Annotated in this window: 51 protein-coding genes (1 of these 51 running past the window's edge); 35 read left to right on the forward strand and 16 right to left on the reverse strand. The window is 34.5% G+C overall.

Translation table 11 applies throughout. The annotated features are described in order from the left end of the window. Positions 1-709: 709 nt before the first annotated feature. Entirely contained in the window at positions 710-1,132 is a 423-nt protein-coding gene (locus AC1DVP_RS07640; RefSeq protein WP_477182906.1) for a hypothetical protein, read from the forward strand. Between the two features lie 220 nt (positions 1,133-1,352). On the opposite strand, the gene AC1DVP_RS07645 is transcribed toward AC1DVP_RS07640, so the two are convergent. After that, positions 1,353-2,882: an FKBP-type peptidyl-prolyl cis-trans isomerase gene (locus AC1DVP_RS07645; RefSeq protein ID WP_477182907.1), complete on the reverse strand. Its 1,530-nt coding sequence runs from the start codon at positions 2,880-2,882 to the stop codon at positions 1,353-1,355. 927 nt (positions 2,883-3,809) lie between these two features. On the opposite strand from AC1DVP_RS07645, the gene AC1DVP_RS07650 reads away from it, so the two are divergent. After that, complete coding sequence (locus AC1DVP_RS07650) at positions 3,810-4,712, forward strand: right-handed parallel beta-helix repeat-containing protein (RefSeq protein WP_477182908.1); 903 nt, start codon at positions 3,810-3,812, stop codon at positions 4,710-4,712. A gap of 235 nt (positions 4,713-4,947) precedes the next feature. Here the strand turns inward: AC1DVP_RS07650 and AC1DVP_RS07655 are convergent, their stop codons facing one another. From AC1DVP_RS07655 to AC1DVP_RS07675, 5 genes are all read right to left on the reverse strand, one after another. Further along, the gene (locus AC1DVP_RS07655; RefSeq protein WP_477182909.1) at positions 4,948-5,349 is read right to left on the reverse strand and encodes a c-type cytochrome; all 402 of its coding nucleotides are present in this window, start codon (positions 5,347-5,349) and stop codon (positions 4,948-4,950) included. Between the two features lie 873 nt (positions 5,350-6,222). Then, positions 6,223-7,215: a PorP/SprF family type IX secretion system membrane protein gene (locus tag AC1DVP_RS07660; RefSeq protein WP_477182910.1), complete on the reverse strand. Its 993-nt coding sequence runs from the start codon at positions 7,213-7,215 to the stop codon at positions 6,223-6,225. Between the two features lie 9 nt (positions 7,216-7,224). After that, on the reverse strand, positions 7,225-13,947 hold the full coding sequence (locus AC1DVP_RS07665; RefSeq protein WP_477182911.1) for a PKD domain-containing protein: 6,723 nt from the start codon (positions 13,945-13,947) through the stop codon (positions 7,225-7,227). 444 nt (positions 13,948-14,391) lie between these two features. Continuing rightward, positions 14,392-15,972 carry an NADP-dependent glyceraldehyde-3-phosphate dehydrogenase gene (locus AC1DVP_RS07670; protein ID WP_477182912.1) on the reverse strand — a complete coding sequence of 527 codons (1,581 nt, stop codon included), beginning with the start codon at positions 15,970-15,972 and terminating at the stop codon, positions 14,392-14,394. A gap of 66 nt (positions 15,973-16,038) precedes the next feature. Continuing rightward, positions 16,039-16,344: a rhodanese-like domain-containing protein gene (locus tag AC1DVP_RS07675; RefSeq protein WP_477183114.1), complete on the reverse strand. Its 306-nt coding sequence runs from the start codon at positions 16,342-16,344 to the stop codon at positions 16,039-16,041. Positions 16,345-16,551: 207 nt separating this feature from the next. Between AC1DVP_RS07675 and AC1DVP_RS07680 the strand changes: the two genes are divergently transcribed. From AC1DVP_RS07680 to AC1DVP_RS07715, 8 genes are all read left to right on the forward strand, one after another. Continuing rightward, on the forward strand, positions 16,552-17,178 hold the full coding sequence (locus AC1DVP_RS07680; RefSeq protein ID WP_477182913.1) for a Crp/Fnr family transcriptional regulator: 627 nt from the start codon (positions 16,552-16,554) through the stop codon (positions 17,176-17,178). 90 nt (positions 17,179-17,268) lie between these two features. Further along, positions 17,269-18,054, forward strand: coding sequence for a sulfite exporter TauE/SafE family protein (locus AC1DVP_RS07685; RefSeq protein ID WP_477182914.1), 786 nt, complete (start codon positions 17,269-17,271; stop codon positions 18,052-18,054). A gap of 126 nt (positions 18,055-18,180) precedes the next feature. Then, positions 18,181-19,590 carry an MBL fold metallo-hydrolase gene (locus AC1DVP_RS07690; RefSeq protein WP_477182915.1) on the forward strand — a complete coding sequence of 470 codons (1,410 nt, stop codon included), beginning with the start codon at positions 18,181-18,183 and terminating at the stop codon, positions 19,588-19,590. A 190-nt stretch (positions 19,591-19,780) separates the two neighbouring features. After that, complete coding sequence (locus tag AC1DVP_RS07695) at positions 19,781-20,362, forward strand: methyltransferase (RefSeq protein WP_477182916.1); 582 nt, start codon at positions 19,781-19,783, stop codon at positions 20,360-20,362. Positions 20,363-20,373: 11 nt separating this feature from the next. Then, a complete protein-coding gene (locus AC1DVP_RS07700; RefSeq protein WP_477182917.1) occupies positions 20,374-20,577 on the forward strand; it encodes a hypothetical protein in 204 nt (67 codons plus the stop codon). Next, positions 20,574-20,870 (forward strand): thioredoxin, encoded by a 297-nt coding sequence (trxA, locus tag AC1DVP_RS07705; protein ID WP_477182918.1) that lies wholly within the window; start codon positions 20,574-20,576, stop codon positions 20,868-20,870. The genes AC1DVP_RS07700 and trxA overlap by 4 nt, the downstream gene beginning before the upstream one ends. A gap of 335 nt (positions 20,871-21,205) precedes the next feature. Further along, positions 21,206-21,364, forward strand: a complete 159-nt coding sequence (locus tag AC1DVP_RS07710; protein WP_477183115.1) for a cupin domain-containing protein — start codon at positions 21,206-21,208, stop codon at positions 21,362-21,364. Positions 21,365-21,464: 100 nt separating this feature from the next. Further along, positions 21,465-21,644 (forward strand): hypothetical protein, encoded by a 180-nt coding sequence (locus AC1DVP_RS07715; RefSeq protein WP_477182919.1) that lies wholly within the window; start codon positions 21,465-21,467, stop codon positions 21,642-21,644. A 334-nt stretch (positions 21,645-21,978) separates the two neighbouring features. On the opposite strand, the gene AC1DVP_RS07720 is transcribed toward AC1DVP_RS07715, so the two are convergent. From AC1DVP_RS07720 to AC1DVP_RS07730, 3 genes are all read right to left on the reverse strand, one after another. After that, on the reverse strand, positions 21,979-24,900 hold the full coding sequence (locus AC1DVP_RS07720) for a PAS domain-containing hybrid sensor histidine kinase/response regulator (protein ID WP_477182920.1): 2,922 nt from the start codon (positions 24,898-24,900) through the stop codon (positions 21,979-21,981). Between the two features lie 390 nt (positions 24,901-25,290). Continuing rightward, positions 25,291-27,306 (reverse strand): PAS domain-containing protein, encoded by a 2,016-nt coding sequence (locus AC1DVP_RS07725; protein WP_477182921.1) that lies wholly within the window; start codon positions 27,304-27,306, stop codon positions 25,291-25,293. 274 nt (positions 27,307-27,580) lie between these two features. After that, complete coding sequence (locus AC1DVP_RS07730) at positions 27,581-28,147, reverse strand: DUF4494 domain-containing protein (RefSeq protein WP_477182922.1); 567 nt, start codon at positions 28,145-28,147, stop codon at positions 27,581-27,583. Between the two features lie 260 nt (positions 28,148-28,407). Between AC1DVP_RS07730 and AC1DVP_RS07735 the strand changes: the two genes are divergently transcribed. The 7 genes from AC1DVP_RS07735 to AC1DVP_RS07765 all read left to right on the forward strand — a co-directional run bounded on the left by AC1DVP_RS07735 (position 28,408) and on the right by AC1DVP_RS07765 (position 36,715). Beyond that, the gene (locus tag AC1DVP_RS07735) at positions 28,408-29,034 is read left to right on the forward strand and encodes a TetR/AcrR family transcriptional regulator (RefSeq protein ID WP_477182923.1); all 627 of its coding nucleotides are present in this window, start codon (positions 28,408-28,410) and stop codon (positions 29,032-29,034) included. Further along, positions 29,024-30,343: a TolC family protein gene (locus tag AC1DVP_RS07740; protein ID WP_477182924.1), complete on the forward strand. Its 1,320-nt coding sequence runs from the start codon at positions 29,024-29,026 to the stop codon at positions 30,341-30,343. Before AC1DVP_RS07735 ends, AC1DVP_RS07740 begins: the two co-directional genes overlap by 11 nt. A gap of 14 nt (positions 30,344-30,357) precedes the next feature. Continuing rightward, entirely contained in the window at positions 30,358-31,437 is a 1,080-nt protein-coding gene (locus AC1DVP_RS07745; RefSeq protein WP_477182925.1) for an HlyD family secretion protein, read from the forward strand. Positions 31,438-31,523: 86 nt separating this feature from the next. Then, positions 31,524-33,113, forward strand: coding sequence for an MDR family MFS transporter (locus tag AC1DVP_RS07750; protein WP_477182926.1), 1,590 nt, complete (start codon positions 31,524-31,526; stop codon positions 33,111-33,113). Between the two features lie 516 nt (positions 33,114-33,629). Continuing rightward, positions 33,630-34,160, forward strand: a complete 531-nt coding sequence (locus AC1DVP_RS07755; protein ID WP_477182927.1) for an NADPH-dependent FMN reductase — start codon at positions 33,630-33,632, stop codon at positions 34,158-34,160. 431 nt (positions 34,161-34,591) lie between these two features. Beyond that, entirely contained in the window at positions 34,592-36,097 is a 1,506-nt protein-coding gene (locus AC1DVP_RS07760) for a serine hydrolase (RefSeq protein WP_477182928.1), read from the forward strand. Between the two features lie 234 nt (positions 36,098-36,331). Next, complete coding sequence (locus tag AC1DVP_RS07765; RefSeq protein WP_477183116.1) at positions 36,332-36,715, forward strand: glycosyl-4,4'-diaponeurosporenoate acyltransferase CrtO family protein; 384 nt, start codon at positions 36,332-36,334, stop codon at positions 36,713-36,715. Between the two features lie 54 nt (positions 36,716-36,769). Here AC1DVP_RS07765 and yaaA read toward each other — a convergent pair whose 3' ends face one another. After that, the gene (yaaA, locus tag AC1DVP_RS07770; RefSeq protein WP_477182929.1) at positions 36,770-37,528 is read right to left on the reverse strand and encodes a peroxide stress protein YaaA; all 759 of its coding nucleotides are present in this window, start codon (positions 37,526-37,528) and stop codon (positions 36,770-36,772) included. Between the two features lie 257 nt (positions 37,529-37,785). On the opposite strand from yaaA, the gene AC1DVP_RS07775 reads away from it, so the two are divergent. The 4 genes from AC1DVP_RS07775 (at position 37,786) to AC1DVP_RS07790 (ending at position 41,999) form a co-directional block, all read left to right on the forward strand. Beyond that, the gene (locus AC1DVP_RS07775) at positions 37,786-39,204 is read left to right on the forward strand and encodes an amidohydrolase family protein (RefSeq protein WP_477182930.1); all 1,419 of its coding nucleotides are present in this window, start codon (positions 37,786-37,788) and stop codon (positions 39,202-39,204) included. Between the two features lie 144 nt (positions 39,205-39,348). Beyond that, positions 39,349-40,572 (forward strand): ATP-binding cassette domain-containing protein, encoded by a 1,224-nt coding sequence (locus AC1DVP_RS07780; RefSeq protein WP_477182931.1) that lies wholly within the window; start codon positions 39,349-39,351, stop codon positions 40,570-40,572. 70 nt (positions 40,573-40,642) lie between these two features. Next, positions 40,643-40,816 carry a hypothetical protein gene (locus tag AC1DVP_RS07785; RefSeq protein WP_477182932.1) on the forward strand — a complete coding sequence of 58 codons (174 nt, stop codon included), beginning with the start codon at positions 40,643-40,645 and terminating at the stop codon, positions 40,814-40,816. 196 nt (positions 40,817-41,012) lie between these two features. Further along, the gene (locus AC1DVP_RS07790) at positions 41,013-41,999 is read left to right on the forward strand and encodes an SPFH domain-containing protein (protein ID WP_477182933.1); all 987 of its coding nucleotides are present in this window, start codon (positions 41,013-41,015) and stop codon (positions 41,997-41,999) included. A gap of 146 nt (positions 42,000-42,145) precedes the next feature. On the opposite strand, the gene AC1DVP_RS07795 is transcribed toward AC1DVP_RS07790, so the two are convergent. Together AC1DVP_RS07795 and AC1DVP_RS07800 are read right to left on the reverse strand one after the other, a co-directional pair. Beyond that, the gene (locus AC1DVP_RS07795) at positions 42,146-43,189 is read right to left on the reverse strand and encodes an RluA family pseudouridine synthase (RefSeq protein ID WP_477182934.1); all 1,044 of its coding nucleotides are present in this window, start codon (positions 43,187-43,189) and stop codon (positions 42,146-42,148) included. Further along, positions 43,179-43,799: a PASTA domain-containing protein gene (locus tag AC1DVP_RS07800; RefSeq protein WP_477182935.1), complete on the reverse strand. Its 621-nt coding sequence runs from the start codon at positions 43,797-43,799 to the stop codon at positions 43,179-43,181. The genes AC1DVP_RS07795 and AC1DVP_RS07800 overlap by 11 nt, the downstream gene beginning before the upstream one ends. A gap of 118 nt (positions 43,800-43,917) precedes the next feature. Here AC1DVP_RS07800 and AC1DVP_RS07805 point away from each other — a divergent pair, with 118 nt between their 5' ends. From AC1DVP_RS07805 to AC1DVP_RS07825, 5 genes are all read left to right on the forward strand, one after another. Beyond that, a complete protein-coding gene (locus AC1DVP_RS07805) occupies positions 43,918-44,889 on the forward strand; it encodes a D-alanine--D-alanine ligase (RefSeq protein ID WP_477182936.1) in 972 nt (323 codons plus the stop codon). A 192-nt stretch (positions 44,890-45,081) separates the two neighbouring features. Further along, entirely contained in the window at positions 45,082-45,660 is a 579-nt protein-coding gene (locus tag AC1DVP_RS07810) for a TMEM175 family protein (RefSeq protein ID WP_477182937.1), read from the forward strand. Between the two features lie 100 nt (positions 45,661-45,760). After that, complete coding sequence (gene coaD / locus AC1DVP_RS07815) at positions 45,761-46,225, forward strand: pantetheine-phosphate adenylyltransferase (protein WP_477182938.1); 465 nt, start codon at positions 45,761-45,763, stop codon at positions 46,223-46,225. 63 nt (positions 46,226-46,288) lie between these two features. Further along, positions 46,289-46,645: a hypothetical protein gene (locus AC1DVP_RS07820; RefSeq protein WP_477182939.1), complete on the forward strand. Its 357-nt coding sequence runs from the start codon at positions 46,289-46,291 to the stop codon at positions 46,643-46,645. Between the two features lie 258 nt (positions 46,646-46,903). Continuing rightward, positions 46,904-47,482, forward strand: a complete 579-nt coding sequence (locus AC1DVP_RS07825) for a PhnA domain-containing protein (protein ID WP_477182940.1) — start codon at positions 46,904-46,906, stop codon at positions 47,480-47,482. Positions 47,483-47,573: 91 nt separating this feature from the next. Here the strand turns inward: AC1DVP_RS07825 and AC1DVP_RS07830 are convergent, their stop codons facing one another. The 3 genes from AC1DVP_RS07830 to AC1DVP_RS07840 all read right to left on the reverse strand — a co-directional run bounded on the left by AC1DVP_RS07830 (position 47,574) and on the right by AC1DVP_RS07840 (position 50,336). Then, positions 47,574-48,014 carry a hypothetical protein gene (locus AC1DVP_RS07830; RefSeq protein ID WP_477182941.1) on the reverse strand — a complete coding sequence of 147 codons (441 nt, stop codon included), beginning with the start codon at positions 48,012-48,014 and terminating at the stop codon, positions 47,574-47,576. 235 nt (positions 48,015-48,249) lie between these two features. Next, positions 48,250-49,599 (reverse strand): DEAD/DEAH box helicase, encoded by a 1,350-nt coding sequence (locus AC1DVP_RS07835; protein ID WP_477182942.1) that lies wholly within the window; start codon positions 49,597-49,599, stop codon positions 48,250-48,252. Between the two features lie 134 nt (positions 49,600-49,733). Beyond that, a complete protein-coding gene (locus AC1DVP_RS07840; RefSeq protein WP_477182943.1) occupies positions 49,734-50,336 on the reverse strand; it encodes an NUDIX hydrolase in 603 nt (200 codons plus the stop codon). Positions 50,337-50,343: 7 nt separating this feature from the next. Here AC1DVP_RS07840 and pyrE point away from each other — a divergent pair, with 7 nt between their 5' ends. Together pyrE and AC1DVP_RS07850 are read left to right on the forward strand one after the other, a co-directional pair. Beyond that, complete coding sequence (pyrE, locus tag AC1DVP_RS07845; RefSeq protein WP_477182944.1) at positions 50,344-50,985, forward strand: orotate phosphoribosyltransferase; 642 nt, start codon at positions 50,344-50,346, stop codon at positions 50,983-50,985. A 41-nt stretch (positions 50,986-51,026) separates the two neighbouring features. Next, the gene (locus AC1DVP_RS07850; RefSeq protein WP_477182945.1) at positions 51,027-51,419 is read left to right on the forward strand and encodes an SRPBCC family protein; all 393 of its coding nucleotides are present in this window, start codon (positions 51,027-51,029) and stop codon (positions 51,417-51,419) included. Between the two features lie 196 nt (positions 51,420-51,615). On the opposite strand, the gene AC1DVP_RS07855 is transcribed toward AC1DVP_RS07850, so the two are convergent. Then, complete coding sequence (locus tag AC1DVP_RS07855; protein ID WP_477182946.1) at positions 51,616-52,344, reverse strand: biotin--[acetyl-CoA-carboxylase] ligase; 729 nt, start codon at positions 52,342-52,344, stop codon at positions 51,616-51,618. Positions 52,345-52,440: 96 nt separating this feature from the next. Between AC1DVP_RS07855 and rsfS the strand changes: the two genes are divergently transcribed. The 7 genes from rsfS to AC1DVP_RS07890 all read left to right on the forward strand — a co-directional run. Next, positions 52,441-52,812 (forward strand): ribosome silencing factor, encoded by a 372-nt coding sequence (gene rsfS / locus AC1DVP_RS07860; protein ID WP_100430043.1) that lies wholly within the window; start codon positions 52,441-52,443, stop codon positions 52,810-52,812. Between the two features lie 15 nt (positions 52,813-52,827). Then, positions 52,828-54,753 carry an ATP-dependent zinc metalloprotease FtsH gene (gene ftsH / locus AC1DVP_RS07865; protein ID WP_477182947.1) on the forward strand — a complete coding sequence of 642 codons (1,926 nt, stop codon included), beginning with the start codon at positions 52,828-52,830 and terminating at the stop codon, positions 54,751-54,753. A 109-nt stretch (positions 54,754-54,862) separates the two neighbouring features. Next, a complete protein-coding gene (locus AC1DVP_RS07870) occupies positions 54,863-55,465 on the forward strand; it encodes a lactate utilization protein B/C (protein ID WP_477182948.1) in 603 nt (200 codons plus the stop codon). A gap of 1 nt (position 55,466) precedes the next feature. Continuing rightward, positions 55,467-56,318: a phosphatidate cytidylyltransferase gene (locus AC1DVP_RS07875; protein ID WP_477182949.1), complete on the forward strand. Its 852-nt coding sequence runs from the start codon at positions 55,467-55,469 to the stop codon at positions 56,316-56,318. Beyond that, the gene (locus AC1DVP_RS07880; protein WP_477182950.1) at positions 56,308-56,961 is read left to right on the forward strand and encodes a phosphatidylserine decarboxylase family protein; all 654 of its coding nucleotides are present in this window, start codon (positions 56,308-56,310) and stop codon (positions 56,959-56,961) included. Before AC1DVP_RS07875 ends, AC1DVP_RS07880 begins: the two co-directional genes overlap by 11 nt. Next, the gene (locus tag AC1DVP_RS07885) at positions 56,961-57,227 is read left to right on the forward strand and encodes an acyl-CoA-binding protein (RefSeq protein ID WP_477182951.1); all 267 of its coding nucleotides are present in this window, start codon (positions 56,961-56,963) and stop codon (positions 57,225-57,227) included. Before AC1DVP_RS07880 ends, AC1DVP_RS07885 begins: the two co-directional genes overlap by 1 nt. A 13-nt stretch (positions 57,228-57,240) precedes the next feature. Further along, a protein-coding gene (locus AC1DVP_RS07890; protein WP_477182952.1) for a superoxide dismutase crosses the window boundary here: on the forward strand, positions 57,241-57,671 show its 5' portion. The gene runs 352 nt beyond the window's last position; the window shows 431 of its 783 coding nt (coding positions 1-431); its start codon is at positions 57,241-57,243; its stop codon lies off the right edge, out of view.

A 57,671-nucleotide genomic window follows, 5' to 3' on the forward strand; every position in this document is an offset into this window, starting at 1 on the left:
GATGGATGAATCTCCCTTCGTCTTTTCTCCTAGTTGGATATTCTGGATATTACGACTTGCGTAGTTCCTTACATTCTGTTCAGACTCTAAAAGATAAAAAGAATGAGGTTATATCTTTCCGACAATGTACTTCTTGAGTCATTTAGCGGGATTTCAACTCTCATCCTCTTTCACTTTATCATTCCAAATATATATCTTTGATAGGAGATTTTATAACTATGCAAACATAGGAGCGGGACTAAATATCTTATGGAAAATAGATTTTCTGCTACTAAAAACCCGACCCCGCAGATTTACATAACGATAGCGAACTGACGAAGTAATTCTGCGCTATCGGGAATAAGGCTTAATTTAGCCAAACCCGCTGTAGCACGAGAACCTTTGCAGTAATTCCATATACTCACATCCAAAATGAGTCTATTCGCTAATAAGAAAAGTATAAGTCTAATCAGCTTTAAACAGTTTGTTTTCAAAATATTAAAAAATATTTGTTCCAATTTGACGCAACCTAATTGAGATTTGTGCATCTAATTAGAAAACAAAATATTATGAAAAAAAATCTAATTTTATTCAGTTTCATTTTACTAATTAGTTGTAATAAAGATGACGAAGTTGTTGAAAACGTAAACCCGCTGTAGTACCAGAACATTGTATGTCATGCAAAAAAATGAAACAAAAACACATTTAAGAAAAATTAAAATATAACAATATGAAATCAACAATTTTGATCTTATTAATAATCACATCACTCACTATCACAAGTTGTGAAAAAGATGATAATACAATTCCAAATATAACAACTGGTATTATTGGAAATATAAAATATGGAATTGGTGATTGTATGCCAACAATTGATGAAAGCTCCAGAATATATAAAAATTACAATGGTGAAATATACTTTATGATAAAATCTGATTTAGAAAATCTTGGCAATGGCAATTTTGAACAATTAAAAGCAAATAGTATTCATTCGAATATAAAAAATGGAGAATTAGCAATTGAATTACCAGTAAATACATATTTAGTAATGCCAGAGGGTGTCAACTTATACTCTGAGTCAAATACTATCACTATTGAAAAAGAAATTGTATTGAATAAAAATTACAAATTTTGGAAATGCACATCCTACTAAAAGAATAATTGAAAAATTATTTTAATAAAGCACGAACACACAACAGCAAGGGTTTCGTTGAGTGCGTAGTACCAACAATGAAACCCGTGTTGAACGGAACCCGACCGTGCAGATCTACACAACGATAGCGCAGAATTACTTCGTCAGTTCGCTATCGCTCGTGTGTAACGGACAGCGGGACTAAATTTCTTATGGAAAATGGATTTTCTGCTCCTAAAAATCATCTCGCTATTCTCAGTAATTCTATTTCAAAAATTAACGTAGAACCTGCTTTAATCATGCCTGATGATTTATCGCCATATGCAAGGTTAGAAGGAATAAAGAATTTATATTTACTGCCTACTTTCATTAACTGTATGCCTTCTGAAAATCCCTCAATCATTGAACCATTAAGCGGAAAAATAGTATTGCCACCGTTGTTTTCGGAACTGTCTAGCAAATCACCATTTATCAACATGGCCTTATAAGAAACCTCTACCTGGTTTGTTTTTAAAGGTTTTGGCCCTGTTCCTTCTTTAAGAACCTGGTATTGCAGACCGCTGGGGGTGGTAATAATGCCGGGTTTCTTTTTATTTTGAGCCAAAAACTTTTCGCCTTCTTCTTTTGGATTTAGGGGTTTTATATATTCTTGTTTTTCCTTTTTGACAAGAGCGGGTTTGCTTGTTTTTAATTTAATACTGCCCGTATTTACCGATACTACGAAATTGGCTATACCCCATTCCTGCCCGTTGGAGAGCCTTACCTCCTGTCCGTTTTTAAACAATCGTTCACCTTTAAATTGATTGCGGGCTGTTATATATACATCACTCCCGGCCACTGTTATGGAAGTAGGCCAAAGAGGGTCTCCATCTACGCTAAGTTCTGCAACAGCTTGTCCGTTTTTCCAGTACACACCTTTATCCCCATCCTCTATATATCCAGTTCCATTGCTATCAATAATACCTCCCGCATACACATCATCGCCCGATACGGCTATGCATACAGCACGGCTTAACCCTGTAGTAACTATTTCGGTACGTCCGTTTTTCCAGTACGCAGCTTGCTTATTTTTATTACCCACCGCATAAGCAACACCATCCAATTGAGTTATGGCAGATACCTCATCTAGTCCATTATTGAGTGATGCTACCTTTTGTCCATTTTTCCAATAAGCAGTTTTATAATTTTCTGATCCTATCACATACACATCATTATTAACTACGGCTATTGACTTAGCTGTTGAACGGTTACTACCAGGAAGCAGTTCAGGTACCCCATTTTTCCAGTATATGGCAATATCATCAAGGGTCCTTCTGGTGTCTCTCTCATATCCAGCCACATAAACATTGTTAGCCACTACAGCGATACTATAAACCCGTGCCCAGGCACCAGGTTTATTGGAAAGTTGTATTTGATGCTCGTTTTTCCAGTATACAGCCTGACCATCCACTATTCCTGAAGTATACACATCATCCCCTATTACAACTATAGAAGTTGCTTCGGCATCGCTTTGCCCATCGGTAAGCGGTATGGGCTGCCCGTTTTTCCAGTATACGGCCGTGTGTTTACTTGTTTTTCCGTTGTAAGATGCCCCTGCTACATATATGTCATACTGTTTGGGAAGACTAACTTTAGTTACGGGTGTATTATTACTTTTGGCACTTTTTTTAGTGCTATGGTTATTCTGCGCTTGTATAGTAAAAGAAAAAAAGCCAAACAGACCAATTAATAATATCCATAATTCAATGCTTAAAGGTTGTTTTTTCATCATCTTTTTTATTTTTTTTAAATTTTATAGTTTTTAGGCTTATTTATTTTTACTGTTAGTATTAATCAGCCTATTTACCCATTTTTTTCCCTCTGTATTTATATAATGCGAATCAAGAATAAAAAAGCAGTGTCAAAAAGCGATTATAAAAGAAAGAAATGTCTTTAAATAATTTGTTTTAAAGTCTGAAAAGAAGTTGTATTCCAAGCACTTTTAAAGATATGAGTATTCAGACTATAGCATTAAAATTAGTAAAAATTTATTCAGCATTCTATGAAAAAAATTAAAAGACACTTGTGCATCCCCCGCTGGAGCTGGCGCAATATCATTAAGTTAAGTTTTGTTTTTTCTTGCAAAGACGCAAGGGCAAAAAGTTTAGAGCTGATTTCTTTGCGTCTTCTCGAGAACTATATTTAGAAAAAGCTTGGCAAGAAATCCTTAACTTAATGACATTGAGCGCGGGGCTCTAACTTCTGAAACTCCAATGTACTGAATAAAAATCTCCTTTTTTTTCGTGAATGTTTTTAAAAATTCATTTTTTTTCAGAATTAAAAAAAAAGCAAAACAAATCTTTTCAATTTAAAATTTTGCGATGATTAAAAAAATGCAGAGCCAAAAAAAATTGCAGGCCATTACTAAGTTCGAGAGTTTTTCCTACCAGCATTACTCATAAGATAAGTCAATACTTATAATTAATAATTAGATTATTTTTTAGTTAATTTATTGAATTTATACTCATTTTTAAAATAAATTATTTTATTAATAATTATTTTTTATCATTTTTTTTAAATAAAATTTTGTTTGTATTATTTTTTTTACATAAGTTTGTGTAATCGATTGCATTCTGATAATCAATATATTAAATTCTATTTTTTTACCAATAACTAACAATTAATTTTTAAAAATCATTTAATTAAAACTTTAACCATTATGAAAACAAATTTTAAATTACTAGTATTATTTTCAATTATTTCTTTTACTGCCTGTGAAAACAGCGACACTCCATTAACAGAAAATGAAACAGCAATTAATTCAGAGGAAGTCAGCACCTCAAGCAATTCTATTACTAAAAAAGCGACAACAATTACAACCGAAGCAGCTTTAAGAACAGCCGTTGCAGCTGCCGCCGCTGGAGATGTTATAACAATTAGCGGCACAATAAATTTGACCAAAACTTTAGAGTTAGCAAATAGCGGTACTTCAAGCTCAAAAATAAACCTAACTGGAGGTGTTTTAAATTGCTCCGCTTTACCATCAGGAAGCTGGGGAGTAAAAGTAAACGGAAGCTATTGGAACATTACAAATATGACAGTAAAAAACGCTCCAGATTGCGGGATTGTTTTTCAAGCTGGAGGCTACAATTATGTTTATAACGTAACCACTTCAGCCAATGGAGATTCAGGGTTGCAAATCTACAATGCATCACATGACAATTACATCAAATCTTGTAAATCTAATGACAATTATGACGCTGCAAATGCAGGCGAAAATGCAGATGGGTTTGCTTGTAAATTATCAGCTGGAAAAAATAATGTATTCGAAAGCTGTACTGCTAATCACAATTCAGATGATGGATGGGATCTTTATGGGCAGCCGTATACAGTAACAATCAAAAATTGTACAGCAAGCAACAATGGTTTTGGAACTAATGGAGATGGTAACGGTTTCAAACTTGGAAGTGCTGGACAAACTGTCGCACATACTGTAACCAATAATACAGCTACAAATAATTTAGCATGGGGATATGATGGCAATGGAAATACAGGTCATATTACAATTACTGGCAGCACTGGATCTGGAAATGGAAAAGGTTTATTTACACGCCTATATTAATTAAAAAATATTTCTGGATATATTGAGGATACCTAATATTTGGGTGTCCTCTTTTTTTTTGGATCATAGATTATAATAATGACTGTCTACTGCAAAGCCTCTCAACTTTTTCTTTTTTAGTCAATATTTAAATTTAAAAAAAATTACATTTATTTCCCCAAAAAAAACCGTTATCACTTAAAATTTAAGCGGTAACGGTTTGTGAAAAAAAAATTATTCGGTTACTAATTCAAAATTATTTTTTTTCTAATTCTCGTATATAGTTAATCAGCTTCCATCGCTGATTATCAGTTAAAATCTCAAAATAAGTGGCCATTGGCGCATTGCCATTAGTTATTTTCCAGAAAATGGCACCATCGGTTTGATTCTTTACATTCAGGGCTGTAAAATTAGCAGGACGCGGCTGTAAGGTAAGACCAGCTTCTCCATTCCCTTGACCCTTATTTCCATGGCACAAAACACACATCTGATTAAATATTATTTTCCCCTCATCTGTTGCTTTTTGATTTCCTACAAATGGGTTTTGCAATGAATTAGAATATTCTGGTGCTGCCCAACTTATTTCCTGCGCAAAACTCTTTGTTCCTGTTCCAATTAGCAGAGCTAATATTGCTAAAAATTGAAATTTTGTTTTCATGGCTAAGTGCTGTTTAATTATACATCAAATTTAAGAAAACGTTATAGTCTTAAACCTGATAATTATCATAAAACCAATACTTTTTTAAATAAAAACCAAAATAACAAGGCAAAATTAAGAAATCCTAAATAAAAAAGCAAAATATCAATTATTCAACATGTTATTTAACGAAGTAACTTGCTTAAAGACACCAATATTAACAAAAATGAATTTTATTTTTTTTTCTAATTTTAAAGAATTTACTGTAAATTTTAATTCATTGCCCAAGTAGTTCCGTTTTGATGCTGCATCTCTTTTAAATCGCCTTTATGAACAATAATTACATGGAGAGAAACGACAAACCTCTTACATTTTTAATTGGTGCAATGGGTACGAAAAAATATTTTGAAAGACAGTTTATAAATGATAAAATGCTTTTATAAGAAAGCTTATCAGCAAATAAAGGATACCTCCTATTAACGCAAAAGCTATAATGAAAGTAATAAGGTTAATTACAATATTCGGAATAAAATTCAGTCTCGGATGCGCATAAAAAGGCTCGCGATGCAAATGTTCGCGCATAGTTTTGGCTGCTGTTTTTATCTTCTTTTTGATGGCATTCCTATTTTTGAAATTAAACACTAATTTAAGCAATAATAATCATCCTTTCGGAATATATTTATTTTAATAATCAATCTCATCGGGTATAATTATTTTCAACACATAGAAACATAGATTTTGTAAGCTCAAAAATAGGCGTTTCACTTTTTTAAAACAGACATAGTTCACTATGTGAAAGAAATGTATTTCTTTTTTTGCCTTCTTTTTAAATAAAAACCTATGTTTCTATGTGTTAAACAAAAATTTTATAAATCACACCCAACTAATTAATAATCAATAATATTTAGGACAGCTATTGCATATATCAGTATCAAAAATATACATTAGCGAAATTTCATAAATTCCTCCCGTTTTTCCAATTTGAGTCGTATTGAAATCATAGGAATAACCAAATTTAAAATGATTAAACTGCAATCCTCCAAAAAGATTAATGGAAATCAGAAAACTGCTGTCAACTGTATTTTTGGAAGGGCTTGTTGCTGCTCCTACTCCAAAGAAAAAATTTTCAAAAATAAAACCTGTTCCTAAATCCCAACGGTCAAAAGAGCCTTGAAACATATAATTTGTAGTGACTAACAGCCTTGTTTCATACGGAAAATTGATGATGTCCACGTAATCGGCAATAAGAAATTCATATCCCAAATTGGCCGAAAAAAAACGATCCAATGGCACATTTCCTTCTTTTTCAAAAGAAATATTAGGCTTGTTAATATGTTTTAATGCTAAACCAAACCAGCCGTTTTCATTATTGACTAGCATTCCGGCAGAAATATCAAAGAAGTTAAGATTACTATTGTATGCTAATGGATCAATACTCCCCGAATTTATGATTCCTGATCCAATGTTGATTTGGTCTCCGAGCACCAAATTTTGAAAACCATATGACTTGTATCCGAATCCAAATTCAACGGCGGGACGAAAGTACCATTCATCTGTTAATTGCACCCGATAAGCATAGGCAAGGCTGGCTTCCAAAAATTTATAATCTGAAAATGTTTCTCTTTGGCTTAGTACATTTAATCCAAAACCGCTGTTAATATTTTCTTTCCAAGTATAAGCGTAAACAAAATCCGAATCGACTCTCAAATCCAATTCCGGCCATTGGGTTCTATGCAATGCTCCGACATTGGTAGTTTCAAGCATGCCGGTAAACCCGGGATTTAAAACCTGCGGCACCATAAAATATTGCGTAAAAACAGGATCTTGCGCACTTACTGTAATAGTATAAAAGAATGATGACAGTAAAAATAGTATCTTAATTTTCATGTTTCATTTTTATTTAATTAAAGTAAAAGATCCCTCTTGTTTAATTTCGGTTCCATAAAAAGTAATGGCGACAGCTCTATAGAAATAATTGCCATTTTCTGAAAGCCTATCTTTCACATAGCCATTCCATCCTTGTATTGTTTCCCCTTTCTCTGAATAAATAAGTCCTCCCCAAGTATTATACACTTCGAATTGAATTGACTTCATTCCCAAAAATTGAGGCGTAAAAAAATCATTTATCCCATCCCCGTTGGGCGTAAATCCCGTAGGAGAAATTAATTCATAACCTTTTTCGATATTCAATATTTGGGAATACGTATAAACACAGCCCAATGAATAAGCCACCGACTGCAAAACTTTAAATTGCCCTGGCGCCAAATAGGAATGGGTTGGATTCATTTCATTTGAAACACTGCCATCCCCAAAATCCCATGCTACACTAACAAAATCACCGTTGGAAGTATTCTTAAATTGTATAGGATCCGACACAGAATAAAATCCATAGGTAGTATAAGCATACGAACTCGTTGTAAAACCAGGATAACCCAATTCTGGAATTTTGACCTCAAAAGTATAATGGGCTTGGCAGCCTAAACCATCTATAGCGGTTAGGGTAACCACACCATTTTGGCTGGTGTTCATAATTTCATTGTTAGCTCCACTCACTACACCGCTGGACCAAGTCAACCGATATGGCGGTAATCCGCCAGAAACTTTGGCTACAAAAGTCTGTGCAACAAAATGGGTATCACAATTATAATTAGTTTTGGTATCAACAGCAACTACAATTGGAGACTGTCTATAAATTACATATTCGGATTGTTTTTTGCATCCTCTAGCATCAGTAACGGTGACCAGATAATTTCCTGCAGGAATATTGGCTAAATCCTCGGTTGTTGCCCCGTTTGACCACACATAAGCAAAAGGCGTAGTTCCTCCAGAAACCATAAGATTTATAGCGCCACTATTGGCATTGTTACAATCAAAAGCATTCGTCAAATTTGCTGTAAGCGCTAAAGGCTGAGGCTCTATAATTACAAAAGAAGCAGTAATACTGCACGGCTGCCCATCCGATATTGTAACTGAATAAGTACCTGCTGCCAAATTAAACCTACTGCTTCCTGCCGTAGGATTATCGGTCCAAAGCACTTTTACTGGAGGCACTCCCCCATTTATATTCAAGACTATGCTTCCGTCGTGAATTCCAAAACACGAAATATTGCTCACAACAGTATTAATATTGAATGGAGGCGGAGGCGGAACGCTGATCATTTTTTCTTTTGCGCAAAGCAATGCATCAGTGACAGTGACAGTATAATCACCAGGAGCAAGATTATTCCGTATGGCACCACTACCAAAATCGCTCCAAACATATTGATACGGAGGGACGCCACCCGTAACAGCTACACTAATTGAGCCATTATTATTACCCGCACAGCTGATATCCGATACCGTTGGGGTGATGATAATTTCATTATTCTGGATAATGATGACTTGCAGCAACGCCTGACAACCCAATTGATCTGTTACAACAAGATTATAAGTCCCAGCGAAAAGCCCTGTCAAATTCTGGCTGGTGCTTGTAAAACCATTTGGTCCAGTCCAAGTGTAGGAATAATTTGTAACTGGAATTGGTGTCCCTCCTGTTGCCAATACTGCAATTTCACCAGTGGCATCGCCGTAACATTTTACATTGACTTGACTCACTAGATTTACTGCCATAACCAGAGGCTGCATAATAGTAAACGAAGCTGTTTTTGGATTATTTACAGGAGTACATCCATTGCTATCCACTACTGAAACCACATAATTTCCAGCTGTTAAACTTGTTAAATCTTCAGAAGTAACTGGATAAGAAGCTCCGTCTTTTTTCCAAAAATAAACATAAGGTGCCGTTCCTCCTGTAATGCTAATATCGATAGCACCGTCACCATATCCAAAACAAGTAACATCTTTTTCTTTGACTGTACTGATGAGCATGTCTTCAGGTTCTGTAACCGTGTAATCTTTATCAAAATTTTCACACCCACTATTATCTTTTATATTCAAATGATAAACTCCAGGAGCCAATGATGAAATTGTTGCAGCCGAAGACGAAAAAGCGTTTGGTCCAGTCCATGAGAGAATATAAGGTATGGCTCCGCCAAAGGGAATCCCTCCAGTTATATTAGTCACAATAGAACCATTATGAGCATTAAAACATTTGCTGTTCGTAATAACTTCATTCGCATGCATCGATGGCTTAACAGTTACAACAACAGGGAAATTGGCTCCAACACACGATCCTCCAGAAACTGGAGTAACAGTATAAGTTGCCGTAGCTATATTTTCGGAAGTATTGACCAAAATTTGGCTGATATTGGGTTGCGGTATGGCTTGTGCACTACCTCCAGTAATAGTTCCTGCAGGACTTATTACGGGATTTGACCAAGTATAAAGTGTCCCAGAAGGTACAACATCACCCGCTATAATCGGATTATTGGGATCTGCCAAAAAAACAATACCATCACAGGTACCCACAGTTTTAGAAGCAATTACCGGCACTGGATTTACTGCAACTGTACACACATTCGAAATTAAATCTCCACAACCTCCTAAAAATGAAATAATACAATAGTAATAATTTGTTCCAATGACTCCAACCGGAGGAGTATAAGCCGAATTGTTTGCCCCAGTAATTGGAGTTCCTCCGCTATTTGTATTGGCTGTATTCGAATACCATTGATAAGCAGGCGAACCTGTAAATCGTACCCCATCATGAGAAGTCACAAATAAATCGGGTGTGCTTTGTCCCAAACAAATGGTATTCGATAGTGGATGAGCATCCATTTTGGGCTGAGGATAGGTTATAACTTGCGCTGTATTACTAGTCACACCGCAACTAACTCCCGATTGTGTTATTTCACAATAAAAGTATTTAGTTATAGGACTGAACTCAGCTGGAGATTCGTTTGGAGGAATAAACGTATCCGAAACTGCTCCTGCTATGAGTATTCCTCCAGTATTTGAATTAACCGCATTTGAATACCATTGGTACAAATATGAACCTGCAACATAACCGCCACTAACGACAACTTTCAAAGGCAGTGCGTCTTTACATATTATCTGGCTTGCTATAGGCTGTGCAGTTATTGCTGGATCTGGAACCGCAATAATTTCGGCTACGGTACTCGTTACAAGAGTACAGCCGTTTCCGCTGTATTGAATGGTAACATAATAATAAAATGATCCCGCTGCTGCAAATGGTGCAGGCGTGTAGCTGTCACTATTCGCATTTAATATTGCTGTTCCACCACTATTGGAATTAGCAGTATTAGAAAACCATTGATAGATTGGCGCTCCTGCCCCATTTCCCGGTACGACAATTAAGGTTGTTGTTCCGCCTACGCAAAGAGTCTGGCTTGGCGAAGGCTGTGTTGTAATTGTTGTTTGCTGACTAACGTTAAGCGCTGCAAAATTGGACGAAATTGTGGCACATCCACCCGAAAGAAAAGAAATTTCACAATAGTAATATTTTACGGCAATTGTAACATCAGTTGGAGTATAACTCGAAGCATTTGCTCCTGATATTGCTGTTCCTCCTGTATTTGAAGCAGTCCCATTTGAAAACCATTGATATCGCGGCGAGCCAAAAGAACCTGTATAACTAACATTCAAAGGCTGAAATACTCCTCCGAAACAAATATTTTCCGAGGCAGGATTGCCAGTAATTACCGCTTGAGGATAGACTTTCACTTGTGCAAAAGGTGTTGTAATATTACAGCCTCTATTATTTGATTGCGTAACATCACAAGAATAAGCCAAAGTTCCTATCTGATCTGTTGGTGGCCTAAAACTAGCTAAATTTGCTCCATTGACAGGTGACGAACTATTATTCAAATACCATTGATAATTATAGTCAAAAGTACCTGTTGTACCTCCGTTGGCATCCAATCCGCCACTAACCGTAACGCTCCAAGGAGATGCATTAGAAATTGGTGCAATGCTTTGACACGCATCCTGATCTGGAAGCGGTATTACAGAAGTAAATACAGGGTCGGATACTGTTACAATTGCTGCTGTATTACTTATTAATGTTCCGCAGCCATTTCCTGCAATTGTGATTACGGCATAATTATAATAAGTCCCTGATGTAGCTTGGGCTGACGCATATAAACTATCGGTAGCTGCATTCGCAATAGGAGTTCCTCCACTATTTGAATTGATCGAATTCGTGTACCATTGATAAGTTGCCGAACCCGAGCCATCAATATAATGTACCGTCAATGGAGTTGGAGTTATCCCGCCTATACACAAATTTTGCGTCGAAAGAGGCTGTACATCTATTGTAGGCAAAACGACTACCTCAACTTTTGCTGCTCTCGAAGTTATACTCGTACATGCTCCTGCTGTGAAAGTTACAATACAATAATAATAGTTTATCCCCAATGTATTTGGTGGCGTAAAAGTTGAGCTGTTTGCTCCAGAAATTGCAGTTCCAGCAGTAGTATCATCTGCAGTATTCGAATACCATTGATAAGCAGTCGGGGTTACATTAACAGCAACGGTTAATGGATTCGCTACACCTCCTTGGCACAAACTATTATCTGCAGGCTGTGTCGTAAAATAAGGCGAGGGATCTACATTTATAATATAATTCGTAACGGGTCCTGGGCATCCAAAAGATAATGGAGTAATGGCATAAGTAACCCTGCCAGAATTTGCATTAGTGGTTGAAATTGTCTGAGTCGGAATATCCCCCATTCCTGAAGCTATAAAACCGGTAACTCCAGCAGTTGCGGTTGCTGTCCAAGAATAAGCATCATGCGGAGTTCGAACATAATCTGAAGTTAATACTACTGATGCAGAAGCCGAACCCGAACAGATCGTCTGTTCAAGAACAGAATTGGCAACATGTGGCACGGGATTAATTGTAAACTTATATGTAACTGCCGTTGTACTCCCGCATTCATTCGTTACGGTCAAATCAATACTATATTCCACAGGAGCAGTAGTGCTTGGCGGATAAACAATAGGCCCTGGATTAAGGCTTGAAGAACTAGCGGGGCTTCCTCCAGGAAAATTCCAAGAATAAGTTAGAGTACTGGAATCGGGTCTGCAGCTTTGAACTGTTGCCGTAGGTAAAGCTGGCGATGCTGCACTATAGCCTCCACACTGGGATGCCGGTCCATTTATGATAACTATAGGTGGCTGTTTGACTTCTATAACTTGCGATGTTGAAACTGTCCCACAGGAAGCATTGGCTGCATTCAGTTTTAAGGTATAAGTTCCGGGATTTAAAAATTTAAAAGATGGATTTTTTGAAGCTGAATTGGTTCCGTTGGTAAAACTCCAATTAGAACCCGTACCGCAATTCGAAGCTAAATAAGTCACTGACCAATTATACGTTGGAGCATTACACGATTTGCTCTCATCCGTTGTATTATTGACAATTATATCTCCATTACCTGGTGCTGTAATACAAACGGAATTAGTATTTAATGAAAATGTGGGAACCAATGGGCTTTCGATACATATGGCATTGGCAACTTGACTGGTACCGCATGTATTTCCAATTTTCAAAGTGATGGTATAAGTCCCTGGAACAGTAAATTGTAAATCCAATAACTTTGTCCCTGAAATCCATAAATCAGTATCTGTTGTACCTCGATCATTTCCCAGAGACCCTGCAATTATTCTATAATTAACAGTTGAAACTGTCCAAATAAATTTTGAATTTGTATTGCATCCCTGTGAACTTGCCAATGAACCCCCAAAAGAAGTATTGGTCAAACGAACTGTCTTATCAATACACCCTATTGGTACTAAGCTTGGAGAAATAGCTGGGTCAGAAATCGAAAAATTGGGTGTTGGAGCTGTTGACACATATAGAGGCGCTAATAAATTGGAAGCTACACCACATGGATTGGAACCTTCAACTGAGGCATAGAATGCATCCGAATAGGTAATATTACCAACTTGACTGTTTGTCCCACAGGAAGTATTTGCAAAAGTATGCGTTACGTCTATAAAATCGACACCAGCTGCTGGTTGTGAATACGTTTGAATACTTGGAGGAACGACATCATTAAAAGATACTTTGTAGATTGTAGATGCCGAATTACCAGCTATTCCAAAAATTCTAAAAGTAAGATCGTTATTTTTACAAATTGCATTCCCTGATGGATTACTTAATTGAAGAGTTGGTCCCGTCCCAACAAAAACAGTATAATTTTTTGATTTTGATTCTCCATTTGTGCCCACTACCGTAAATACCAAAGTATAAGTTCCCCTCTGATAAGTATGAGATTCTATAGCATTCCACGGAGCTGCAATAGTAAAATCAGGGCTTCCATCTCCCCAATGAATTGTATAGCTCGCATTTGTTGCTGCGGTTGTTGAATTTTGTATAAAATTAAAAATTGCCGATGCAGGATTCAGGCAATTTCTAAAAACAGGAATACCTTCATAAGTAGTACCTGAACCTGTTCCGTCGAGAGAAGCGTCAGGTGGATCTGCTAAAGCTATTTTAACATTTTTTGAAACCAAAGACTTAACCGTATCATTTTCTTTCTGAATTGAAATTCCCTTTTTTATAGTATCACCAATAATTCCGCTGCCGTTTAACAATTCAAAACTAAACTTATTCCACTCTTTGTCAAGAGCCAAAAAAGAACCATAGCTTTTTGCCTGAATAGTCGTAAACAGAAAAAGAAAAAATAAAACAAAATAGTTTTTATGACATCGGTTCATAATCTAGACACTAAAATTAGTACTAATTGTAACTATTCTGTACGTATGCATATACTAAACAGTTATCCAAAAAATTATAGGGGGGGAAGATAATCCGATTAAAATGGGGGAATGCTTCTAATCGTTACTTAGGGAGAAAGAATCATTGATTCCTTGCCCCTCTAAACTAAAGTGCCGAACTGTCACTATTAATCCAGTGCTATTTATTTGAAACTAATTAATGTGACGGCTTCTACAAATATAAACAATTTAATACAAAAATATCAAAGTAACATGCTCTAAATCAACTAATAGCCAATAATAACAAAAACAGGGACAATCAAAAAAATGTCTCTAACGGATTATTAAGAGCTTGACAATAATCTCCATTAATTTTATTTTTTTGACAAAAAAAAACGCCTTATTCCTGAAAATAAGACGGCTTTTAAAAAGTTTAAAAAACGATTACAAAATATAATCGGTATTGATAAAATTCGATTCTTTGCTATTTAACAATTCCTGCAATATTTCATTGTTATAAGCATTGTCTTTTGAAGCAACGAAAGTTCTAATTGAGAAAGAACGCAGTGCATCATGAATACTCAATGTTCCAAACGCTGAATCTTTTCTTCCTGTGAAAGGGAAAACGTCTGGTCCTCTTTGGCAAGAGCTGTTCAAGTTTACTCTACAAACCAAATTCACCAAAGTATCGATAAGCGGTGCAATGGTTTTGATGTTTTTACCAAACAAACTTACCTGCTGTCCATAATTTGATTCAGCCATATCGTTCAATGGCTCTTGAATATCTTTGAAAGTCAAAACAGGCACAACTGGACCAAATTGCTCTTCATGATATACACGCATGTCTTTATTAATTGGGAACAAAATGGCAGGGAATATAAAATTATCAGAATGCTCTCCTCCTTTTGCATTAATTACTTTGGCACCTTTACTGATTGCATCATCAATTAATTCCTGAATATATGCTGGTTTTTCGGTCTCTGGAAGCGGGGTTAAAGAAACTCCTTTTTCCCAAGGATTTCCTAGAACAAGAGCATCTACTTTCTCTGCAAAACGCTTGTTGAATTCAGCAGCTATATTTTCGTGAACATATATAATTTTTAATGCAGTACATCTTTGCCCGTTAAAAGATAAAGTTCCTGCAATACATTCTTGGATGGCCAAATCTAAATCAGCATCCGGCAATATAATCGCTGGATTTTTAGCCTCCAATCCTAATACTAAACGCAGTCTGTTTTTATTTGGATGCTGATCCTGCAAAGCGATAGCCGATTTACTGTTTCCGATCAAAGCCAAAATATCTACTTTTCCTGATTTCATTATTGGCGAAGCAATTTCTCTTCCTCTTCCATAAACAATGCTGATTACTCCTTTTGGAAAACTGCTTTTAAAAGCTTCTAATAAAGGTGAAATCAATAAAACACCATGTTTTGCCGGCTTGAAGATTACAGGATTCCCCATAATCAAAGCTGGAATAAGCAATGTAAATGTTTCGTTCAACGGATAATTATAAGGTCCTAAACACAATACAACTCCTATTGGCCCTCTGCGCACCATAGCATTTATGCCTTGAACTTTTGAGAAATATGCTGAACGGCTGTTCAATTCTTTATAACTTTCGATAGTATCTTGAATGTATTCTACTGTACGGTCAAATTCTTTTTCGGAATCGCCTAATGTTTTTCCAATTTCCCACATTAAAAGCTTAACCACTTCGGTGCGGGTTTCTTTCATTTGTGCAACAAACTTTTCCATGCATTTGATACGGTCAACCACTTTCATCGTTGGCCATAATCCTTGTCCGTTGTCAAAAGCAGCTCTGGCAGATTCTGCTACCTCTAGCGCTTCTGCTTCTCCCATAAACGGAATAGATCCCAATAAAGTTGGCTCATATTTCTCAGTTGAAGAGATCGTTGAATATACTGGTGTCGTTTTTCCAGTCCATTTTTTTAATTCGCCATTTACCAAATAAGTATCTTGATTAAGAAGAGACGTAATTTGAAATTCTTGAGGTATTGTATTCATTCTTTGGTTATTTTGGTTATTTCCTAATAAATTTTAAAAAAGAGGCACCGGCCTCTTTATGTGATGTTAAACGATATCACCTTCCCATTCTATAATTCCGCCGAGTAAGTTATAAGCATTGTCTATACCTAACTCGTTCATAATCTCACATGCTTTAGCGCTTCTCACTCCTGAGCGGCAGTACACATAATAATTTTTACTTTTATCTAATGCAGCAATAGCGTCTACAAACTCCTGACCTTTATGAATATCAATATTAATAGAACCCTCTATTATGCCTTGATCGCACTCATCTTCGGTTCTTACATCTATCAGGACTGCATTTTCATCGGCTTCCATTTGAGAAACCCATTCTTCTTGTGTCAAATTCATAATATATATTTTTTCGTAAAAATACGAGATTTTCCTCAAACAATACACCTCTTTTTTATGAATTACACAATAAATCAAAGAAAACGTTTTCGTGATACAGAAAACATTCCTATAGTATATGATACTGAATTTCAATTATAAATTAAGTTTCTATTTTTAGTATTTTTACGCTGTTGCATTTCCAACTAATTTCTAAATAAAAACAAAATGCCAGAGCTGTTAAAAAAAACATTCCCTTCCTTTTCAAACGAATTGATCCAAGACATCAAAACGAATGAAATTATCAAAACATTTAGTGCTGGAGAAGTGATTATGCGCACTGGACAATACATAAAAAACACTATCCTTTTAGTTAAAGGAACAATCAAAGTCTATCGCGAAGATAGTGATGGAGGAGAGTTTTTCATGTATTACCTACAGCCGGGGCAGGCCTGCGCCTTATCTATGGTTTGTGCAATCAAGAATGAAAAAAGCCAAATCATGGCAAAAGTGGTTGAAGATGCCGAAGTCATCATGCTCCCATTGGCCATGATGGACAAATGGATGATGCAGCACCGAAGCTGGTATGAATTTGTTGTAGGCTCCTACCGCAATCGCTTGGAAGAAGTACTCGAAGTAATTGACAGCATCGCTTTTAGGGCAATGGATGAACGTCTGGAATTTTATTTAAAACGCCAAGTTGAAGCTTGTGGCTGCAAAGAGCTGAAACTTTCCCATCAGGAAATCGGATCTGATTTGAATACTTCCAGAGAAGTTATTTCGAGACTGCTCAAGAAAATGGAACAAAGAGGCTTGGTGGTTTTGAACCGTAACCAGATTGAGATTTTAATGTAAATTTCAAATCCCAAAACTTCTTCAAAAGTGACAAAAGTTACCAAACAGCTGTAATAGTCTTTGCATCTTTGCCGAAAACAAAAGCAAAACATGGAATACTTCGGTTATTTGGCAGCTGTCATAATAGGACTTTCTTTAGGGTTAATCGGTGGTGGCGGTTCTATTTTGACCATTCCAATATTGGTCTATTTATTTAAAATTGATCCCAAATTGGCAACCAGCTATTCCTTATTCATTGTTGGAATTACAGCTTTATCCGGATGTTTCAGCCATTATCGAATGGGAAACCTTAGAATCAAATCGGCATTATATTTTGCTGTTCCTTCCTTGTTTTCAATATTAGTTATTCGGGAAGTAATTATTTTGAAAATTCCAAATTTACTTTTTACTTTAAATGATTTTCAAGTCACCAAGGGTTTTCTGATCATGATCATTTTTGCAATACTGATGATAACGGCTTCTTTTTCGATGATTGCCAAAGCCAAAACTCAAATACAAACTGCCAATACAAATTATTGGCAGTTAGCCCTAATAGGAGCAATAGTAGGAATCATAACTGGTTTTCTGGGCGCTGGCGGTGGATTTTTAATTATTCCTGCCCTTTTGTTTTTTGCTAATTTACCTATGAAACAGGCAGTAGGCACTTCATTATTGATCATATTTATAAATTCTGCTATTGGTTTTTTGGGTGATTTATACATAAATACACCTATCAATTATTTTTTTTTAGCAAGCATTTCGAGCATAGCTTTCATAGGAATGATTATTGGTACACGATTATCAAAAAAAATAGACGGAAACAAACTCAAGCCTATTTTTGGCTGGTTTATTTTGGTAATGGGAATTTATATCATTGTCAAGGAAATGTTTTTTTAAGTCACCGATACTTCTAACTTTTATACCTTAAGCTTTAAACCATTAAACTCTTAAAATTAGCTTCTCAGCAACTCAGAATCTTAGAAACTCAAAAGAAACTTAGTAACTTTATACAAAATTAAAATCATGCAAATAGAACAAATATATACCGGATGTTTAGCACAAGGCGCTTATTATATCACTTCCAATGGGGAAGCGGCTATAATTGACCCATTAAGAGAAACACAGCCCTATCTGGACAGGATTGAACGTGACGGCGTGAAACTGAAATATATTTTTGAAACTCATTTTCATGCCGATTTTGTTTCGGGTCACTTGGATTTAAGCAAAGAGACTGGTGCTCCTATCGTTTATGGTCCAACAGCAAAACCAGAGTTCGAAGCCATCGTTGCAGTCGATAATCAACTGTTTGAAATAGGTAAGATCAAAATAAAAGCCCTGCATACTCCTGGGCATACTATGGAAAGTACTACTTATTTACTGATTGACGAAAACGGAAAAGATCACGCTATTTTCTCCGGGGACACTTTGTTTATTGGCGATGTAGGAAGACCAGATCTTGCTCAAAAGGCCGCTTCAATGACGCAGGAACAGTTAGCTGGACTACTGTTCCATTCCCTAAGAGATAAAATAATGACCTTGGCAGACGACGTTATTGTATATCCCGCTCACGGCGCAGGCAGTGCTTGCGGTAAAAACATGAGCAAAGAAACGGTTTCTACCATTGGAAATCAAAAAGCTAACAATTATGCGCTGAGAGCCAACATGACCGAAGCCGAATTCATAACCGAAGTAACCGACGGATTACTTCCTCCCCCAGTCTATTTTGGGATGAATGTAGCGATGAATAAAAAAGGATATGACAGTTTTCAGGAAGTTTTAGAACATGGAATGAACTCTTTATCGGTAGCCAAATTTGAGTCAGTCGCAGACGAAACTGGAGCATTGATTTTAGACACCCGAAAAAATGGTGATTTTGCCAAAGGATTCATTCCGCAATCCATAAACATAGGTATTGATGGCGATTTTGCCCCTTGGGTAGGCGCTTTAATTGCCAATGTTAAACAACCCATTTTGCTGGTTACCGAACTGGGACGGGAAGAAGAAACCGTAACCCGTATGAGCCGAGTAGGTTTTGATAATTTGGCTGGCCATTTAGAAGGAGGTTTTGAAGCTTGGAAAAAGTCAGGAAAAGACATTGACACCGTAAACAGAATTACCGCTTCCGAATTTCAAAAACAAGTAAAAATTGGCGCAAGCAAAATTATTGATATCCGCAAAGAAACAGAATACAATGCCGAGCATGTGGCCGAAGCCTTCAGCAAACCACTAGCCAGCATCAACGATTGGATTAAAGACATCAATCCAAACGAGCCTTTTTTCATACATTGTGCGGGAGGATACCGCAGTATGATTGCAGCGTCCATTTTGCAGGCTCGGGGCTTTCGAAATTTCACCGAGATAGAAGGCGGATTCAGTGCCATTGCCAAAACCGATATTCCCAGAACCGATTTTGTGTGCCAAAGCAAACTGTAATAGCAAAATTCAATTTCAATAACAAATTCAAAAAATAAAAAGAAGAATTAGGGCGAGACCCCATTAATAAAAGCGGCCAGTTTATTGATGCGGTTAGTCGGCCGCTTTTATTAATGCGGTCAGGCTATCCATGCTACTTCGGTAGCTTATTTCTATCCCTCTCGCGAACACCCAAGAACATCAAACAAAAATGGAAAACAGCTATCAAACTTTTTGGGACAGTCAATATCAAACCAATACAACGGGCTGGGATCTAGGAACAATTTCCCCTCCCATAAAAAGTTATATCAAAACTTTAAAAAATAAAAATATTCAAATCTTAATTCCTGGATGCGGCAACAGTTATGAAGCCGAATATCTTTTAGAACAAGAATTTACAAATATTACTATTATTGATATTGCACCCACCTTGATTAAAAATCTAAAAACCAAGTTCAAAAACAATCAAAGCATCAATATTATATTAGAAGACTTTTTTGAGCATCAGGGGGAATATGATTTGATAATCGAACAAACTTTCTTTTGTGCTTTGCCTCCGGCAATGCGCCAAAAATACGTTTCAAAAATGCATCAGCTTCTCGCCAAAGAAGGTAAAATAGCTGGAGTTTTATTCAACCGAACATTCGAGAGCGGGCCACCTTTTGGCGGCAGCATAGAAGAATATGAAATGCTTTTTAAAGATGCTTTCAATTTTCTAAAAATGGAAGCGTGCCAAAATTCAGTTGCACCAAGAGCCGGATTCGAATTATGGATAGAATTTCAAAAAAAATAAACCAAAAAAAAATGAAAGAATTATTATTAAGCAATTGGCACGCCATGCGGATTTTCCGCTTAGCTTTTGCCATATTTTTATTCGTTCAAGCCTACAATACACACGAATGGTTTTTTATTATCTTTGGGATATTTTTCTTTATTCAAGCAATATTTAATTCAGGCTGCGGATCGAATGGCTGTACCGTACCCAAAAACAAACACCTTAAAAAATGAGTACTTTCAACGACATAATTCAGTCCGAAAAACCAGTTTTAGTCGATTTTTTCGCCACATGGTGCGGACCTTGCCAAACATTAGCCCCTATTTTAAAACAAGTAAAAGACGAATTGGGCGACCAAATTTCAATTATCAAAATTGATGTGGACAAAAACCAGCAAATCGCTTCACAATATCAGGTACGCGGTGTTCCCACAATGATTCTTTTCCAAAATGGAAAACAGCTATGGAGACAGTCTGGCGTTCTAAGCAGCTCAGAGCTAATTGCGATAATAACTCGGAAATATTGAATTTACAGCATCAATCATAAAGAGTTTCATGCTAATTCTAAATAATATCGCCATTAACAACTAAATTTTAGATTTATATAAAATTAACACCAATTATTAAAACTCTGATTATTGTTCTGGCAGCACAGCAATCGTTTATTGCCTAAGAGACAAAAAATATACCATCGAAAATTGCATCAATCATTTTGAAATAGACAAAGCAAAAAAAACGTCGGATATCAATGCTGGCTTATTGATAAAGATTTTGCTAATGGCAATACAATTAAAATGAGTATTGTTAACCCACATCAGTCTACTCATCCCCACACAAACATGTTCAAGAAGAATTCTTTTTTATTTTAGAAGGAACAGCCACTTTTTATTTGGATGGAAAAACTATAACTGCAGGAGCTTATACCAGTTTTTATTGTCCTGCCAATATAGAGCATGGAATTAGCAATGCTGGGGATGCAGAATTGAAATATTTAGTAATGCAAAAACATCCCAAAGAATAGATTCCCAGATGATTTCATTACGTTATAAAAAAGTTAATTAATGATTCTGATTCAAAAAAAATAATACTTTTGAATCACTTTAAAATCAAAAATCAAAAAAATGAAAAACCTAATCACCGTTTTAGCAGTAGCTCTTTTTTCAGCAGGCATGAATGTAAGCGCTCAAGAAACAAAGCCAAAAGAAACTCCTAAAAAAGAATGTTCTGCCAAAGAAAAAAAAGCATGCGACAAATCTAAAAAGTCTTGCTGTTCTGCTAAAACAACTACAAAGAAAGCGTAATGTAATTAATTTATAATGCCCCTAAAGAGTGTTTTGTATATTCAAAGCACTCTTTTTTTTACAAAACCACTACAATTACAGGCAAAAAATCCCTTTGCTTCCTTTTGATAATTCCATATTTTTGAGAAACATTTCTTTTATGCTCAAAAAGTCATCAATTGTTATAACGGTTCTTCATATTCTCTTTGTAATTTTTAGAATTTTTATTGTTGACAGCTGCAGTTCAAAGATACTGAATATACCGAAACTCTCTCTGCCAACAATTCATACGCAGGCGACAAATCCTGTGTAAAATTCCATACTGCCGAACATTATCAATGGAAACAGTCCGCCCCTACAGCAACTGTTTTTGAAGCATCCATTTTTGAAGTATAGCATCCAGATCTTCTTCTATTATTGGTTTAGAAACATAATCGTTCATTCCATATTCAAGACATTTATCTTTTTCTCCAACCATAATTCCTGCAGTCAAAGCTATTATCGGAATTTTATCTCCATTTTTATGTTTTCTGATTTCAATAGTGGCTTCATATCCGTTTTTAATAGGCATTTGAATATCCATTAAAATCAAATCAGGATTATTGATTTCAAATTGCTCAACCCCCTCCTGCCCATCCGAAGCTTCTAAAATAATAGCATCCGGAATTATTCTTTTTACTAATGTTTTTGCCAGAAACATATTGATCTTATTGTCTTCTACAATCAAAATGCGTGATGCCCCTAAACTATTTGTGTTTGCAATTTTCCGAATTGTCTTTTGGGGTATCAATTCGGTAAACGTATCTTTTGGAGCGGCCACTTTTTTAAATTTAATGAAAAAGAAAAAATCACTTCCGTCGCCATACTTACTTTTCAGCTGCAGGCTGGTTTTCATCAGTCCCAACAGTAAATTAGAAATTGCTAAACCCAAACCTGTACCTCCAAATTTTCTGGAAGTGGCACTGTCTTCTTGAACAAATGAATTAAAAATTTTCTTTTGATTGTAATGCTTGATTCCAATACCGGTATCTTTAATAGAAAATTTTATAGTTGCCTTTTTTTTGCCTGCTTTAATTTGTTCAACATCCAATCTAATATGCCCAAAAGAAGTGAATTTTAATGCGTTACTAATTAAATTCACTAATATTTGTTTCAGCCGGATTGAATCTGCATATATATATTGCGGAATGTCATCTTCGATTGTAAGGGTTAAACTAATGTTTTTCAGGTTGGCTTGGTGCTTAAACAATTCTATTACTTGATGCAGCAGTCTAAAAAGATCAACATTTTCATAGTGAAGCTCTAATTTACCCGATTCAATTTTTGAAAAATCGAGTATATCATTAATGATTTCCATTAACGAATTGGCCGAAATATTAACTGTTGACATATACTCCAATTGGTTTTTATCAAGTTCAGCTTTCATCAGTAAATCAGTAAAACCTACAATCCCATTTAATGGTGTCCGAATTTCGTGACTCATATTGGATAAAAAATCCGATTTGGCTTTATTAGCTTCTTCCGCTTGAATTTTAGCCTTTTTTAATTCTTTATTGGTTTGTTTTAACTGCTCGTTTATTTCTTCGTGTTCAATATATTTTATGTACAGATCTTTTTCGCTTTCTTCGGCTTTTTCCTTGGCTCTAATCAATTCTAATTCTAATAATTTATGCTCGGTAATATCACGAATAGTTCCTAATACAACCGAAGGTTTGTTTTCTTCGTCCCATTTTAAAGTTCCTATTCCATGCAGCCAACGCTCTTTTTTATCGTTCACTCTTATGATTTTATATTCTCTGTCAAATGGTTTTCTTTTATTGATCACTTCTTCTTGAAAATAAACAGCCAAACTTTCTCTCCAAGCCGGATGTACTAAAGCCTTCCAAGTTTCTTCATCCAGATCATAATCAGCATCAATACCCAAAATAGTATTCAGTAAATCGGTACGTGTCCATTTTCCCGTATACATATTAATACTATAGGTTCCTATTTGAGCAATGTTTTGAGTTTCTTTTAAAAACAGCTCACTTTCTTTTAGTTTTACTTCAGCTTTTTCCCGTTCTGTAACATCTCTTACAAACAATAAAGCTTGCTTTTCTGAAAGTTTGACAGCATCAATTGACCAGAGCCGTATGGTTCCGTCACTATGCATAAAAGGTATAATATCCTTTGATGTTTCTTTCAAAAAAAGAGTACTGAATACCGACTTAATATTTGGCAAAAAATTAAATGGAGTTAAGTCAATTATTGATTTTTTTAATAATACGTTTTTCGAATATCCTGTAATCTTAGATACTGCAGGATTCACCTCCAAAAAATGTCCCTCTTTAGTGACTACCATAACCCCATCGGGTGCATTTTCTACATAGTTTCTAAACTTGGCATTGCTTCTTTGTTCCCGCTCTTTGTCTTTGATGATTTCAACTTCTTTTTCTTTCGCCAGAATTTCACTTTCTATTCGTTTTTTTTCGGTAACATCTTGAACAATTCCTTTCAAGGCTATAACTTCATTTTTATCGTTTAGCACTGGGATTCCTGTTCCATAAATCCATTTGATCCGATTGTTGGTAAACAGCATTTTATGAGTTACCTCATAAGGCTGTTTACTTTGGATGCATTCATTTATTTTGCCATACAGCATCTCTTTATCTTCTTCGGTGAAATAATTTAAATAGTTATCAAACGAAGGACCGCAAAGACTTTTCTCTATTTCAAAAATATGATACAATTCGTTAGACCAAATCAGTTCATTATTTACAATATTGAATTCCCAGCTTCCAATTTTAGCAATTTTTTGAGCGTCATTTAGCAAACTCTCACTTGCCGATAACTGTTCTTGAATTTTTCTGATTTCAGTAATATCTCTTCCTATAGAATATACTAAATTTTTGGAAGGATTTATAATAGAAGTCCATTGCACTGTTATAAGCTCACCATTCTTTGTAATGATTCTGTTTTCAAAAATTATGGATGTCTTTTCTTTTAAAAGTTCTTGCAGCGACAACTCTGTTTTGGGAATATCATCTGGGTGAATGTAATTGAGAAAACTATTCAGCAATAATTCACGTTTGGAGTAGCCTAATTTATTAATGAATACGAGATTAAACTCTTTCAAATTTCTATTTAAATCCGAGACACAAATAAAGTCTGAAGTTTCTCGGGTAAAAAACTCAAAATTGGCAATAGAATCAATTTTCTTTTGCAGCAGCGAAATCGTATGTTCTTGTCTTTTTATTTTTTGTAACAATTCTTCAACAGATGGTAATTTTTCTTTCATATCTGCAAAATGTATTAGTTATAAAATCATATATGGAACCGCTTTTTCATTCGTATATGTAATAAGTATCAAATAGTGGCATTGAAAATGGCATGCACTATTTATAACAAAATGCTAATTTGAGATTATTGATAAAATTTAGTGGAAAACAAGAAACTAAAGGTATAAAAAATATCTAACACAATGCACTAACTAACAAAGAATTAGGATACAATTTACTTAAAAAAAACGTTTATTTTAATTGAAACGCCTATAAAGTCCATTTTTTATCTTTTTAATAAAAAACACCTATAAAGATATTGCCTCTAAAGTAACTAACCGTTATTGTCATTTTCTTTTGAGTAACCTATGTTTTTGTATTAATGCAAAAAAAAGCAACCCTTTTTGGGCTTACTTTTTCAGCCATTTATGGAGTACTTTTTCTAAATCACTGTGTACTATTGGCTTGGTAATGTAATCTGACATTCCGTGGCTGATGCATTTCTCTTTCTCACCATTTAGAACTCCAGCTGTCAGAGCAATAACTGGTATATGCATAATAGTTTTGGATTTTCTAATGGCCACTGTAGCATCATAGCCATTTTGAACAGGCATCTGAATGTCCATTAAAATAAGATCAGGATGTTCAATTTTGGAGATGGCAACAGCATCATAACCATTTACAGCTTCAATTATAGTGCAGTTGGCAACAATTTTTTTGACTAATGTTTTAGCCAAAAGCATATTTATTTTATTGTCTTCGGCAATTAATATTTTATAATTGTCTAGAGAATTAGATAATTCTGGGGATTTGTTTCTTTCAAAACTTTTTGCCTCAAACGGATTACTTTGCTTTTGATTGATTTTTTCAAAAGCAATAATAAAAAAGAATTCACTGCCCACTCCATACGAACTAGTCAATTTTAGCTTACTTTTTTTCAATGCCAAAAGCTGACTCGAAATAGCTAAGCCCAAGCCTGTTCCTCCGTATTTCCTTGTAGTAGTATTATCAGCTTGAATAAACGACTGAAAAATTTTCTGCTGATTTTGTGTCTTAATGCCAATTCCCGTATCAACTACCGAAAATTTAATTTTCGAAATCATATCATCCGCTTCTGTTTGTATAATATTTAGCTTGATATGACCAGAAAAAGTAAATTTCATTGCATTACTCAATAAATTCACTAATATTTGTTTCAGCCGAAAAGAATCTCCTTTTATAAATTGCGGAACAGCAGGATCAATATGAAGCACCAAATCAATTTTTTTATGATTGGCTTCATATTTGAATAGATTTATTATCTGATTTGACAATTCATAGATATCAATTTCTTCAGAAATCAATTCCAGCTTACCCGATTCAATTTTAGAAAAATCAAGAATATTATTAATGATTTCCATTAATGTATTGGCAGATTCATTTACTGTCGTGAGATATTCTAACTGATCTTTATCGAATTTTGTTTTCAGCAACAAATCAGTAAAACCAACAATTCCATTAAGCGGGGTTCGAATTTCATGACTCATATTAGCTAAGAAATCAGACTTTGCCTTATTGGAGGCTTCTGCCTTTTCTTTTGCTTTTATTGTGTCTTCTATTTGTTTTTTTTGAGTGATATCCTGAACAACTCCTTTTAAAGCTATTACATTATCATTGTTATCAACTATTGAAACCCCGGTGCAAAATACCCATTTAATGGTTTTGTTTGGCAAGATAATTTTATGCTCCATTTCATAAGGCATCTTATTTGCAATAGTATTATCAATATTTCTTTTTAATTTTTCGGCATCTTTTGGATAAAAACAGGATAAGTATTTATTATAAAGTTGTGGATCATTTGGTATTTTTTCAAATTCGAAAATTTCATATAATTCGTTGGACCAGTTTAATTCCTGAGTCATTAGAATAAAATCCCAACTCCCTATTTTTGCGATTTTTTGGGCTTCATTAAGCGATTTTTCGCTGGATAGTAATTTTTCCTGAGTTTTTCTAATATCCGTAATATCTCTGGCTATTGAATAAACTAGATCATTAGCAGTATTTAAATTGGCTTTCCACTGCAGAATAACAAAATTACCATTCTTCTTAATATATCTGTTTTCAAAATCGGTTATTCGGGACGATTCTGTTAAAGATTGAAATACGGTTAAAGTAGCCTCTAAATCATCTGGATGAATAAACTCAAGAAATGATCTTGATAACAATTCTTCTTTTGTGTATCCTAATACTTCACTAAAAGCATCATTAACCATTTTGAAATACCTATTGGAATCAGCTATGCAGATTAAATCAAGAGAATCTTTTACGAAATATTCAAAATTGGTCAGATCCTGCTTTTCATCATTTAACTTTTTTATAAGTAATTCCTGCTCCTTTACTTTTTGAAGCAGTTCCTGATAGCTAAACTCATTTTTTGACTCTACCATTATCCAATTTTTATTAGAATACCAATTTATCCGTTTTTTTTATAAATATAGTACAGTCTGATAAAATAAAAAACACCAAAATGGCAAAACAAAAAAAATAATACAAGTTATTACTGACAAATCCTTATTTCTATTCATTTTTAGTGCATTTCATTAGAATAAAAAAAACTAAGTCTTGTGAATGTTAAAATACAATTAAACACTTCAAGACTTAGTTGCTGAAAAAATTATTGAGAGCTGATAGCCCAAAAAACGTACTGTTATGCTGATTTATTTAAGCATTTTGTTCATCTTCTTCCAAAACGGTTTCAAATTCCATAGGATCTTCAAAATCAGAATCTTTTACGGTTACTGGTTTAGAATCTTTACGGGCATTAAACCTTTCTAATTGCTCCAGTTCTCCATCTTCTCCTGAAAAATAAGGAAAAACATCCATAATAGGAGATTCGGAAATAGCAGGGATTGAATATTCGCCCATTGTTGTTTTCATAACATGAACTGTATTGTCAAAAGCTTCTTTTACATCGTTGGCCTGTATCAATAAATACATATTCGATTTTCTTTCTTTACCGCTTTCTTCATCATACGCCATTAAAGAAACTCTCGTTTTAAACCAGCGGTCCGTATTTTCAAAAGGATGAATTTCGGCATAATTAGCCATTTTAATATTGGTGATTTTAAATTCTTCACTAATATAAGCAGACATTTCTTCGGTAATTCTGCTCTCTGCCTCTGTGTAAGACAAAGCATCTACCAAATAAGGTTCTGTCGTAACTTTTTGTGCTCCAGTTTCATCAGTTTTTCTGTATTTAACTTTGCATTCGTACCAAATTGTGCTCATAAAGATTTTTTTTAAGGATGCCAAAGATAGATTTTAAACCAAAAAAAACTCTCAATTCACAAAATAGATATTCACAATTTTTATCAAATTGAAAATCAAATAAATACTAATAATTTTATAAGAATTTATAGTTTAATTTATATAAATTTATGCCAAACTTATTTTTACATTTTTTTTGTTAAAGAAAAGTTAAAGAAAAATTAAACAATCGTTTAATTTAAACAGTTGTTTAATTTTGTGGCGAATTTAAAAATAGAGCTTTGAAAACGGATTTTAACGAAAAACAGATTCAGATTTTGCAAGTAGCCGAAAAGCTGTTTGCGGAGAAAGGATTTGACGGTACTTCAATACGGGACATTGCTAAGGAGGCCAAAATTAATATTGCTATGGTTTCCTATTATTTTGGATCCAAAGAGCAATTATTGGAATCCATTATTATGAACCGTGCTGCGGGCATCAAATTACAAATTGATATTTTGACTCTTGAAGATTTAGACCCGCTTCAAAAAATACACAAGCTTATTGAACTTTACATCGATAAGATAAACAGCAATAGGTGCATCTATAAAATTATGCACTTTGAATTTTCCTCAAGCCAAAGGGTAATTAACCTTAAGGCCTTTACAGATTTAAAAAAAGGGAACCTAAAATCACTGGAAACTATTATTCAAGATGGACAGGAAAAAGGGGTTTTCAGAAAAGACATTGTTGTGCCGCTTCTTACGACAACAATTCTCGGCACCTATTTTCATTTTCATTTGAACAGGCCTTTTTATCAAACGCTGTTAGATCTGGATACCGAAGAAAAATACAATAACTATATAAAAACAACTTTAACAATGCACATTCAACAAACCATTAAAGCCCTCTTGACATATGAAAGTTAGTTATTTAATGCTCTTTGGAGGGTTCTTCATTGGAATTTCATCCATCAATGCCCAAGACAAAACCAGTTTAAAGCTAGAAGAAGCTATACAATTGGCTTGGACAAAAAGCAATGAAATCTCATTGGCGAATACCAAAGTAGAAACGAAAAAACAGGAATTACAATCGGCTAAGAATACTCAGTATCCTGATTTAAAACTTACCGGACAATTTCTTCAGTTAACACAGCCGACCGTTCACTTAGAATTTGATGCAGGATCTGGATCATTTCCGGCACCGGATAGAATCGCAATAGGTCAAGCGAGTTTGAAAATCCCCGTATTTGCAGGAATGAAAATTCAAAACGGCATAAAGCTTCAGGATAATTTATTCCAAGCCGAAAATGCAATGGCATCCAAAACTAAAGAAGATGTGGCCATGAGAGTTATAAACTATTATGCCAATCTGTATAAAGCCCAAAGAACCATTGAATTATTGAAGGAAAATCAAAAAAGCGCCGAACAGCGTGTTACTGATTTTATTGCTTTGGAAAAAAACGGAATCATTCCGCGTAATGATTTATTGAAATCCCAGCTTCAGGTTTCTAAAATTCAGCTGTCGCTTGATGAAGCATTGAACAACGAAAAAATAATCAATTACTATTTGGTTACTTTGCTAAAACTGCCTTCACAAACAAAATTAGCAGTAACAGAAAGTGATTTGATTAGCTTTTCTACTAATTCAGTACCAACAGATGAACAGCCTGCATTTCAAAACCGTAAAGATCTGGAAGCAATTCAATTTCAGGAAAAAGCAACCCAAAACAATATTAAAATTGCCAAAGGTGATTACTATCCTAGCGTGGCTTTGACAGGCGGTTATGCCGCTTTGAATGTAAACAATATTATAACATTGGAAAATGCAATGTTTATTGGCGTTGGCATATCGTATGACGTCAGCGGAATCCTAAAAAACGGAACTCAGGTAAAAATTGCCGAAAGCAAAGCACTTGAGGTAAAAAACACCGAAGAACTTTTAAAAGACAACATTAGAGTTCAGGTACAGCAGGCGATCACCAATTATGATTTGGCTATAAAACAAAATACAGTTTACAATCAAGCTGTTGAACAGGCTACTGAAAACTACCGAATCGTAAAAGACAAATACGATAACGGGCTTTCGGATACCAATGATTTACTGGAAGCCGATGTAGAACAGCTGAAATCTAAAATAAGCGAAACCATTGCCAAAGTGGATGTTATTCAAAAATACTACGAATTACTTTCGGCAACCGGTCAATTATCACAAACCTTCAACCTTTCAAAAATATAACCACTACCAATATCATGGAAAAGAAAAAAACAAACACCAAATTCATTATAATCCTATTGGTTTTGATCCTTGCAGGAGGAACTTACGGAATTTCAAAATACCTTCATTCCCAAGGGCATGAAGAAACAGATGATGCTCAAATAGAGAAAAACATGAATCCGATAATCCCAAGAGTTTCGGGATATATCAATAAAGTGTACGTAAAAGACAATGATTATGTAAAAAAAGGAGATACTTTATTTACCATTGACAAAAGAGACTACCAATTGAAAATTGAAGAAGCAAATGCTACTTTAATTGCTGCAGAAAGCGGATTTGAAGTAGCCAAAGAAGATATTGGAAGCGCTTTGGCAAGCATTGCCGTTTCGGATGCCAATGTGCAATCGGCTGGAGGAAATATTGAAACTGCAAAAATCAGATTGGGAAGAGCTGCAAGTGATTATGCCCGTTATGAAAATTTATACAAAAATCACTCTATAACGAAACAGCAATTTGAACAAGCATTGGCCACTAAACAAGAAGCAGAAAGCCAAGTGCGTATTTTACAGCAGCAGCAAAAAGCCAGCTCTTATCAAAAATCAGCAATTGAAGCTAAATCAAGAGTTACCAATAAACAGACAGAAGTAGCATCTGCCAATATCAAAAAAGCAAAAGCATTACTCGAAGTTGCCCAATTAAATCTGACTTACACTGTTGTAACTGCCGCTATTGACGGACAAGTTTCAAAAATTGACATTCAGCCAGGACAATTGGTACAGCAAGGACAATCATTGTTCTATATCATCAATAATAATGAAGCTTGGGTAGTGGCCAACTTTAAAGAAACGCAATTGAACAAAATGATTATCGGTCAAAAAGTAACGATAAAAGTAGATGCATATCCTGACTATGATTTTAAAGGAACATTAACTTCATTCTCACCAGCAACCGGATCCCGTTTTTCATTGCTTCCGCCAGATAACGCAACAGGAAACTTTGTAAAAACCATTCAAAGATTACCAGTAAAAATCAATTTAGATACAACAAATGATCCTGAGAAAGTAAAATTACTGCGCCCAGGAATGAATGTTGACGTGGACGTACATTTGAAGTAAGATTTTAGATAACAGATTTAAGAGAGCCATTAAATCTTTCAAAATCAATTCAATTTTTTAGAATACTTACTTTATAAATCATACAAATGACAAAAGTACAAGCAACAGACGACGATTTAGTAGAATACGGCTTCAGACGCGTTATTATCACTATTACGGCAGTACTTTGCGCACTGTTGGAAATCGTTGATACTACCATTGTAAACGTGGCGCTTACCGATATGCGCGGAAGTCTTGGCGCTACCCTGACCGACGTAGCCTGGGTAATTACCGCTTATGCTATTGCAAATGTTATTGTGATTCCAATGACCAGCTGGTTATCACAGCAATTTGGAAGGCGTAATTACTTTGTAGCCTCAATTATCCTTTTTACGGTATGTTCCTTTTTGTGCGGAAATGCAAACAATATATGGGAATTAGTAGCCTTCCGTTTCGTGCAGGGTATTGGCGGAGGAGCATTATTAGTAACAGCACAAACGATTATCACCGAGAGTTATCCCGTAGCCAAAAGAGGAATGGCACAAGCCATTTACGGAATGGGCGTAATTGTGGGGCCAACTTTGGGACCGCCTTTGGGAGGTTATTTAGTCGATCATTATTCTTGGCCGTATATTTTTTATATCAATATTCCATTGGGAATTATTGCCACTGTTTTGGCTATTACTTTCGTAAGAAGTCCAAAATACGGCGAAAAATTAAAATCAAATCAAGTCGATTGGTGGGGAATTGTGCTATTGGCCACATTCATCGGATCATTACAGTTTGTACTGGAACACGGTCAGCAAGACGATTGGTTTAATGACAGCTTGATTACAAGTTTAAGCGTAATAACCGTATTTGGCTTAATCCTTTTCATATGGAGAGAGCTTACCTATAAACACCCAATTGTAAATTTAAGTGTTTTAAAAGACGGAAATCTGAGAATAGGAACCGTTATGTGTTTCATCCTTGGTTTTGGACTCTATGGATCAACATTAATTATCCCAATTTATACGCAAGCAATCTTAGGATGGACAGCAACCGATGCGGGATTGTTACTAATTCCGGGTTCGATAACCACCGCTTTTATGATGCCTATAGTAGGTAATATGATTCAAAAAGGAGTACCGCAATCCTATATGGTTGCCGTTGGATTTTTAATCTTTTTCTTCTTTACTTTTGCGATGTACAATAATATGACTCCTGATACTGGAGTAGAACATTTATTTTGGCCATTGATTTTAAGAGGAATTGGATTGGGCTTACTTTTCGTACCGATAACAACGCTCTCCCTTTCTACCCTAAAAGGAAAACACATTGGAGAAGGTGCCGCTTTTACCGGAATGATGCGTCAGTTAGGAGGTTCATTTGGTATTGCTATCATCACCACCTTTATCACACGTTGGAGTCAGGAACACAGAGTAAATTTAGTCGCCCATCTGGATCCCAGTAAATATGAAGTACAGCAACGGGTAATAGGCCTGCAGAGAAGTTTTATGTCCAAAGGTTTTACCAGCAATGAATCATTGCAAAAAGCCTATCAAGTAATGGATTATTCCGTAATGAAGCAGAGTACAGTTTTGGCCTATATGGATATTTTCCTTTATTTAGGAATCTTGTTTTTATGCTGTATCCCAGTTATTCTTTTCATCAAAAAAGGAAAAAATAAAATAGATCCGGCTGAAGCAATGCATTAAAAAGTTAAAGATTAGAAATTAAGAGGTCAGAAATCGGGAAAATCCAGTTTCTGACCTTTTCTTTTATGCTGAAGTATAAACGTGAGTTCGATTGTTACTTTTTGGAGCAGAAACATTAGGCGCTTTTAGCTGGCATTTGTCCCGTTTTCCGTTATAGCCTTTTGTGTCTCTCAACTTTTGGGACGAGACGGCACAAAAGGGTTTTCACTTCAACCGGGGCTAAAGGGAGATGTTTTGCTTTCTTGCCGACACTAAAAAACCAACTCCGAATTTCACTAATCAATAAGTGAGATTCCGAGTTTTTTTTAAAGCCTGAAAAAGGATATAGCAAACAAAATTCACACTTTGTAGGTTTACAACTATTATTTTCTATATTTGAAATAAAGAATAAAACCAAACAAACGTTTGCTAATCTAGACCTTTTTAGATGTATATAAGGAAGTTTATATCGAGTATATACAAATTAGCAGTAATTGTGTCATAAACAAAAGAGAAACAATAATTTACAATAAAATAATGCTCGAAAAGAAAAAAATATTTGTAATTATTGGAAGTGCCAGTTCAAATTCAGCAAACTTAAAAATCATTCAGAAAATTGAAAGTTTATCAGAAAATGAATTTAAGCTGACCGTTTTTAATAATTTAAAAACATTACCCCATTTTGACCCTGAACTTTCGGCAGATAATCCACCGAAATTAATTGTAGAACTAAGAAATAAAATTGAAAAAGCAGACGGAATAATTATTTGTACGCCAGAATACATTTTTAGTATTCCAAGCGGATTGAAAAATGCAATTGAATGGTGTATTTCAACAACCATTTTTTCTGAAAAACCAGTTGGATTAATTACAGCGTCTGCAAGTGGTGAAAAAGGCCACGAAGAATTAAAGTTGATAATGAAAACAGCTATGTCAAAATTTACAGAAGAAACAACATTATTAATTCAAGGTGTAAAAGGAAAATTTGATGACCAAAATAATTTAACTGATACTGAAACAATTAAAAAACTTAATGTATTTATAAAAGAATTTAAAAATTTAATATAAATAAAACAACGAACCTCTAATCGAATAGACGGCTCCTCCAGAAACTGATAGAATACTCCGCTGCTCCACCCGCAGTTTTGTCATCCAGCTCAGCAAAATCTCATGACCTAGTGTTTTTTTTTCTTGGTTTTTAAGATAGTACCTTTTCTCGTAAATACTTTTAGAATTATATGCAATTCAAGAGTTTTAAATAAACTACAAGTAACAAATCTATTATTTTACAGTCTATATATTTTTTATAAAGAGAGAATTTCTGTTTACAAAATAACCGTATCAGATAAAGTGCTGATTTTATAAGATATTCATAAAAAAAAGTCAGAAAAATTTCATTAGATTTACTATTATAAAGAACATTAAAAAAGTACAGGAGACTTTACCGAGCAAGGGTATTCGAGAAAAAATAAAGCACTAACTATTCAAAATAAAAAAATATGAAAAAATTAAATCTGATTATTTTACTGTTTTTAACTTTTAACTGCTTTTCGCAAGATGTAAATGATAAAATAAAATTGTTTGAAAACAACTTAAATCATTGGGATAAATCAAAAAGTAAAAAATGGATCTTAAAAGAAAGAATGGCCTTTTATGAAGTTAATGCAGTAAGTATTGCAGTAATTAAGGATTACAAAATAGAATGGGTAAAAGCCTATGGCTATGCAGACATTTCTGAAAAGAGATTAGCTACTCCTCAAACACTTTTTCAAGCAGCTTCCATAAGCAAGTCTATCAATAGTCTTGGTGTTTTAAAACTAGTCGAAGAAGGTAAATTAGGTTTAGACAATGATATAAATAATTACCTAAAAGATTGGAAATTTCAATACGATTCCATTTCAAAAGGAAAAAAAATTACAATTGCCAATTTATTAAATCACACGGCTGGTTTGTCAATCCATGGTTTTGGCGGTTATGAAAAAGGAAAAAAACTACCAACCACTATAGAAACTCTTGACGGATTAAAACCTTCTAATTCAAACGCTGTTCGGTCTATATTTGAACCAGGTTTAAAATTTCAATATTCGGGAGGCGGAATTACAATTACACAATTAATTCTTGAAAATGTAACAGGAGAAAAATATGAAGATTACATGAAAAAGAATATTTTGGAACAATTAAAAATGGACAGCAGTTCCTTTAATCAGCCTCCTGCAAAAGAGAAAGAAAATTTACTTGCAACTGGATACAATATGGACAAAGAAGTTGAAGGAAAATATCATATTTATCCCGAAAAAGCAGCCGCTGGATTATGGACAAATCCAACAGATTTATCTAAATATATAATTGAAACGCAATTATCATTATTGGGAAAATCAAATAAAATATTGTCTAAAGAAATGTCTGCAAAAAGACTAGATAATAATTTTGGAGTGTTTGTAAATGATTTTAAAGGCACAAAATACTTTGGACATAGTGGAGGAAATGAAGGCTTTGTGTGCTATTATATTGGTGATTTTGAAGGTGGAAACGGCATAGTTGTCATGACAAATGGCAGAATGTTTCCCATAATTAATGAAATAGTTTCCAGCATTGCAAGCTTGAATAATTGGAAAAATTATCCATTAGAACCTCAAAAAGAATCAATTGCCTTAACTATAAGAAAAGAATGCCAAAAGAACATTGATAAAGGAGTTGAACTTTACAAAAACCTTAAAAAAAATAACATCGCTGATTATAATTTTTCTGATGAAAGCGAACTGAATCAACTTGGCTACGAATTTCTAAGAGATGCAAAAATAGAATCAGCAATTAAAATTTTTGATCTAAATGTTAATGAGTTTCCAAATTCATCAAATGTGTATGATAGTCGCGGTGAAGCCTATTTTAATAAAAAAGAATATTTGATATCAAAAACCGATTATTTAAAATCGTTAGAACTAAATTCTACAAATCAAAATGCAAAAGAAATGCTCTTAAAAATTGAAAAGCTATTGCAAAAATAAAACCGAACGGCTGACACTTATTACAATTGATTTGGGAAAAAGTCTTAATTTAGAATGTTTTTTAAAGCTCTTTAGTTAAGCATAATTTAAATCCAAACCACTTGTAGCAAGGGAACGTTGTTTTTACTAATCCAGCTGAACAATAAAATGAACGAACAATTAGGATTTCGGTTATGCATCAGCATTTTAATTCCTGTCTATAGCGGTCTTCCCGGGCTATGGATTGCAATAATTATGAGAAAAAAAAACTCCTCATTTTTTTATTATGTTAAGAATTTTGAAATAACTAAAAATGTCAGCTTTTATAAACTCTTGGGACTTGATTTCTTCACTTACTGTGTAAAGAATACATTCTTTAGACATTGCAACACAAAAATTCGAATAACAAAAAAACCAAACATAGATGAAGTCGATAGACTGCTCAATGAAATAACAATATCCGAGTTATGTCACATTTTCGGATTTATATTTGTGCTGCTATTTCAAATTGCAACTTTAATCTTGGGTTTATACGACATGTTTTTCTCTTCGATACTGTTCAATACAATATTCAACATATACCCCATTTTACTTCAGGAACGCAATAAATTAAGACTTAGAAACTTCCAGAAATTTTAGAACATTAGCAAAATAAATTCTGCTTTCTAAAATCTGCCTTCTGCTGACTAAAAACTATCTCGTAAAAACCAAGTTATTCCCTTTCGATAAATTAGCGTCAAACTGATAGCCTTCGCAATTAAATCCTTTTAAATCATCAAGCGTTTGGGCATTGTTATCTAGAATATAACGCACCATCAATCCCCTAGCCTTCTTGGCAAAAAAACTGATTATTTTCAGTTTGCCATCTTTATAATCCTTGAATTCAGGAGTAATAACAGGAACTTTCAAAGCCTTCACATCCACAGCCGAAAAATATTCATTACTCGCCAAATTAATAAACAGTTCCCCCTTTTTGAGTTCTTTGTTTAGCGAATTTGTAATAGTCTTTTTCCAAAACTCATATAAATTTTTGCTTTCGCCAATAGGCAATTTAGTTCCCATTTCCAATCGGTAGGCCTGAATTAAATCCAATGGCTTCAAATAACCGTACAAACCCGATAGAATTCGTAAACTGTCTTGAAGCTGTTCCAATTTATCCATTGAAATCGTGTAAGCATCAAGTCCTGTATAGACATCGCCGTCAAAAGCATACACTGCCGGGCGCGCATTTTCAGGCATAAAAGGAGTTCTCCAATCTTGGTTGCGTTTCCAGTTCAAATCGGCCAATTTATCTGAAATAGACATTAGCTCGGATAAGGATTTTGGTGACTGCTGTTTTAAAACTTTATGAACTTGTCTGGATTCTTTTAGAAAAGAAGAGGAAGTATATTGAGAAGTTGGCAGCTCTTTTTCAAAATTTAATGATTTGGCTGGCGATAATACAATTTTCATATAGGACTATTTATTGCTTCAAAAATACAAATTGAAATCTAGAATTGAGAAACAATAGATTGAATTGTTTAATGCCATAATAGATAATTAAGATTGAAAAATACTAAGCAATTATTACAAGAATTACAGAAATCAATTAAAAAAAGCCATTTCTAAAAGTGACAAACAAAGTGACTGATAATTTTTTTTCAAACCAATTTCAATATGAGACAGAACAAATTTCTCAATATTTGTTATATTTGAATGAAATTTAAAACATGAAATTATTTTATACAATCCTTTTTTGTATCCTATTTCACATTGGATTAGCACAATCTGCCAATCAATATTTTGAAAAAATCAGAGATAACGAAGCCGAACTTACGGCTTTTTTTGCACAAATGCCCAAAGGCGGAGATTTACACCATCATTATTCCGGTTCAATTTATGCAGAACCTTTATTAGCTCATGCCATCGCACAAAATTTATATCTAAACACTCAAACCATGACAGTCAGTAAAGAAAAACAGACTGGTACTGACTGGGTATTATTCTCTGCTTTACAAAAGAATGGAGAACTAGAAGCTTACAAACAAAAAGTAATGCAAAAGTGGTCTGTTAAGGATTATAACTATGTAGATTACCCATCGGATAAACAGTTTTTTGAGACTTTCATGAAGTTTGAACCCGCCATTGTCGGAAATTTTGAAGCTGGTTTATTGGAACTGAAAAACAGAGCTGTCAAAGAAAATGTCAGTTACATAGAAACTCAATTATCGACTATTCCCTGTGCCATAAAAACTGATGATTTAGCCAAATACAACAATCAGTTACGAAAAATGACTGCTGGCAAAAACGAAAAAGCCGTTATGCAGTCTTTGGATTCCTTATATATTGTTTTTACTCAAAAAGACGCCAAAAAATACGCCACCGATTTTAACATCAATTTTGTTGGCAAAATGCACAAAGAGCTTCAAATCGATGACAGCCAATTTACAATGCGCTACCAAAATTTTGTTTTGCGCTTTATGGAACCGGTTGATTTATTCAAAAATTTAATCGTGGCTTTTATCTCAGCTGACAGCAGTCCGCTGATAGCGGGAGTCAATATCGTTTCTCCTGAAGATGGCGAAACTTCCATGAAAGATTATGCATTACACATGCTGATGTTCAAATATTGCCACAGCCGTTTTCCAAAAGTAAAATATACGCTGCATGCTGGTGAACTTACCTTGGGATTAGTTCGCCCCGAGGAATTGACTTGGCATATCAATGCAGCAGTTTATACCGCCAAGGCCAATAGAATCGGACATGGAGTTGATATTGCTTACGAAGAAAAAAGCTATGACTTAATGCGTTTTATGGTCGAAAACAATATCCCCGTAGAAATCAATCTCGTTAGCAATGAATTTATTTTGAAAGTAAAAGAGAACCGCCACCCTATTCTCTTGTACAAAGAGTTTGGCGTGCCAATACTAATTAGCACAGATGATGCCGGAATATTGAGAACCAACATGACCGAACAATATGTTTTACTGGCCAAAAGATACAGCAGTATTTCCTATAGTGATATCAAACAGTTTGTCTACAACAGCATCAATTATAGTTTTATTCAAGACCCAGCGTTAAAAAAACAATTACTGCAGGATTTAGATGCCCGTTTCAAAATTTTTGAAGCCAATTTTTCAATGAAATAAAAATGAAATAAATTAGTCTAGCTCGACTCAAAATTATTAAAAGCCTCATTTTTGAGGCTTCTTTTATAAATAAATCCTCTTTCAGGTTTGCATTATTATGGCTAATTTCGCCAAATTTGATATTATACTTTCAATACGCGCAAAATGAAACATTGGGACATCCTTTTATCCAATCAAGTCKATAAAAAAAGCTTTATAAATACTTTATTATCAGGAAAAATTCAAGGAAAATTATCGGTTTTTAATGATTTAAAGGGAATCTTATTTTCGGATATAGCGATTCAAAAATTAATAGAAGAAGAATACCTGCACGACTCTATTGAAGCCACTGCTGACTCTAACCGAAACCTGCGCACTTTTTCATCGGGAGAACGAAAAAAGGAATTTTTAAAATATTGCCTCAGGCAAAAACCGGACTATATCATTCTGGACAATCCTTTGGACCATTTAGATCTTGCTTCGCGCATAGGGTTAACAGCCGAGATTAAGTCCATCTCATATTCGGTTGGTATCATTCAGTTAGTAAGCCGAACAATTGATTTGCTTCCGTTTATAGCTAACAAGGCTCAAATAGATGATAATTCATTTGAACTGAACAGCATAAATATAACCGAACATTCACTTGAAAATAATGAATATAAAATCCCCATTCACAAAGAGATTTTTAAAGATGGTGTTTTAATAAAAATGAATAGGATATCTGTTTCCTATGATGAAAGACACATTATTAATACTCTTTCTTGGACTATTAAACAAGGTGAATTTTGGCAGCTTATAGGACCGAATGGTTCTGGAAAAAGCACTCTTCTGTCACTTATTTCGGGAGATAATACCAAAGGTTATGGCCAGGATATAGAACTCTTTGGAAGAAAAAAAGGCAGTGGTGAAAGCATTTGGGAAATCAAAAAGAAAATCGGTTATTTTTCAACATCTATGACCGATTTATTTAGCAGAAATACTATTTTGGAAGAAATGATTCTTTCGGGTTTCTTTGATTCAATTGGATTGTATAGACAGCCAACAACTTTACAGCGAAAAATTGTCTCTCAATGGCTTGATCTGATTGAGATGACTCCTTTGAAAAAGAAAATTTTCAATCGGCTTTCTATTGGTCAGCAAAGACTTGCCCTCATAACCCGCGCAGTTCTCAAACATCCTCCGTTATTAATTTTGGACGAACCACTAGAAGGATTAGACGACCATAATGTAGCATTGGTAATACAGCTTATTAATACGATTAAAAAAGAGACTAACATAACCATTCTGTTTGTTTCGCACCGAATGGAGCCTAATCTTGCGCCAAATTCGGTTTTAGAATTAACTCCAAGCCCAACGGGATCTAAAGGTGTTATAAGTCAATTTCATTAATATCCACCCTCAATATTGTCATCCCGAGGAACGAGGAATCTCAGTTTGCATATCTGCAATCAAAGTCATTGTGAGGAACGAAACAAACACGCTAAGAAATGCGACCACAGCAAATGAGATTGCTTTGTTCGTCTCAAAAGACATTCAAGACGAAAAAAATAATAACAAAGAAACCTTCTCTCTCCCTTTAGCCCTGATCGAAACGGCATCTCCCGATTTAGAAAAACAAGGCTTTTTGCCGTAGTTTTTGTTAATCGGGAATACAGTGGAGAGCAGGAACCATATATCCAAAAATGCCCCATCTTTCTGCTCCTAAATATTTTTTTAACTATAGCGAAATAGAAAATTACTACTTTATGGGGTAAGAATGATTCTATAAAATTTGTAACTTTTATTCTGGCATCACGTATAATAACTTTAACTTTTAAACTTAAAAACTCATGGGTCCATTTATGATTGCCATTTTAGTCTTCGGGCTAATTATTCTCTTTTCTTCCTTTTTTACAGTAAAACAGCAGACTGCTGTTGTTGTAGAACGTTTCGGTAAGTTTTTGAGTATCCGAAACTCTGGATTACAGCTCAAGGTTCCAATTATTGACAGAATTGCTGGTCGTGTAAACTTTAGAATTCAGCAGCTGGATGTAATCATTGAAACACAGACTAAAGATAATGTGTTTGTGAAAATGAAAATTTCGGTGCAGTTTAAAGTCATTCCTGAACATGCCTACGAAGCATTTTATAAATTAGAATATCCGCATGATCAGATTACAGCTTATGTTTTTGATGTAGTACGTGCTGAAGTTCCTAAACTTATTCTGGATGATGTTTTCGCAAGAAAAGACGATATTGCTGTTGCCGTAAAAAGAGAATTGAATGAGGCAATGATGGCTTATGGGTATGATATCATCAATACTTTGGTTACCGATATTGACCCGGATATTCAGGTGAAAAATGCAATGAACCGAATTAATGCTGCCGAAAGAGAAAAAACTGCAGCTATGTTTGAATCTGAAGCGCAAAGAATTAGAATTGTTGCCAAAGCAAAGGCTGAAGCCGAAAGTAAAAAACTTCAAGGTCAAGGTATTGCAGACCAAAGAAGAGAAATTGCGCGCGGATTGGTAGAAAGTGTGGAAGTGTTAAACCAAGTAGGAATTAATTCGCAAGAAGCATCTGCACTTATTGTAATTACGCAGCATTATGACACTTTGCAGGCGATTGGTGCCGATACGAATTCTAATTTAATTCTGCTTCCAAATTCTCCGCAAGCAGCAAGCGATATGCTAAATAGTATGGTAACAAGTTTTACTGCTTCAAACATCATTGGAGAAGAAATGAAAAAACAAAAACCACGTGTTAAAAAAGTTGATCACACATCTATAGATTATAATCCGTCGGATACTTCAAATCCAACAACTGAAACTGAATAATAGCTGTTATAGTGATTAGCTGTTAGTGACTAGTAATTAGCTTTAGCACAATGCATAAAAAAACAGAGATACTTGATAAACTCAAGGGTCTCTGTTTTTTACATTTTACTTGCTAATACTCAAGGACTATTTACTAATCTAAGCAATTACTCTTCATCATCCACTTGGTGCGATTTCGAATATCCTCTCCATTTTTCAATACAATCCTGAAAATCTTGAGGCAATTCGGTATCAAAACGCATCATTTCTCCTGTACTTGGATGTACAAAACCAAGTGTTTTTGCATGTAATGCTTGTCTTGGCAATGCTTTGAAACAATTCTCAATAAACTGTTTGTATTTCGTAAAAGTTGTCCCTTTCAAAATCAAATGGCCTCCATAACGCTCATCATTAAACAGCGGATGCCCAATATGTTTTAAGTGCGCACGGATTTGGTGTGTTCTTCCAGTTTCCAATCGGCATGAAATTAATGTTACATACCCAAAACGCTCCAACACTTTATAATGTGTTATAGCGGGTTTTCCAATTTCGGGATCTGCAAAAACTGCCATCTGCATACGGTCTTTCAAATGTCGCGCCAAGTTTCCTTCAATAGTTCCAGCCTCTTGAGCAACATTTCCCCAAACTAAGGCAATATATTCTCTTTCGGATGTTTTTGCTTCAAATTGTTTGGCCAGATGTGTCATCGCCGCTTCGGTTTTGGCAATAACCAATAATCCTGAAGTATCCTTATCGATTCTATGAACCAGTCCCGGACGCTCGCTGCTGTTCATTGGCAAATTCTCAAAATGAAACGCAAGCGCATTCACCAAAGTCCCAGTATAATTCCCATGACCAGGGTGCACCACCAATCCAGGCGGTTTATTGATCAATAAAAGTGCATCATCTTCATAAACAATATCCAGCGGAATATCCTCTGGATCCACTCTGTTTTCAAAAGGCGGATGCGTCAGCATTACCTGAATCACATCAAAGGGTTTCACTTTATAATTTGACTTTACCGTGGCATCATTCACAAAAATATTCCCTTCGGTGGCGGCATTCTGAATTTTATTTCGTGTGGCATTTGGAATCAAACCCATTAAGTATTTGTCAATCCGCAAAATCGCCTGTCCTTTTGGAACCTCAAATCGATAATGCTCAAATAACTCTTCGTCTAAATCCTCAATTGGTTCAATATTATTGTTCATTCGCTGGTGTTTGTTCATCTGCTGGAACAGCTGTACTGTCCACTGCTTCTTCTTGATAACTCTCTTTTCCGTCGCCCAAAACCAAATCAATTTTTGAGGCTTTCAAAACTCTGTCCCCTACTTTCAGGTTTCTGCCTTTATACCGCATTTCTAAGACCATATCTTTTCCTAAATTTGGAACATAAGTAATGGTTCCGGCTTCAAGTCCTAAAGCCTTTAGTGTAGGCACTGCCTCACGATATGTTTTTTCAATCAAATCTGGAATCCGCACAGACGAAAACCCAGATGAATTAATCTTAATATATACTTTTCTGCCCACTTTTACCTTTGTGCCAGGCATAGGATCTTGCTCAACAACACTATATTTTGGATAATCGCCTCTAAAATCAACACTATCCAATAATTCATAATCCAAATCCAATTCATCCAGCTTATCTTCCACTTGCTCCTCTGTCAATCTTCTCAAATCGGGAACCGAAATTTCATGCCCATGATCGGTAGTAAAAGTCAGCCAATGCATGAATAAATAACCTAAAACAGCAATAATTGCAAATGCAATAAACACTTGTCCAAAAAATACGCGACTGGTAAGATATTTTTTTAAGCTCATAAATATTTTTATTTCCCGCAAAGATAAAGCTATTTCGTTTCAAAAAAAATGATAATTTTGTTTACAATCCGTTTTAATCGTTTAATCGATTAAACGTTTAACCGATTAAACAATAAATATGAAAAACATTGCCATCATCATGGGCGGCTATTCCAGCGAATACAAGATCTCACTCATCAGCGGAAACGTAGTTTACCAATTCTTAGACAAAACAAAATACAACGGATTCAGAGTTCATATTTTTAAAGAAAAATGGGTCTATGTTGATGATCAGGACAATGAATTTCCAATTGACAAAAACGATTTTTCAGCAACAGTAAACGGAACCAAAATCACTTTTGATTGTGTTTTTAATGCAATTCACGGAACTCCGGGAGAAGATGGATTAATGCAGGCTTATTTCGAATTAATCGGTCTGCCACAATCTTCCTGCGACTATTACCAAGCGGCATTAACGTTCAACAAACGCGACATGCTTTCTGTTTTAAAACCTTACGGCATCAAAACCGCCACCTCTTACTATTTAAACAAAGGCGATATCATTAATACTGCCGAAATCGTAAAAACAGTTGGTTTGCCATGTTTTGTAAAACCAAATAAATCGGGTTCCAGTTTTGGAATCTCTAAAGTAAAAACAGAAGCTGAATTGCCAATCGCCATCGAAGTAGCCTACAAGGAAGACAATGAAATCATTATCGAAAGTTTCTTAGACGGAACCGAAGTTTCAGTTGGAGTTATCAACTATCAGGGAGAAATAATCGTTTTGCCTATCACCGAGATTGTTTCAGAAAATGATTTCTTTGATTACGAAGCCAAATATGAAGGAAAATCTCAGGAAATAACTCCTGCGAGAATTTCCGAAGAAATGACTCAAAAAGTAAGTGAAGCTGCAAAACGTGCCTACGAAGTGCTGAAAATGAAAGGTTTCTCCAGAAGTGAATTCATCTTTGTGAACGGAGAACCGCACATGCTCGAAATGAATACCATTCCTGGATTAACAACCGAAAGCTTAATTCCGCAACAAGCAAAAGCTGCCGGAATTTCATTAACAGATTTGTTTACCAATGCAATTGAATTGGCGATTAAATAAGTTAATGAGAATCTAAGACTCTAAATTTTTAGTATTTATCCTGAACCGAAGAAATAACATTATTAAAAGTTCATTTCAATGCTTTATACAAACCTACAAGGTCAAAAAAAGACCTTGCAGGAAAGATCGTTAACAACAAAAAAACTTAGAATCTTAGAGTCTTAGCAACTCAGAATCTTCAAACATAAAACAATGAACAAAAGCAGAATTGAAGCCTTTAGCGATGGTGTCATGGCCATTATAATCACCATCATGGTTCTGGAAATCAAAGCTCCGGAGCATTCTGATTTAGCCAGTTTATTCCCGCTGATTCCTGTCTGTTTGAGTTATGTATTGAGTTTTATCTATGTTGGAATTTATTGGAACAACCACCATCACATGTTCCAGGTGGTCAAAAAAATAGACGGTTCGGTGCTATGGTATAATACGGCATTATTATTTTGGCTGTCCTTAATTCCGTTTGCGACAAGCTGGATGGGAGAACAGTCTTTTGCAACAGTTCCCATTGCCTGTTACGGTTTTATTTTATTGATGTGTGCAATTTCATATATAACGCTCCAAAATAAAATTATAAAATTGGAAGGCAAAGAATCCATTTTGCACCAAGCAGTCAACAACGATAAAAAAGGAAAAATATCAATGGTTTGCTACGTTTCGGCAATTCCTCTTGCATTTATTTCTCCCATTATTTCGGGAATCCTTTATATTTTTGTAGCATTAATATGGATTATACCCGACAAAAGAATTGAAAATCAAATCAATAAACTCTAAAAGATGAAATCGCCATGATTCCAAATCACAAATAAAAATAGAGAATGGCGATACCTTCCGATTGCTATCGGAATCTGATAAAAAATATAAATATCAAGATATGAAAAAAGCCATATTCCCGGGGTCATTTGACCCAATCACTTTGGGACATGAAGACATCATCAACAGAGGCATTTCGCTATTTGATGAAATTGTAATTGCTATTGGAGTCAATGCCGAAAAAAAATACATGTTTAACCTTGAGGAAAGAAAGCGATTTATTGAGGAAACATTCAAAAACGAACCCAAGATTACTGTTATCACTTACGAAGGCTTGACCATCGATTTGTGCCAAAAAATAAAAGCTGATTTCATCTTAAGAGGTCTCCGCAACCCTGCCGATTTCGAATTTGAAAAAGCCATCGCCCACACCAACAGACGATTATCCAAAATAGAAACTGTCTTTTTATTGACCGCTGCCCGAACTTCTTATATCAGTTCCAGCATTGTGAGAGACGTTATCCGAAATAACGGTGAATATGAAATGCTGGTTCCAGAAGCGGTGAGGGTTAAATTGCATAAGTAATGTTTGGTTAGTAGTTACCAATGCCACCACATGATAGAAACCCTTCAACTTAAATAATTTATAATGACATTTGATGTATCAATTCTACAAGCTTTCATAATTACTTTAATATCTGCTTTTGCTGGCGGTTATATTTCGTTCTGCTTTGCTTCAAAATCAAAAAAGGATGATGCAATTGTTAAGTTCAGAGAAGAAAAATACTCGAATCTTTTAATTCTTCTTAAAGGCTTTGTTGGCGAAACATCCAATTCAGAAACTAAACGTAATTTTTTTGATGAACAATATAAATCTTGGATTTACTCTTCTGATGAAGTTGTTTTAGCAATTAATTATTTAGTTGAATTAATAAAAAAAACGAGAATAAAGATCCGAATCCAGAAGAAGGAAGAAAAGCGATTGGAAATATTGTTTTGGCAATGAGAAAAGATTTATTAAAGAAAACGAATTTAGAATATAAACACTTTAATTATACAAATGTTAGAGATAGAAATTGATACACTACTTTCAACACAAGTCTTCATTTGAAATTTAAGTGGAATTATCATTTTTAGATCGTATTTTTTTAAATCAAAAAACACTCTACTTCGTAAAATACAATAGATGATCAACAAAAACATAAACTTGCAAAACCTCTCATTTAACTGTAATTTTGCAACCTAAAAAAAACAAACCTTAATAATGAGCTTAGAAAGAGAATTAAATAAACGCAGCGGTTCCCAATGTGAATTATGCGCTGCCACCGAAAACCTAAAAGAATTCCAAGTATTACCTACAAAAAAAGGCGGATTGGACGAAAGCATTTTTGCTTGTTCCACTTGTATCGACCAAATTGAGAATCCCGGTCATGAAGATTTAAACCATTGGAGATGCTTAAACGACAGTATGTGGAGCGAACATACTCCAGTACAGGTTGTAGCTTGGAGAATGTTGAGCCGTTTGCGTAAAAATGGCTGGCCACAAGAGCTTTTGGAACAAATGTATTTGGACGAAGACACCCTTGCATGGGCGCAAGCCACAGGAGAAGGTGAAGATGACGAAAACAAAATCATCCACCGTGATGTAAATGGCGTAATATTAGCTCACGGAGATTCTGTTGTGCTGATTAAAGATTTAAAAGTAAAAGGATCAAGCATGGTTGCCAAACAGGGAACTTCGGTACGCAACATCCGTTTGGATCATGAAAATGCAGAATACATTGAAGGAAAAGTTGATGGTCAGCAGATTGTGATTATCACACAATACGTTAAGAAAATATAGTTTGCCGTTTATACAAAAAAAGTCCTCGAAATTCGAGGACTTTTTTTGTATAAACAATTTTAGCATTAAAGCTAAAATTTTAATTCTTCTTCTAGCTTTTTTGAAATAATTTTTCAACTTGCTCTTTTGATAATGGCTCAGAAATATGAGTAGAACCCACTTCTTTGCTGGAAACCATAAACTGTACAGTTGTTTTGTCAGAGCTTGCAATATAGTGCAGCCAAACAAAATTATTAGGCAATTCCAATTTCACGTCATTCAAAGGACTTGCTGTAAATCCCTTTGAGATGATTCCGTAAAGGCTTTGATAAGCATTATCAACATTCTTGAATGAAAAAGCCTTTAAAGCTGCCTCTGCATCATCAGATTGAACTGTTGTATAAAAAAAGGTAAACTCATCACCAATTTTTTGAACATAAAAACTATTATTTACTCTGCCTAATTTCTCAACAGGCACAGTTTCAAGAACTTTAATTTGGCTAAATCCAATAGAACTAATAAATAAAATAGCAATCGCAATAACTTTTTTCATAATTTATTTGGGGTTTAATGATATACTCAATTTGGTAAGTATTTGCCAGCAAACATAATAATAAAAAAAAACCAACTCCTTTGTTGTTCCTTTTTTTTATTAACATTCAAACTTTTTTTTTGTTTGTAATTTAAGAAGCTACGAACAAAATTATAAGTTTTCACAAATCTCTCCTTATTTATTAATTTCTCAATTTTGATTCATTCGAGTAAAGAAATAAACAAAAATCTAAAACCTACTCTTCCTCCTTCTTGATAACCTTTCTCGCAACTTCAATCTTGAATTTCTTGCCTTTCATCTTCTCTTCTTTTATATTATGCAGCAAGTCTTTTACCTTATTGAATTTTACGGCAGCAAACGAAATAAAATCCTTCACTTCAATTAATCCCAAATCGCCTTTTTCGAGTTTTCCTTTTTGAGAAAAGAATCCTACAATATCAATTTTATTCAATTTATTTTTCTTTCCGCCACTAATGTAAATAGTTTGAAATTCGGGAGGTTTTGGCAGTGTCACTGTATTTTCTACATTAAACGCTTCCATTCCATAATCCAAATAATCCATTTTTTTCTCACTTTCATGGGCAACCACATAAGCTGTCCCCGAAGCCTGCATACGTGCAGTACGGCCATTTCTATGGGTAAACTCATCTTCTTTTAAGGGCAGATGATAATGGATAACGTGCTTCATTTCGGGAATATCAAGACCACGAGCAGCAAGATCGGTAGTAATTAAATAGCTCATGCTCCCGTTACGGAATTGAATTAGCGCACGTTCTCGTTCTTCTTGATCCATTCCGCCATGATAATAAGTAGCATAAATTCCTTTCTCATTTAAAGTATCACTAATTCGTTCGGCTGCATCGCGATGATTGCAAAAAACAATCGCCTGTTGGGATTTTAAAGAACATATCAGATTAAACAAACTTCCCAGCTTGTCTTTTTCTTTGGAAACTACCATTTTAGTAGCCAAATTGCTTTTCTGTTCTTCTTCGGTCGGGATAAAATCCAAGATTGTAGGATTCACCACCCGTGTATATTTGGGAATTTCAATGTCGGATGTAGCCGAAACTAACACCCGTTTGTTAAGTTTAGAAAGTTTTCCAATTATAAAAGACATTTGCTCATGAAAACCCAACTGCAGTGATTTATCAAATTCGTCTAAAATCAAAGTTTGGATTTTGTCCAATCGGAAAGTGTTTCTGTCAATATGGTCTGCAATTCTGCCTGGAGTTCCTATAAGAACAGCTGGCGGATTACTCAAGTTTTTGATTTCAGTATCAATGGAATGTCCGCCGTAGCATACATTTACTTTGTAATCGGTTCCCATTTTTTTCCAAACCTGTTCAATCTGCAGACCCAATTCGCGTGACGGAACCAGAATTAAACATTGAACAGACAGAATTTCAGGCTGTAGCATTTCGAAAATCGGCAATAAAAAAGCCAATGTTTTTCCGGAACCTGTTGGAGAAAGCAGTAAAATATTATTGTCATTTAGAATGACGTCTTGTGCAGTTTCCTGCATTTCATTTAGGCTATCAATACCTAAATTCAGTAATATATTGTTGGAATGGTGTTTCTTATTCATTTTGCAAAGGTAATCAAAAATAACACTCTGTTTTTACACCTTTAATTCATGAAAAAAAAATAACTGTCTTTAAAAAAAATCGATTATTCCAAATATGAATACTTATTTAGAAAAAAGTCTGCTATGCTATAACCTTATTCAATCAATTTATCTTCTTCAAATAAAAGTTTTATGTTCTCATAGGAATTCTGAAGGGCTTCCTTTATTTGATCAGGACCCAGCCAGGCAACTTTTTCAATTCCTTCTTCTAATTGACCTTTTGGAGTTCCTTCAAATGTAGACTGCATTTCAAACCAATGGGTGATTTTTAATTTGTATTTCCCGTTTCGTTTAAAAACATGATAGGTCTTCTGAAGCTTTTTAACAATTTGCAATTCATTTACGCCAGTTTCTTCTTCAACTTCGCGCATAGCCGTTTTTTCAATCAGCTCTCCTTTATCAGTACCCCCTTTTGGCAAATCCCACTTTCMGTTTCTAAAAATGAACAATACCTCCCCTTTTTTATTATAAACCAAACCGCCTCCAGCTTTATTAACGGGAATTTTTGCTTTCAAGGTTTTCATAATCACGCTTTCATCTGGGTGATAGAGATAGGCTTTCTTAATTTTATTTTGAAACATTTTTACAATAACTTGCTTAACATCAATACTATCCAACAAGAAAAGCTGAAAATCAGTCTCCTTAGAAATTTGATTTGTCAAAAAAAGTGGTTTGTCGTTAACAAAAACTTTATACATTTGTATTATGATTTTTAATAAAGATACAGCCGGAAAAACAGCCGAATTGCTTTTGCAAATAAATGCAATTAAATTGAATCCAGGAAATCCTTTTACATGGGCTTCTGGATGGAAATCGCCAATATATTGCGATAATCGTTTAATCCTCTCGTTTCCAGCCATAAGAAATTATGTCCGAGACGAGTTTTCTAAGAACATTGAAAAACAATTTGGGAAACCAGATGTGATTGCCGGTGTAGCCACTGGAGCAATAGGCATAGGAATGCTGGTTGCCGAAAGCATGGGACTGCCTTTTGTATATGTTCGCCCAGAACCCAAAAAACATGGCCGTCAAAACCAAGTAGAAGGTTTCCTGCAGAAAGGACAAAGCGTAGTAATTATTGAGGATTTAATCAGTACTGGAAACAGTAGCCTACTTGCCGTTGAAGGCTTACGGGAAGCAGGAGCAGTTATAAAAGGAATGGCAGCTATATTCACTTATGGATTTGATGTTGCAGACCAAAACTTCAAAAATGCTAATATCGATTTATACACGCTGAGCAATTATCAAAATTTATTGAATTTGGCAGTTGCAAAAAGCTATATAACCGAAAAAGAAGAGCAAACCTTGAGAGAATGGAACGTTAATCCGTCAACTTGGAATATATAATTTTAAACTGCTTAATTTTAGAATACAAATAAAACACAACTATGAATTTAGAAAGCCCAAGGGTTACCGTTGAAAAATCTGCTCAAGAATTATTCGATTTATTAAGTGATGTAAAAAACTTCGAAAAATTAATGCCTGATAATATTGCAAAATTTGAAATCACTGGCGAAGATGCTTTTATTTTTGGATTAAAAGGAATGCCCGAAATTAAATTAAAGATGAAAGATAAAGCAGCTCCCAGCAAAGTTGTTTTGGGCGCTGCAAGTGACAAGATTCCATTTACCTTAATAGCAAACATTGACGCCGTTTCTGAAAATTCAAGTGCTGTTAAACTGGATTTTGAAGGTGAATTTAATGCGATGATGGCAATGATGGTAAAAGGCCCGATTTCTAAATTTATTGAAACTTTGGCCAACAACATGACAAAATTATAACACGTTTCTATAAAAAATCAAAGCCTTTTAGTTTTCAGCTAAAAGGCTTTTTTTATTCAGTTCGACGATTTATTTTTAGATGCGTTGACATCGGGCATTTTTTGAGATATTGGTTCCTGTTCTCGCAATTGAGCGATCACGGCCAAAAGCCGGAAATAGTCTATTTTTGTTACTATTTACAAATTTAATATAGAAATTAATACAGCATCTGTACTTCTTTGAGACTGTATTCACAAATACTGTCATCTTCCAATTGAATTTGAAGTTTTCCGATAGCCGAAACGCCTTTTATGATTCCCATAAAATTGGTTTCATTTTCATCAGAAAAAGCAGTAGGAATACCAATTTTAAATAATTCATTAGAATACTCCTTCCATAAAAATGAAGCTTTTACAGCATAATCAGCTATTATTTCTTTCATTTCTGAAACTATGCTAAAAAGAATTTCTTCTTTGTCAAAAATAACACCGCAAATTAAAGACAATGACGAAGCTCTAGGCAAATTTTGAAATTTTACTTGATTTACATTCAGTCCTAACCCAACAATAGATGAAATTGTTCCTTCACCTTTAATGCTGTTTTCAATCAATATGCCACCTATCTTCTTATTGGCTGACATAATGTCGTTAGGCCATTTGATGCTTAATTCGGGTATATTATATTTTTTTAATGTACGGATTACAGCAAGTGAAATTACAACATTAAGGTTAAAAACATCTTCATTATCAAACAGAAAATCCTTAACCAAAATACTCATTATAAGATTCTTACCTGATTCAGAATCCCACTTTGCTCCCATCTGCCCTTTTCCTTTCAATTGAGTTTCAGCTGTAACAACTGTAAAATTTTGAACCTCCTGCTTGTTCGATAAACCTTTTAGAAACTCATTCGTAGAATCTATGGCATCGAGTTTGATTAACTTCATTTGTACTTTTTTTTTGCAAAACATAATTTAATATTATGTTAAGGTTCAAAATTAATCACAAAAAATGGTAACTTTACAAATTCATATAAAAAATACATGGCGAAAAAGATTATAAACAATGATGCCTTACTGGCAAACATCATAAAAGGAATAGAAGAAGTAAAAGGAAGTGATATCGATATTTTAGATTTAAGAGAAATAGACACTGCTGTTTGTGACTATTTTGTAATATGCAATGGTAACTCAAACACTCAAGTGAATGCTATTGTCAATTCAATTCAAAAAACAGTTTCAAAAGATTTAAAAGACAAACCTTGGCACGTAGAAGGTTCCGATGTTGCCGAATGGGTTTTAATGGATTACGTTCATATTGTTGTGCATGTATTTCAAAAACACATTCGTGAATATTACAATATCGAAAGTCTTTGGGGTGATGCCAAAATCACTAAAATCGAAAACAAATACTAAAGAAACAATCTTCTAATGGCTAAAGAAAATAATCCAAACTCAAATAACTTCAAGGTAAGCCCTTGGTTAGTATATACTGCAATAATATTAATTTTTTTAGGTATAAGTTTTGCAACTGGCGGATCAAACTTTCAAGAACCAGCACAGCTTACATCTTCAAAATTTAATTCCTATCTAGAGAAAGGACAAATTGAAAAAGTAATTGTTTATAACAAAAGTGAAGCCGAAGTTTTTTTAAATCCTAAAGCCTTAAGCGACCCTGAACACAAAAAAGTTGCAAAAGACATCTTGGACAGACCTAACAAAGGGCCTCATTATTCTTTTGATATAGGTAATGATCAGATTTTTCAAACTAAATTGGAAAAAGCGGTTGCCGAAGGCAAACTGAAAGATTTTAATTTTTTACCAAAAAGCAACTGGACAGATATCTTAATAAGCCTATTGCCAATAATAATCATTATTGGGGTTTGGATATTTATTATGAGAAAAATGTCTGGTGGTCCAGGTGGCGGAGGCGGACAGATTTTCAATATTGGAAAATCAAAAGCTAAACTTTTTGACGAAAAAACAGACATCAAAACCACATTTAAAGATGTTGCTGGTTTAGAAGGTGCTAAAGAAGAAATACAAGAAATTGTAGAATTCCTTAAAAACCCTGAGAAATACACTAATTTGGGAGGCAAGATTCCTAAAGGAGCTTTACTGGTAGGACCTCCAGGAACAGGGAAAACTTTATTAGCCAAAGCCGTTGCAGGAGAAGCTCAAGTACCATTTTTCTCTCTATCCGGTTCCGATTTTGTAGAAATGTTCGTAGGAGTTGGTGCTTCACGTGTACGCGATTTGTTCAAACAAGCCAAAGAAAAGTCTCCAGCTATTATTTTCATTGACGAAATTGATGCTGTTGGTAGAGCGAGAGGAAAAAGCAATATGTCAGGCGGTAACGATGAAAGAGAAAACACTCTAAATCAATTACTAACAGAGATGGATGGTTTTGGAACTAATTCTAACGTTATTGTTTTGGCCGCAACCAATAGAGCCGATGTTTTAGATAAAGCCCTAATGCGTGCTGGCCGTTTTGACAGACAAATTTTTGTTGACTTACCGGATATTCGCGAAAGAGCAGAAATTTTTCAAGTCCACTTAGGGCCAATTAAAAAAGTAGAAGGACTTGATCTTGATTTTCTTGCCAAACAGACTCCAGGTTTTTCTGGTGCTGACATTGCCAATGTTTGTAACGAAGCTGCTTTGATTGCTGCAAGAAATAACAAAACTGCTGTTGACAAACAGGATTTTCTTGATGCCGTAGACAGAATTATAGGCGGTCTTGAAAAGAAAAACAAAATCATTACTCCTGAAGAAAAAAGAGCAATTGCTATTCATGAAGCAGGTCACGCAACTGTAAGCTGGATGCTTGAACATGCTGCTCCGCTTATCAAAGTAACAATTGTACCCCGCGGACAAAGTTTAGGCGCGGCTTGGTATCTTCCTGAAGAAAGACAAATCGTAAGAACAGATCAAATGTTAGACGAAATGTGTGCTACTATGGGAGGAAGAGCAGCAGAAAAAGTTACTTTCGACCGAATCTCGACTGGAGCGCTTAGTGATTTAGAAAAAGTAACACGCCAAGCCCGTGCAATGGTAACAATTTATGGTTTGAATGACAAAATAGGAAATGTTACTTATTATGATTCATCCGGACAAAGCGAATACAGTTTTTCTAAACCTTATTCTGATGAAACCGCTAAAATAATTGACGCTGAAATTTCAGAGTTAATTGAAGGACAATACCTTAGAGCCATTCAAATTTTAGAAAAAAACAAAGACAAATTAAATCAGCTTGCCGATATTTTAATTGAAAAAGAAGTAATCTTCAAAGATGATTTAGAAGCTATATTTGGACAAAGATCTTTTGACAAAAACTTGGGTGAAGTAGTATCATAATTTAAAAATTAACAAATATTTAAAATCTTAATTCAAAACCTCGTTTTGAATTAAGATTTTTTTATCTTTGAACGTTTTCAAGTAACACAAAACGATTAGTAACAAATTTATGAATCTTTTTAAAAAATTATTTGGTTCAAACGACTCTTCTTCTAATGAAGGCAGAGATGATAATTCAAATAAACCAAATCCAGATATTAACTCCCCTCTGGATGAACAATTCATCTATAATTTTAAAAAAAATGGAGGTAAATTTTTATACTGTGAAAATTTAAATGAAGTAAAAGAACAATTTGAAAACATACTTGAAGAAAATGATTGGTTTGAATCTGAAGCCTTATGCTATGAGCCAAAATTATTTTTTTTATTAGATGAAAACAAACTCACTTACGGACAAAATATAAATCCTAAATTTTTATTGTCCAGTTGTGAAAATCTAGTAGCTGAGGAGGGATCTATTCTATTTTCATCCAATCAGATCAAACAAAAAAAACCTAATGATTTACCTTCTAATATAGTGATTTTGGCAAAAACAAGCCAGATTATTGAAGGTAAAAGTGATGGTCTTAGCGCTATCCGAAAAAAATATTTAACAGAATACCCAACCAATATCACAACCATCAAATATTTTGAAAAAGCAAAAGAAGAAGATTTTACTCAGTACGGAAGCTCTGCAAAAAATTTATACCTGTTGCTTTTAGAAGATCTTTAAAATGAATGAAACAGTAAAAAGATCAATATCTGGGGCCGTTTATATTTTATTACTGATAGCCTCAATACAATACTCTATAGAAACTTTTTTTATTCTATTTGGAGTTTTTTTATTAATTGCAGTAACTGAATTTTGCAACTTAGTGCATTTAAATAAAATTACCCCATTTATAATAGCTGGTTTATTCTATTTCTTTTTTTATAAAATTGCTGTAGCCGAGAAAGGCGATGGCATTTTATACATACTGAGGTATAATCGAAATTTTGATTTAGCAGTGTTATTCTCATCGCTTATCGTTTCTTTGAAGTGCATCGTATTTTTATTCGATAACAAAAATCTAAAAGTAGATTCCTTTTCAAAATTCGCCTATTTGATTGGATACATCATTCTTCCTTTTATTATTATCACAAAAATACCCTTTGGAATAAAGGGGTACAATCCAAACATCCTAATCAGTATTTTTATCTTAATATGGACCAATGATACGTTTGCTTATCTGGTTGGAAAATCAATTGGCAAACACAAATTATTTGAAAGGATTTCTCCCAAAAAGACCATTGAAGGATTTCTTGGCGGAATTGGATTTGCATTAATTGCAAGTTATTTTATTTCAAAATATTTTTTAATGCTTCCAGAAAAGAACACCTACATTTGGCTTATAATAGCTGTAATTGTTGGTATTTTTGGAACTATTGGAGATTTAGTCGAATCTAAATTTAAACGGATTTCTGAAAAAAAAGACAGTGGAAACATCATGCCTGGACATGGAGGCATTTTAGATCGGTTAGATAGTGTTATCTTTGTAGCACCAATTATATTTTTATTTTATCAAATTTTAAATTATGTTTCATAAAGAAGGAACTCAAAGTATTTTATTAGGCACTATTGTTACTGCTATTGTTTTTTTAGCATCAGACTATTTTATCCAAACAGAATGGATTAAAATGACAATTGAAATTGTAACTTTGTTGTTGCTGATTATCATTTTGCAATTTTTCAGAAATCCAAAAAGAACTGTAGAAATCAATGAAAATCACATTATAGCTCCTGTAGATGGAAAAGTTGTTGTAATTGAAGAAGTGTTTGAAAGCGAGTATTTTAAAGACAAAAGAATTCAGGTTTCAATATTTATGTCTCCTATAAATGTTCACGTTACCCGCTATCCCATAAGTGGCCTAGTAAAGTTTAGCAAATACCATCCAGGTAAATTTCTTGTGGCTTGGCATCCAAAAGCCAGTGAAGAAAATGAAAGAACAACTATTGTTGTTGAAAATAAAACTTTTGGAGCTATTTTGTACCGTCAGATAGCTGGTGCATTAGCAAAACGTATTGTCAATTATGCACAAGAGGGCATGCAGGTAGTACAAGGTACCGATGCTGGTTTTATTAAATTTGGCTCAAGAGTAGATATTTTTCTCCCTTTAGGCACTCCAATTAATGTGGTACTAAATCAAAAAGCAATTGGAGGAAAGACTATAATTGCAATTAAAGCTTAATGATTGAAGAAGATTTAGAAAAAAGATTTCAAGAAGCTGTAAAAATAGCTTCTTCTATGACGCAAGCGTCTTTACCCCAAGATGTGCAACTGCGTCTTTATGCCTTTTACAAACAGGCTACATTTGACAAAAGCAATTTTACGGTTACAGACAATTCTGACTTAAGAAATGCTTTTAAAACAAATGCTTGGATTCAGATCAGTCATCTTACACAAGCTGAAGCAAAGAAAAAATATATTAAATTAATTCATTCCCTAATAAAGTAATCGTATTATTTTCATGAAAAAAAACACTTTTATACTAGCAAACCTGCTCTTTATTTCGGTCTTAGTTTCTTGTAATGAAAAAAAAATGACTGAGGTTGTAGAAGTTCCGTTACCAACAGTGCAAGAAAAAATTAAAATAGGCAATCCAAATGATTTAAAAGCAAATGAAGGCTCATTTCAATTGGGAAAAATTTCTTTTGGCTATGATGCATTAGTGCCAGACTTATCGGCCTTGACATTAGAATCTCACTACAAAAATTATTTATATTACACGAACAGCCTAAACAAAACTGTAGTCGGAACAGACAAAGAAAATCTAAGCATAGAAGATATTCTTGCAAAATTAGACATTAACGATCCTGAAATAAGGAATAATGCAGGCGGTTATTACAACCATAGCCTATACTTTAATACCATAGGCCCAAAAGCAGGCGGCGAACCAAA

It is taken from the genome of Flavobacterium sp. P3_A6 (assembly GCF_056403035.1).

What these genes read in the sequence shown, in the direction of transcription:
- trxA (WP_477182918.1), top strand. Translation starts at nt 20,574, where the DNA reads ATGAGTACTTTCAACGACATAATTCAGTCCGAAAAACCAGTTTTAGTC.
- yaaA (WP_477182929.1), bottom strand. Translation starts at nt 37,528, where the DNA reads ATGAAAATTGTATTATCGCCAGCCAAATCATTAAATTTTGAAAAAGAG.
- AC1DVP_RS07680 (WP_477182913.1), top strand. Translation starts at nt 16,552, where the DNA reads ATGCCAGAGCTGTTAAAAAAAACATTCCCTTCCTTTTCAAACGAATTG.
- AC1DVP_RS07830 (WP_477182941.1), bottom strand. Translation starts at nt 48,014, where the DNA reads ATGAAAAAAGTTATTGCGATTGCTATTTTATTTATTAGTTCTATTGGA.
- AC1DVP_RS07835 (WP_477182942.1), bottom strand. Translation starts at nt 49,599, where the DNA reads ATGAATAAGAAACACCATTCCAACAATATATTACTGAATTTAGGTATT.
- coaD (WP_477182938.1), top strand. Translation starts at nt 45,761, where the DNA reads ATGAAAAAAGCCATATTCCCGGGGTCATTTGACCCAATCACTTTGGGA.
- AC1DVP_RS07885 (WP_477182951.1), top strand. Translation starts at nt 56,961, where the DNA reads ATGATTGAAGAAGATTTAGAAAAAAGATTTCAAGAAGCTGTAAAAATA.
- AC1DVP_RS07740 (WP_477182924.1), top strand. Translation starts at nt 29,024, where the DNA reads ATGAAAGTTAGTTATTTAATGCTCTTTGGAGGGTTCTTCATTGGAATT.
- AC1DVP_RS07855 (WP_477182946.1), bottom strand. Translation starts at nt 52,344, where the DNA reads ATGAAGTTAATCAAACTCGATGCCATAGATTCTACGAATGAGTTTCTA.
- AC1DVP_RS07750 (WP_477182926.1), top strand. Translation starts at nt 31,524, where the DNA reads ATGACAAAAGTACAAGCAACAGACGACGATTTAGTAGAATACGGCTTC.
- AC1DVP_RS07850 (WP_477182945.1), top strand. Translation starts at nt 51,027, where the DNA reads ATGAATTTAGAAAGCCCAAGGGTTACCGTTGAAAAATCTGCTCAAGAA.
- AC1DVP_RS07670 (WP_477182912.1), bottom strand. Translation starts at nt 15,972, where the DNA reads ATGAATACAATACCTCAAGAATTTCAAATTACGTCTCTTCTTAATCAA.
- AC1DVP_RS07665 (WP_477182911.1), bottom strand. Translation starts at nt 13,947, where the DNA reads ATGAACCGATGTCATAAAAACTATTTTGTTTTATTTTTTCTTTTTCTG.
- AC1DVP_RS07755 (WP_477182927.1), top strand. Translation starts at nt 33,630, where the DNA reads ATGCTCGAAAAGAAAAAAATATTTGTAATTATTGGAAGTGCCAGTTCA.
- rsfS (WP_100430043.1), top strand. Translation starts at nt 52,441, where the DNA reads ATGGCGAAAAAGATTATAAACAATGATGCCTTACTGGCAAACATCATA.
- AC1DVP_RS07800 (WP_477182935.1), bottom strand. Translation starts at nt 43,799, where the DNA reads ATGAGCTTAAAAAAATATCTTACCAGTCGCGTATTTTTTGGACAAGTG.
- AC1DVP_RS07760 (WP_477182928.1), top strand. Translation starts at nt 34,592, where the DNA reads ATGAAAAAATTAAATCTGATTATTTTACTGTTTTTAACTTTTAACTGC.
- AC1DVP_RS07695 (WP_477182916.1), top strand. Translation starts at nt 19,781, where the DNA reads ATGGAAAACAGCTATCAAACTTTTTGGGACAGTCAATATCAAACCAAT.
- AC1DVP_RS07820 (WP_477182939.1), top strand. Translation starts at nt 46,289, where the DNA reads ATGACATTTGATGTATCAATTCTACAAGCTTTCATAATTACTTTAATA.
- AC1DVP_RS07795 (WP_477182934.1), bottom strand. Translation starts at nt 43,189, where the DNA reads ATGAACAATAATATTGAACCAATTGAGGATTTAGACGAAGAGTTATTT.
- AC1DVP_RS07875 (WP_477182949.1), top strand. Translation starts at nt 55,467, where the DNA reads ATGAATGAAACAGTAAAAAGATCAATATCTGGGGCCGTTTATATTTTA.
- AC1DVP_RS07775 (WP_477182930.1), top strand. Translation starts at nt 37,786, where the DNA reads ATGAAATTATTTTATACAATCCTTTTTTGTATCCTATTTCACATTGGA.
- AC1DVP_RS07645 (WP_477182907.1), bottom strand. Translation starts at nt 2,882, where the DNA reads ATGATGAAAAAACAACCTTTAAGCATTGAATTATGGATATTATTAATT.
- AC1DVP_RS07870 (WP_477182948.1), top strand. Translation starts at nt 54,863, where the DNA reads ATGAATCTTTTTAAAAAATTATTTGGTTCAAACGACTCTTCTTCTAAT.
- AC1DVP_RS07790 (WP_477182933.1), top strand. Translation starts at nt 41,013, where the DNA reads ATGGGTCCATTTATGATTGCCATTTTAGTCTTCGGGCTAATTATTCTC.
- AC1DVP_RS07810 (WP_477182937.1), top strand. Translation starts at nt 45,082, where the DNA reads ATGAACAAAAGCAGAATTGAAGCCTTTAGCGATGGTGTCATGGCCATT.
- AC1DVP_RS07650 (WP_477182908.1), top strand. Translation starts at nt 3,810, where the DNA reads ATGAAAACAAATTTTAAATTACTAGTATTATTTTCAATTATTTCTTTT.
- AC1DVP_RS07725 (WP_477182921.1), bottom strand. Translation starts at nt 27,306, where the DNA reads ATGGTAGAGTCAAAAAATGAGTTTAGCTATCAGGAACTGCTTCAAAAA.
- AC1DVP_RS07675 (WP_477183114.1), bottom strand. Translation starts at nt 16,344, where the DNA reads ATGAATTTGACACAAGAAGAATGGGTTTCTCAAATGGAAGCCGATGAA.
- ftsH (WP_477182947.1), top strand. Translation starts at nt 52,828, where the DNA reads ATGGCTAAAGAAAATAATCCAAACTCAAATAACTTCAAGGTAAGCCCT.
- AC1DVP_RS07690 (WP_477182915.1), top strand. Translation starts at nt 18,181, where the DNA reads ATGCAAATAGAACAAATATATACCGGATGTTTAGCACAAGGCGCTTAT.
- AC1DVP_RS07880 (WP_477182950.1), top strand. Translation starts at nt 56,308, where the DNA reads ATGTTTCATAAAGAAGGAACTCAAAGTATTTTATTAGGCACTATTGTT.
- AC1DVP_RS07745 (WP_477182925.1), top strand. Translation starts at nt 30,358, where the DNA reads ATGGAAAAGAAAAAAACAAACACCAAATTCATTATAATCCTATTGGTT.
- AC1DVP_RS07660 (WP_477182910.1), bottom strand. Translation starts at nt 7,215, where the DNA reads ATGAAAATTAAGATACTATTTTTACTGTCATCATTCTTTTATACTATT.
- AC1DVP_RS07715 (WP_477182919.1), top strand. Translation starts at nt 21,465, where the DNA reads ATGAAAAACCTAATCACCGTTTTAGCAGTAGCTCTTTTTTCAGCAGGC.
- AC1DVP_RS07765 (WP_477183116.1), top strand. Translation starts at nt 36,332, where the DNA reads ATGAGAAAAAAAAACTCCTCATTTTTTTATTATGTTAAGAATTTTGAA.
- pyrE (WP_477182944.1), top strand. Translation starts at nt 50,344, where the DNA reads ATGATTTTTAATAAAGATACAGCCGGAAAAACAGCCGAATTGCTTTTG.
- AC1DVP_RS07685 (WP_477182914.1), top strand. Translation starts at nt 17,269, where the DNA reads ATGGAATACTTCGGTTATTTGGCAGCTGTCATAATAGGACTTTCTTTA.
- AC1DVP_RS07805 (WP_477182936.1), top strand. Translation starts at nt 43,918, where the DNA reads ATGAAAAACATTGCCATCATCATGGGCGGCTATTCCAGCGAATACAAG.
- AC1DVP_RS07700 (WP_477182917.1), top strand. Translation starts at nt 20,374, where the DNA reads ATGAAAGAATTATTATTAAGCAATTGGCACGCCATGCGGATTTTCCGC.
- AC1DVP_RS07825 (WP_477182940.1), top strand. Translation starts at nt 46,904, where the DNA reads ATGAGCTTAGAAAGAGAATTAAATAAACGCAGCGGTTCCCAATGTGAA.
- AC1DVP_RS07730 (WP_477182922.1), bottom strand. Translation starts at nt 28,147, where the DNA reads ATGAGCACAATTTGGTACGAATGCAAAGTTAAATACAGAAAAACTGAT.
- AC1DVP_RS07655 (WP_477182909.1), bottom strand. Translation starts at nt 5,349, where the DNA reads ATGAAAACAAAATTTCAATTTTTAGCAATATTAGCTCTGCTAATTGGA.
- AC1DVP_RS07720 (WP_477182920.1), bottom strand. Translation starts at nt 24,900, where the DNA reads ATGAAAGAAAAATTACCATCTGTTGAAGAATTGTTACAAAAAATAAAA.
- AC1DVP_RS07640 (WP_477182906.1), top strand. Translation starts at nt 710, where the DNA reads ATGAAATCAACAATTTTGATCTTATTAATAATCACATCACTCACTATC.